This is a genomic window from Pseudomonas sp. 5P_5.1_Bac1 (assembly GCF_025466015.1).
Classification (GTDB): Bacteria; Pseudomonadota; Gammaproteobacteria; order Pseudomonadales; family Pseudomonadaceae; genus Aquipseudomonas.
Genome location: NZ_JANLNX010000098.1, coordinates 1 through 50,867, shown reverse-complemented (window position 1 = coordinate 50,867; position 50,867 = coordinate 1). Strand labels below are relative to the sequence as shown.

45 protein-coding genes and 1 pseudogene are annotated in these 50,867 nt (G+C 63.1%); 45 read left to right on the top strand and 1 reads right to left on the bottom strand.

Annotated features, from left to right (window positions below):
- Positions 1-1,479 (bottom strand): annotated as a pseudogene (locus NTD82_RS21610) (autotransporter outer membrane beta-barrel domain-containing protein); the annotation flags it as partial.
- 382 nt (positions 1,480-1,861) lie between these two features.
- On the opposite strand from NTD82_RS21610, the gene flgB reads away from it, so the two are divergent.
- From flgB to NTD82_RS21385, 45 genes are all read left to right on the top strand, one after another.
- On the top strand, positions 1,862-2,269 hold the full coding sequence (gene flgB, locus NTD82_RS21605; protein WP_095156923.1) for a flagellar basal body rod protein FlgB: 408 nt from the start codon (positions 1,862-1,864) through the stop codon (positions 2,267-2,269).
- Between the two features lie 3 nt (positions 2,270-2,272).
- Positions 2,273-2,713: a flagellar basal body rod protein FlgC gene (gene flgC / locus NTD82_RS21600; RefSeq protein WP_009402938.1), complete on the top strand. Its 441-nt coding sequence runs from the start codon at positions 2,273-2,275 to the stop codon at positions 2,711-2,713.
- A gap of 15 nt (positions 2,714-2,728) precedes the next feature.
- On the top strand, positions 2,729-3,451 hold the full coding sequence (gene flgD / locus NTD82_RS21595) for a flagellar hook assembly protein FlgD (RefSeq protein ID WP_095156924.1): 723 nt from the start codon (positions 2,729-2,731) through the stop codon (positions 3,449-3,451).
- A gap of 30 nt (positions 3,452-3,481) precedes the next feature.
- Positions 3,482-4,813, top strand: coding sequence for a flagellar hook protein FlgE (gene flgE, locus NTD82_RS21590; RefSeq protein WP_262130160.1), 1,332 nt, complete (start codon positions 3,482-3,484; stop codon positions 4,811-4,813).
- A 90-nt stretch (positions 4,814-4,903) separates the two neighbouring features.
- Positions 4,904-5,083, top strand: coding sequence for a hypothetical protein (locus NTD82_RS21585; RefSeq protein WP_262130159.1), 180 nt, complete (start codon positions 4,904-4,906; stop codon positions 5,081-5,083).
- 204 nt (positions 5,084-5,287) lie between these two features.
- Positions 5,288-6,028 carry a flagellar basal body rod protein FlgF gene (locus tag NTD82_RS21580; RefSeq protein ID WP_110969461.1) on the top strand — a complete coding sequence of 247 codons (741 nt, stop codon included), beginning with the start codon at positions 5,288-5,290 and terminating at the stop codon, positions 6,026-6,028.
- A 45-nt stretch (positions 6,029-6,073) separates the two neighbouring features.
- Complete coding sequence (gene flgG, locus NTD82_RS21575; protein ID WP_095156928.1) at positions 6,074-6,859, top strand: flagellar basal-body rod protein FlgG; 786 nt, start codon at positions 6,074-6,076, stop codon at positions 6,857-6,859.
- A 33-nt stretch (positions 6,860-6,892) separates the two neighbouring features.
- Positions 6,893-7,588, top strand: coding sequence for a flagellar basal body L-ring protein FlgH (gene flgH / locus NTD82_RS21570; protein WP_095156929.1), 696 nt, complete (start codon positions 6,893-6,895; stop codon positions 7,586-7,588).
- Between the two features lie 12 nt (positions 7,589-7,600).
- Positions 7,601-8,710, top strand: coding sequence for a flagellar basal body P-ring protein FlgI (locus NTD82_RS21565; RefSeq protein ID WP_095156930.1), 1,110 nt, complete (start codon positions 7,601-7,603; stop codon positions 8,708-8,710).
- 12 nt (positions 8,711-8,722) lie between these two features.
- Complete coding sequence (flgJ, locus tag NTD82_RS21560) at positions 8,723-9,925, top strand: flagellar assembly peptidoglycan hydrolase FlgJ (RefSeq protein ID WP_095156931.1); 1,203 nt, start codon at positions 8,723-8,725, stop codon at positions 9,923-9,925.
- 10 nt (positions 9,926-9,935) lie between these two features.
- The gene (gene flgK / locus NTD82_RS21555) at positions 9,936-11,993 is read left to right on the top strand and encodes a flagellar hook-associated protein FlgK (RefSeq protein WP_262130157.1); all 2,058 of its coding nucleotides are present in this window, start codon (positions 9,936-9,938) and stop codon (positions 11,991-11,993) included.
- A 13-nt stretch (positions 11,994-12,006) separates the two neighbouring features.
- Complete coding sequence (locus NTD82_RS21550) at positions 12,007-13,575, top strand: flagellar hook-associated protein 3 (protein ID WP_095156933.1); 1,569 nt, start codon at positions 12,007-12,009, stop codon at positions 13,573-13,575.
- A 115-nt stretch (positions 13,576-13,690) separates the two neighbouring features.
- On the top strand, positions 13,691-17,278 hold the full coding sequence (locus NTD82_RS21545; RefSeq protein ID WP_262130156.1) for a glycosyltransferase: 3,588 nt from the start codon (positions 13,691-13,693) through the stop codon (positions 17,276-17,278).
- 277 nt (positions 17,279-17,555) lie between these two features.
- On the top strand, positions 17,556-18,329 hold the full coding sequence (gene rfbF, locus NTD82_RS21540; RefSeq protein WP_095156935.1) for a glucose-1-phosphate cytidylyltransferase: 774 nt from the start codon (positions 17,556-17,558) through the stop codon (positions 18,327-18,329).
- Positions 18,311-19,393: a CDP-glucose 4,6-dehydratase gene (gene rfbG / locus NTD82_RS21535; protein ID WP_095156936.1), complete on the top strand. Its 1,083-nt coding sequence runs from the start codon at positions 18,311-18,313 to the stop codon at positions 19,391-19,393. The genes rfbF and rfbG overlap by 19 nt, the downstream gene beginning before the upstream one ends.
- Positions 19,390-19,950 (top strand): dTDP-4-dehydrorhamnose 3,5-epimerase family protein, encoded by a 561-nt coding sequence (locus NTD82_RS21530; RefSeq protein WP_262130153.1) that lies wholly within the window; start codon positions 19,390-19,392, stop codon positions 19,948-19,950. Before rfbG ends, NTD82_RS21530 begins: the two co-directional genes overlap by 4 nt.
- Positions 19,947-21,170 (top strand): class I SAM-dependent methyltransferase, encoded by a 1,224-nt coding sequence (locus NTD82_RS21525; protein WP_262130151.1) that lies wholly within the window; start codon positions 19,947-19,949, stop codon positions 21,168-21,170. Before NTD82_RS21530 ends, NTD82_RS21525 begins: the two co-directional genes overlap by 4 nt.
- Positions 21,167-22,033: an NAD-dependent epimerase/dehydratase family protein gene (locus NTD82_RS21520; RefSeq protein ID WP_262130149.1), complete on the top strand. Its 867-nt coding sequence runs from the start codon at positions 21,167-21,169 to the stop codon at positions 22,031-22,033. Before NTD82_RS21525 ends, NTD82_RS21520 begins: the two co-directional genes overlap by 4 nt.
- Complete coding sequence (locus NTD82_RS21515) at positions 22,023-23,096, top strand: class I SAM-dependent methyltransferase (RefSeq protein WP_095156940.1); 1,074 nt, start codon at positions 22,023-22,025, stop codon at positions 23,094-23,096. Before NTD82_RS21520 ends, NTD82_RS21515 begins: the two co-directional genes overlap by 11 nt.
- 20 nt (positions 23,097-23,116) lie before the next feature.
- Positions 23,117-23,848 (top strand): cephalosporin hydroxylase family protein, encoded by a 732-nt coding sequence (locus tag NTD82_RS21510; protein WP_095156941.1) that lies wholly within the window; start codon positions 23,117-23,119, stop codon positions 23,846-23,848.
- 73 nt (positions 23,849-23,921) lie between these two features.
- On the top strand, positions 23,922-26,804 hold the full coding sequence (locus tag NTD82_RS21505) for a TIGR00180 family glycosyltransferase (RefSeq protein WP_262130144.1): 2,883 nt from the start codon (positions 23,922-23,924) through the stop codon (positions 26,802-26,804).
- Between the two features lie 490 nt (positions 26,805-27,294).
- Entirely contained in the window at positions 27,295-28,467 is a 1,173-nt protein-coding gene (gene pseC / locus NTD82_RS21500) for a UDP-4-amino-4,6-dideoxy-N-acetyl-beta-L-altrosamine transaminase (protein ID WP_262130161.1), read from the top strand.
- Complete coding sequence (gene pseF / locus NTD82_RS21495; protein ID WP_262130142.1) at positions 28,464-29,180, top strand: pseudaminic acid cytidylyltransferase; 717 nt, start codon at positions 28,464-28,466, stop codon at positions 29,178-29,180. Before pseC ends, pseF begins: the two co-directional genes overlap by 4 nt.
- Positions 29,177-30,253 carry a UDP-2,4-diacetamido-2,4,6-trideoxy-beta-L-altropyranose hydrolase gene (gene pseG, locus NTD82_RS21490; RefSeq protein WP_262130141.1) on the top strand — a complete coding sequence of 359 codons (1,077 nt, stop codon included), beginning with the start codon at positions 29,177-29,179 and terminating at the stop codon, positions 30,251-30,253. The genes pseF and pseG overlap by 4 nt, the downstream gene beginning before the upstream one ends.
- The gene (gene pseI / locus NTD82_RS21485; RefSeq protein ID WP_095156945.1) at positions 30,240-31,292 is read left to right on the top strand and encodes a pseudaminic acid synthase; all 1,053 of its coding nucleotides are present in this window, start codon (positions 30,240-30,242) and stop codon (positions 31,290-31,292) included. The genes pseG and pseI overlap by 14 nt, the downstream gene beginning before the upstream one ends.
- 247 nt (positions 31,293-31,539) lie before the next feature.
- Positions 31,540-32,466 (top strand): ketoacyl-ACP synthase III, encoded by a 927-nt coding sequence (locus tag NTD82_RS21480; RefSeq protein ID WP_095156946.1) that lies wholly within the window; start codon positions 31,540-31,542, stop codon positions 32,464-32,466.
- A gap of 70 nt (positions 32,467-32,536) precedes the next feature.
- Entirely contained in the window at positions 32,537-33,829 is a 1,293-nt protein-coding gene (locus tag NTD82_RS21475) for a motility associated factor glycosyltransferase family protein (RefSeq protein WP_095156947.1), read from the top strand.
- On the top strand, positions 33,826-34,086 hold the full coding sequence (locus NTD82_RS21470; protein WP_095156948.1) for a hypothetical protein: 261 nt from the start codon (positions 33,826-33,828) through the stop codon (positions 34,084-34,086). Before NTD82_RS21475 ends, NTD82_RS21470 begins: the two co-directional genes overlap by 4 nt.
- Positions 34,087-34,304: 218 nt before the next feature.
- Positions 34,305-35,159 carry a flagellin domain-containing protein gene (locus tag NTD82_RS21465; protein ID WP_095156949.1) on the top strand — a complete coding sequence of 285 codons (855 nt, stop codon included), beginning with the start codon at positions 34,305-34,307 and terminating at the stop codon, positions 35,157-35,159.
- Positions 35,160-35,228: 69 nt separating this feature from the next.
- Entirely contained in the window at positions 35,229-35,594 is a 366-nt protein-coding gene (locus NTD82_RS21460; RefSeq protein WP_095156950.1) for a flagellar protein FlaG, read from the top strand.
- Between the two features lie 80 nt (positions 35,595-35,674).
- Positions 35,675-37,069 (top strand): flagellar filament capping protein FliD, encoded by a 1,395-nt coding sequence (fliD, locus tag NTD82_RS21455; RefSeq protein WP_095156951.1) that lies wholly within the window; start codon positions 35,675-35,677, stop codon positions 37,067-37,069.
- A 126-nt stretch (positions 37,070-37,195) separates the two neighbouring features.
- A complete protein-coding gene (fliS, locus tag NTD82_RS21450) occupies positions 37,196-37,579 on the top strand; it encodes a flagellar export chaperone FliS (RefSeq protein WP_095156952.1) in 384 nt (127 codons plus the stop codon).
- 23 nt (positions 37,580-37,602) lie between these two features.
- Complete coding sequence (fliT, locus tag NTD82_RS21445; RefSeq protein WP_095156953.1) at positions 37,603-37,899, top strand: flagellar protein FliT; 297 nt, start codon at positions 37,603-37,605, stop codon at positions 37,897-37,899.
- Between the two features lie 168 nt (positions 37,900-38,067).
- On the top strand, positions 38,068-39,543 hold the full coding sequence (fleQ, locus tag NTD82_RS21440; protein WP_095156954.1) for a transcriptional regulator FleQ: 1,476 nt from the start codon (positions 38,068-38,070) through the stop codon (positions 39,541-39,543).
- A 202-nt stretch (positions 39,544-39,745) separates the two neighbouring features.
- Entirely contained in the window at positions 39,746-40,951 is a 1,206-nt protein-coding gene (locus NTD82_RS21435; protein WP_262130138.1) for a sensor histidine kinase, read from the top strand.
- Complete coding sequence (locus tag NTD82_RS21430; protein WP_262130136.1) at positions 40,948-42,339, top strand: sigma-54-dependent transcriptional regulator; 1,392 nt, start codon at positions 40,948-40,950, stop codon at positions 42,337-42,339. Before NTD82_RS21435 ends, NTD82_RS21430 begins: the two co-directional genes overlap by 4 nt.
- Positions 42,340-42,455: 116 nt before the next feature.
- On the top strand, positions 42,456-42,782 hold the full coding sequence (fliE, locus tag NTD82_RS21425) for a flagellar hook-basal body complex protein FliE (RefSeq protein ID WP_095156957.1): 327 nt from the start codon (positions 42,456-42,458) through the stop codon (positions 42,780-42,782).
- A 16-nt stretch (positions 42,783-42,798) separates the two neighbouring features.
- Complete coding sequence (gene fliF, locus NTD82_RS21420) at positions 42,799-44,580, top strand: flagellar basal-body MS-ring/collar protein FliF (RefSeq protein ID WP_095156958.1); 1,782 nt, start codon at positions 42,799-42,801, stop codon at positions 44,578-44,580.
- Positions 44,573-45,592: a flagellar motor switch protein FliG gene (fliG, locus tag NTD82_RS21415; protein ID WP_095156959.1), complete on the top strand. Its 1,020-nt coding sequence runs from the start codon at positions 44,573-44,575 to the stop codon at positions 45,590-45,592. The genes fliF and fliG overlap by 8 nt, the downstream gene beginning before the upstream one ends.
- Before the next feature lie 124 nt (positions 45,593-45,716).
- Positions 45,717-46,514 (top strand): flagellar assembly protein FliH, encoded by a 798-nt coding sequence (fliH, locus tag NTD82_RS21410; protein ID WP_095156960.1) that lies wholly within the window; start codon positions 45,717-45,719, stop codon positions 46,512-46,514.
- Complete coding sequence (fliI, locus tag NTD82_RS21405; RefSeq protein ID WP_095156961.1) at positions 46,504-47,862, top strand: flagellar protein export ATPase FliI; 1,359 nt, start codon at positions 46,504-46,506, stop codon at positions 47,860-47,862. The genes fliH and fliI overlap by 11 nt, the downstream gene beginning before the upstream one ends.
- Before the next feature lie 6 nt (positions 47,863-47,868).
- Positions 47,869-48,321 (top strand): flagellar export protein FliJ, encoded by a 453-nt coding sequence (gene fliJ / locus NTD82_RS21400; protein ID WP_095156962.1) that lies wholly within the window; start codon positions 47,869-47,871, stop codon positions 48,319-48,321.
- A gap of 95 nt (positions 48,322-48,416) precedes the next feature.
- Positions 48,417-48,722, top strand: a complete 306-nt coding sequence (locus tag NTD82_RS21395; RefSeq protein ID WP_095156963.1) for an STAS domain-containing protein — start codon at positions 48,417-48,419, stop codon at positions 48,720-48,722.
- 8 nt (positions 48,723-48,730) lie between these two features.
- Positions 48,731-50,434, top strand: a complete 1,704-nt coding sequence (locus NTD82_RS21390) for a fused response regulator/phosphatase (RefSeq protein WP_095156964.1) — start codon at positions 48,731-48,733, stop codon at positions 50,432-50,434.
- Between the two features lie 25 nt (positions 50,435-50,459).
- Positions 50,460-50,807, top strand: coding sequence for an Hpt domain-containing protein (locus tag NTD82_RS21385; RefSeq protein ID WP_095156965.1), 348 nt, complete (start codon positions 50,460-50,462; stop codon positions 50,805-50,807).
- Positions 50,808-50,867 lie beyond the last annotated feature (60 nt).

The window sequence follows — 50,867 nt, the reverse complement described above, 5'->3', positions numbered from 1 at the left end:
CTCGACGCTGTAGCTGTCGATTTTCAGCAGGGCCGAGGAGCTGGCCAGGTTGAACTTGGCGTTCGGGTCGATCTTGTCGTTTTCGTCCAGCAAGTCGATCCGGCCGGCTTCGATCAACTTGTAGGTGCTGCCATTGGCGGAGAAGTCTTCGCCTTGGGCGGCCAGCAGGACCTTCACATTCTTGTCGAACTCGGCGATGCCGGTGACGCTCAACACCGCGACATCCGGGTTGGTGGCGCTGCTCAGGTTCAGGCCCAGTGTCGAGTTGGTGGCCATGTACAGGTTGCCGTAGAGGCTGGTGTGCGTGCCGAGCAGGTTCAGTTGCGATGGCGCGTTGCCTGGCACATCGCCCACTTCGAACCAGCTGTTGGTGTCTTTCATGCGGATGTTGTAGCCATCTGCTTCGGCGCTGGTGCCGGTGAAGTCGACGTTGCCGGTCACACCTACGTTGGACAGGTCGATCAGGTTGCCGACGACCTGGCTGCCGTTCTGCAGCTCCAGAGTAACGCGGCCGCGGCTTTCGCTGGCGTCGACGGCTTCATCTTCGGAGATCAGTTTGCCGCTGTTGATGATCCGCAGCGGAGCGTATTGACCGAGTTGACCGGTGGGGTCGTTTTCCAGGTCAACGTCAAACCCGCCGATAACGATAGCGGCGTCGGTAGCCTGGATCGTGCCGGTGTTGATCAGATGATTTTCTTCGCGGGTGAAGCTGGCGCCATCGATGCGGATGCCTTCAGCGTCGTCGCCGCTGGCGATGATGGTGCCGTGGTTCTCGATGCCGGCCAGGTCGGTCATGTCGACCTGCTGCCAGCGCTCGTTCGAGGTGACGTCGATGGCGGTGGCACCAGCACCGGTGACCTGGATCAGGCCGCGGTTGATGACCTTGCCAACAATTTCGCCGCCTTCCAGGTTGATGCCCTTGGCGTCACGGCCTTCGGCGATGATGCGGCCGGTGGCGGCGTTCACCAGGTCACCCTTGATGGTGGTCGAGCCACTCATGTCGATGGCGCGTGCCACGTCGGTGCCGCCATCGTCGGTCAGGGGTTCACCCTTGGCCAGCAGCAGGCCTTCGTTGATCACGCTGCCGCCGATGATGGCCGGGTCGATCATCAGGGCGTTGGCGCCGCCGCCGATCGCGCTGATGCTGCCTTTGTTGATGACGCTGCCGTCGATGCGGTTGTTGATCCAGGTATTGCCGTCTTCGTAGACATCCATGTCCACGCCGCCGGCGAAGTCACCGGTGCTATTGATAGTGGCGTTGAGGATCAGGTCTTTCTGCAGGTGGCTGCCATTGAATTCGATGGCGTCCTCGTCGCTACCGCCGGTGTAGGTGCCGGTGATTTCGAGGTTTTCGCTGTAAGTCTGGCGTTCGCTGAGGAAGCCGGCATTGGTCAACTGCACGGTCTGTGCCCAGGCGGGCAGGGTGGTGGCGGTTACCGCCAGGGCGAGCAGGGTCTTGCGGAAAATCGGGGAGGCCACAGTTCATTCCTTAAACGTCTTGGGAGTCACGGTGCGTCCTTGCGTGGTACAGGCCTGGCTGGTAATGGCGGCGCTAGAGCCACGCAACGAGCGCGGCAGATGGTAACGAACCTGCCATTCAAATGACATCCTTTTGACGCCAGCGTTCCGTGCATTCGGTTGCCACAAAAGGGCCATCTCAGAGGTGTCTATCGGCAAGCGGCAACTCGCGGCATTGCCGCTTTGCTGGCGGCAGGCGGAAATCCATTGCCGCTTTTCTGGCATTGCCGCGTGCGGCATTTCAGCAAAAGCCCCGGTTTTACTGGGGTTTCCTTTTTTGGCATGGGACTTGCTCTTTCATCGGCAACGAACCATCCGGCCAACCTTTGAAGGTTTCCCCGACATGAGCATCAGTTTCGACAAAGCACTTGGCATCCATGAAAAGGCCCTCGGCTTCCGCGCCCAGCGCGCCGAAGTGCTGGCCAACAACATCGCCAACGCCGATACGCCGAACTTCAAGGCGCGGGACATGGACTTCTCGTCCGTTCTGCAGGCTGAGACCGACAAGGTCAAGAACGGCCACTTCGCCCTGGACCGGACCAATTCCAAGCACATCGAAGCCGAAGGCGTGACCCTCAGCGACGAAGCGCTGCAATACCGTACGCCGATGCAGCCGTCGATCGACCAGAACACCGTCGATGCGCAGCTTGAGCAATCGAGCTACGCCGAGAACTCGGTCGGCTTCCAGGCCAGCTTCACGCTGCTCAACAGTAAATTCAAAGGGCTGGTTTCGGCCCTGCGCGGAGAGTAATCCATGTCCCTCGCCAGTGTTTTCAACATCGCCGGTAGCGGCATGAGCGCGCAGACCACCCGTCTGAACACCGTCGCTTCGAACATCGCCAACGCCGAGACCGTCTCGTCGAGCATCGACCAGACCTACCGCGCCCGCCACCCGGTGTTCGCCACCACCTTCCAGCAGGCCCAGAACGGCAGTCAGTCGCTGTTCCAGGACCAGGATGCGGCAGGGCAGGGTGTGCAGGTGCTTGGCGTGGTCGAGGATCAGAGCAATCTCGAAGCCCGCTACGAGCCGAACCATCCGGCGGCGAACAAGGACGGCTACGTCTACTACCCGAACGTCAATGTCGTCGAGGAAATGGCCGACATGATTTCGGCCAGTCGTTCCTTCCAGACCAACGCCGAGTTGATGAACACGGCCAAGACCATGATGCAGAAAGTTCTGACCCTGGGTCAGTGATAAAGGACCACGCCAATGGCCAGCGTCAACGATACAACCTCAGGGGTTAACCTGAACGACGTCATCAAGGCGTCGGCGAAGACCACGACCACTCAAACGGGTGTCGCCTCCGCTACCAACAGCTCGACCGGCGGCAAGACGCTGGGCAAGGATGCGTTCCTGCAGTTGCTGGTTACCCAGATGCAGCACCAGAACCCGCTCGATCCGCAGGACAACAGCGAGTTCGTCGCTCAGTTGGCGCAGTTCAGCAGCCTGGAAGGCATCACCTCGCTGAACGAGTCGGTGACCGCGATTTCCGGCAACTACAAATCGTCGCAGGCGCTGCAGGCGTCGTCGCTGGTGGGTCGCTCGGTGATCGCCCAGACCGACAAGGCAGTGGTCGATACCACCAAGAGCCTGAGCGGTTCGGTCGTGGTGCCGCAGTCGGTGAGCAGTGTCACGCTCTCCATCACCGACAAGGACGGCAACGCTGTGCGTACCATCGACATGGGTGCACAAGCGGCCGGCAACGCCGCATTCGTCTGGGACGGCAAGAACGAAAGTGGTGAAGTGGTTTCGCCGGGGACCTACAACTTCAAGGCCTCCACCACCGTCGATGGCAAGGCCATGGAAATGTACACCTTGCTGCCGGCCACGGTCAGCAGCGTCACCATCAGTCAGACAGGGGGCGAGATGATGTTGAACCTCGCCGGTCAGGGCAGCGTCGCGCTGTCCAAAGTCCAAACCATCGGTATATAGAGCCGGCTAACGCGGCACAGGAGTGGAAAGATGTCTTTCAATATCGGCCTTAGCGGTCTCTATGCAGCCAGCAAGCAGCTCGACGTTACCGGCAACAACATTGCCAACGTCGCCACCACCGGTTTCAAATCCTCCCGCGCGGAGTTCGAAGACGTTTACTCGGCCAGCAAGCTGGGCGTCGGCAGCAAGACCGTCGGTAACGGCGTGCGTCTGGCTGCGGTCTCGCAACAGTTCGGCCAGGGTGACATCAACAACACCGGCAACGTGCTGGACATGGGTATCCAGGGGCAGGGTTACTTCATCCTCAGCGACAACGGTTCGCTGAGCTACACCCGTTCCGGCGCCTTCCAGACCAACAAGGACAACTACGTCGTCACCAACGACGGCGTACGCCTGCAGGGTTATGCCGCGGACGAAAATGGCACCATCCTCAAGTCCGGTCTGACCGACTTGAAGATCGATACCTCGGCACTGGCACCGAAGGCCACCAGCCTGATCGACCAGGGCATCAACCTGAACTCCTCGGCCGACAGCATTCCGCTGCCGACCGCAACGCCGGCCGGCCCGACCTTCGTGCCAACCGACGAGACCACGTACAGCAAGAAGTTCTCGACCGAGATCTACGATAGCCAGGGTAATAAACACACCATGGAGCAGTACTATCGCAAGACCGACCAGAACACCTGGACCATGTACACCCTGGTCGACGGTCGCAACCCGCAGAACCCGGCGAGCACCTCGCCGCTGGTGGGCAGCATGACCTTCAAGTCCGACGGCACCATCAACACCATGACCGGTACGGTCGCGCCGGATGACAGCTTCGCGGTGGTCAACAACGTCTTCACCCTGAAGGGCTGGATTCCGTCGGCGTACAACGCTACTACCGGTACCTGGAGCCCGAACGGTTCCGTCGGCAATGCCGACGGCATCCGCGTGGACATGAACTCGACGTCCTCCTACAACACCGAGACCGCACGCCTGTCGCAGTCCCAGGACGGCTATGCCACCGGTATCCTGTCGAGCCTGAGCATCGACTCCACCGGCGTCATGTTCGCAAGCTTCAGTAACCAGCAGTCTCGCGCCATTGGCCAGGTGGCAATCGCCAGCTTCGCCAACGAGCAGGGTCTGCAGCAGCAGGGCGGTACGCGCTGGAAAGAGACCTACGCGTCGGGCATTCCTGGCGTCGACACGCCGAAGACCGGCACCCTGGGTTCGATTCAGTCCAACTCCCTGGAAGAGTCCAACGTCAACCTGACCCAGGAACTGGTCGAGCTGGTGAAGGCGCAGTCCAACTACCAGGCCAACGCCAAGACCATCTCCACTCAGAGCTCCATCATGCAGACCATCATCCAGATGACCTGATGACGGTGGCGCCGGTTCATCCGGTGCCCTGAGTGTTACGCGAGCCCCTTCCCGGTCCGGGCGGGGGTTCGTTGTTTTCGGAGGTATGTGATGAAGCGATCCCTGTGTCTTGTGCTGGTACTGTTGGCGGCCCAGTCCTGGGCGGCAATGGCGCCCTGGTACCGCTGGGAAAGCCAGGCCGATGGGCGTCTGGTGTGTTCGCAGCATTCGCCGGGCGAGGGCTGGAAGCAATTTGCCGGGCCCTTTAACAATGCCGGGTGCCGTCCCTGAATGTCCGGGGGCGGGATCTTGCCGCCAGCGGCAGCCTGCCGCCGATAATTTGTCTTTCTCTCTCTCCCTGAAACGACCCTCAATCGACAAAACCCCGAAAACACTGGGCTTTTGCACTCACTGCATTAATTGGTTCGAAAATTGCTTCACCGTGCCAGAGCAGCGGTGAACGGCAAGTGTTCGCCAGCGCAGCGGAGGATGACTGTGGACAAGATGCTATACGTGGCCATGACCGGCGCCAGCCAGAACGCGCTGGCCCAGCGGGCCCATGCCAACAACCTGGCGAACATTTCCACCAGCGGTTTTCAGCGTGACCTGGAGCAGGCGCGTTCGATGCCGGTTTTCGGTGACAGCTTTCCGGCGCGGGCCTATGCCATGACCGAGCGCCCGGCGACCGATTTCAGCCCCGGTGCGCTGCAGGAAACCGGCCGTGACATGGACGTTGCCATCGGCGGCGACGGCTTCATTGCCGTGCAGGCGCCCGACGGCAGCGAAGCCTATGTGCGTACCGCGAGCCTGAACATTGACGCCGTTGGCGTCCTGCGCGCCGGCAACGGCATGCCGGTGATGGGCAACGGTGGTCCGATCGCCGTGCCGCCAGAGCAAAAGGTCGAGATCGGCCAGGACGGCACCATCAGCATTCGCGCCATGGGCGAAGGCCCGCGGGTGATGGCTGAGGTTGACCGGATCAAGCTGGTCAACCCGGACCTGAAGACCATGACCAAAGGCCTCGATGGCCTGATTCATACCAAGAGCGGCCAGCCCGCCGACGCCGATGCCAATGTGCAGGTGGTGTCCGGCTTCCTGGAAGCGAGCAACGTCAATGCCGTGGAAGAGATGACCTCGGTCCTCGCCCTGGCCCGGCAGTTCGAACTGCACGTCAAGATGATGAACACGGCCAAGGAAGGCGACGAAGCCATGGCTCGGGTTTTGCAAATCAGCTAATTACACAGGCGTAGCGCCGTAAAACAGGCGTACGAGGAGAACAGCATGCTTCCGGCTCTTTGGGTCAGTAAAACCGGTCTGTCCGCCCAGGACACCAACCTCACCGTCATCTCCAACAACCTGGCCAACGTCTCGACCACCGGTTTCAAACGTGATCGCGCCGAGTTCCAGGACCTGCTCTATCAGGTCAAGCGCCAGCCAGGTGCCCAGTCGACCCAGGACAGCGAACTGCCGTCGGGTCTGCAGGTCGGTACCGGTGTGCGCATCGTCGGCACCCAGAAAAACTTCATGACCGGCAGCCTGCAAACCACCGAGAACCCGCTGGATCTCGCGGTCAACGGCCGTGGTTTCTTCCAGGTTCTGCAGCCGGATGGCACCGTTTCCTACACCCGTGACGGCACCTTCCACCTGAACTCCGATGGTCAGGTCGTTACTGCCAACGGCTTCGCCCTGGAGCCGGCTGTTGTCGTGCCGCCAGATGCGCAGACCTTCACCGTTGGCCAGGACGGCACTGTGTCGATCACCACCGCCGGCAGCCCTGCCGCACAGGTCATTGGCAACATCCAGACCGCCGACTTCATCAACCCGGCCGGCCTGCAGGCCATGGGTGGCAACCTGTTCCTGGAAACCGCCGCCAGCGGCGCGCCGCAGATCGGTACCCCGGGCCTCAACGGCTTCGGCACCACCCTGCAGCAGACCCTGGAAAACTCCAACGTCAGCACCGTGGAAGAGCTGGTCAACATGATCACCACCCAACGCGCCTACGAAATGAACTCCAAGGTCATTTCCACCGCCGACCAGATGCTCTCGTACGTTACCCAGAACCTGTAATTGAAGTAGCTGTTACACCGTGAGGTCAGAGTCATGAGCCGTTTGCTATCCGTATTCGCCCTGGGGGGGGCGGTGTTGCTGGCTGGTTGCGTCGCGCCGACGCCCAAGCCCAACGATCCGTACTACGCGCCGGTATTGCCGCGTACGCCCCTGCCGGCGGCGGCCAACAACGGTTCGATCTACCAGGCCGGTTTCGAGCAGAACCTGTACAGCGACCGCAAGGCGTTCCGGGTCGGTGACATCATCACCATCACCCTGAACGAGCGGACCCAGGCCAGCAAGAACGCCAACTCGCAGATCGCCAAGAACAGCAATGCCGAGCTGGGCCTGACCTCGCTGTTCGGTTCGAGCCTGACCACCAACAACCCGATCGGCAGCAACGACCTGAGCCTCAGCGCCGGCTACAGCGGCGACCGCACCACCAAGGGCGACAGCAAGGCGGCCCAGGGCAACACCCTGACCGGCTCGATCACTGTCACCGTGGCCGACGTGCTGCCCAACGGCATCATTGCCGTGCGCGGCGAGAAGTGGATGACGCTCAATACCGGTGACGAACTGGTACGCATCGCCGGCATGGTTCGCGCCGACGACATCGCCACTGACAACACCGTGCCGTCGACCCGGGTCGCCGATGCGCGCATCACCTATTCGGGAACCGGTTCCTTCGCCGACGCCAGCCAGCCGGGATGGTTCGACCGCTTCTTCCTCAGCCCGCTTTTCCCGTTCTAGGTCCGGATGCCCATGTTCAACTTCAAGCAACTGCTTGCCGCGACCCTTCTGCTCAGTGCGGCGTTCAGCGCCCACGCCGAGCGCCTGAAGGACATCGCCAGCATTTCCGGCGTGCGCTCCAACCAGTTGATTGGTTACGGCCTGGTCGTGGGCCTGAACGGTACGGGTGACCAGACCACTCAGACCCCGTTCACCCTGCAGACCTTCAACAACATGCTCTCGCAGTTTGGCATCAAGGTGCCGGCCGGCTCGGGCAACGTGCAGTTGAAAAACGTCGCTGCGGTGTCGATTCATGCCGACCTGCCGCCCTTCGCCAAGCCCGGTCAGGTGGTCGACATCACCGTGTCCTCCATCGGTAACTCCAAGAGCCTGCGCGGCGGCAGCCTGCTGATGACGCCGCTCAAGGGTATCGACGGCAACGTCTACGCCATCGCCCAGGGCAACCTGGTGGTGGGCGGTTTTGACGCCGAAGGTCGCGACGGCTCGAAGATCACCGTCAACGTGCCGTCGGCCGGTCGCATTCCCGGCGGTGCCTCGGTGGAGCGGGCCGTGCCGAGCGGTTTCAACCAGGGCAACAGCCTGACCCTGAACCTCAACCGTCCGGACTTCACCACGGCCAAGCGTATCGTCGACAAGGTCAACGAGCTGCTCGGCCCGGGTGTTGCCCAGGCGGTGGATGGCGGTTCGGTGCGGGTCACCGCGCCGCTGGATCCGGGGCAGCGGGTCGATTACCTGTCGATCCTTGAGAACCTGGAGATCGATCCGGGTCAGGCGGTGGCCAAGGTCATCATCAACTCGCGTACCGGCACCATCGTCATCGGGCAGAACGTCAAGGTGTCGCCGGCCGCAGTGACCCACGGCAGCCTGACCGTGACCATCACCGAAGACCCGATCGTCAGCCAACCGGGCGCGTTCTCCAACGGCCAGACTGCCGTGGTGCCGCGCTCGCGGGTCAATGCCGAGCAGGAAGCCAAGCCGATGTTCAAGTTCGGTCCGGGCACCACGCTTGACGAGATCGTCCGTGCCGTCAACCAGGTCGGCGCCGCGCCGAGCGACCTGATGGCAATCCTCGAAGCCCTGAAACAGGCCGGCGCCTTGCAGGCCGACCTGATCGTGATCTGAGGCCTCGCGCGTATGGACATGCCAAAAAGCACCAACTACAGCGCCACCGACAGCGGTGCCTACACCGACCTCAATCGCCTCAACTCGATGAAGGTCGGCGACCGCGACAGCGAAGGCAACCTGCGCAAGGTGGCGCAGGAATTCGAGTCGTTGTTCCTCAACGAAATGCTCAAGTCCGTGCGTTCGGCCACCGATGTGCTGGCCAAGGACAACCCGCTCAACACCGAGACCACCAAGCAGTACCAGCAGATGTACGACCAGCAACTGTCGGTCAGCCTGTCCCGCGAGGGCGGCGGCATTGGTCTGCAGGATGTGCTGATGCGCCAGTTGTCCAAGCAGAAGGGTGTGAGCGTCAACACCAGCCCGTTCCCGCGGGTCGATGTGCAGCAGCGTGCGCTGTGGGCGAGCAAAGTGGCCGAGCCGGTGCGCAATGCCGAAGAAACCGGCACCACCCGCAACGATGTGGCCGCGCTCAACTCCCGGCGCCTGGCGTTGCCGGGCAAGCTTACCGACCGCCTGCTGGCCGGTATCGTGCCGTCGGCCGATGCCGCCGCGGCAACCACCAATACCGCGGCATTGCCGCAGCGCACCACGGCGATGACCGATGCCGTGATCAAGGGCGACTGGGAGCCGGCGCAGACGTTCGCCGCACCCGGCGCGATGCGCATCTATGGCCGTGCCGTGGCCCAGCCACCGCTGGCGCCGGCGCAGAAAGCGTTCTCGTCCAGCGACGAATTCGTCAGCACCATGCTGCCGATGGCCGAGCAGGCCGCCAAGCGCATCGGTATCGATCCGCGTTACCTGGTGGCTCAGGCTGCGCTGGAAACCGGCTGGGGCAAGTCGGTCATGCGCTCCTCCGATGGCAGCAGCAGCCACAACCTGTTCGGCATCAAGGCCACCGGTAACTGGCAGGGCGATTCGGCGCGGGCGATCACCAGCGAATTCCGCGACGGCCAGTTCGTCAAGGAAACGGCGGCGTTCCGTTCCTACGATTCCTATCAGGACAGCTTCCACGATCTGGTCAGCCTGTTGCAGAACAACAGCCGCTATCAAGAAGCGGTGAAGTCGGCCGATAACCCAGAACAGTTTGTGCGAGAGCTGCAAAAAGCCGGGTATGCAACCGACCCGGCCTACGCCAGCAAGATCTCGCAGATCGCAAAACAGATGAAGTCGTACGATAGCTACGCGGCGATTGGCGCAACTACGAAACTATAAGGTTTGAACCATGGCGAGTTTGATCAGTATCGGGATGTCGGGGCTTGGGGCCGCTCAATCGGGGCTGCATACCACGGGTAACAACATCGCCAATGCCGATGTGGCGGGCTATTCGCGCCAGCAGAACGTCCAGACCACTAACGGCTCGGTCCGCTATGGCCAGGTGTTCATCGGTACCGGTACCACCCTGGCTGACGTGCGCCGGGTGTACAACGCCTTCCTCGACAACCAGTTGCAGACCAGCACCTCGCTCAACAGCGATGCCGCGTCGTACCTGAGCCAGATCACCTCGGTGGACAACCTGCTGTCCGACGCCAACACCGGTGTCACCGGCGCGTTGACTAACTTCTTCACGTCGCTGCAGGGCCTTTCCGCCAAGCCCAACGACGATGCTTCGCGGCAGTTGCTGCTGACCAACGCGCAGAACCTGACCAACCGCTTCAACACCATCGCCGCGCAGTTCAAGGAACAGAACAGCAACATCAACGGCAACCTGAAGTCGATGACCGAACAGGTCAACAACCTGGCCAAGACCGTTGCTTCGCTCAACGACCAGATCGCCAAGGTGGCGGCCCTCAATGGCCAGCCCAACGACCTGATGGACCAGCGCGACGAGACCGTTCGCCAACTGTCCGAGCTGGTAGGCGTGCAGACCAGCCAGCGCAACGGCAATATCGACATCACCCTGGCCAACGGCCAGTCGCTGGTACTGGGCACCTCCGTCAACACCCTCAGCACCGTGACCAGCACCACCGACCCGAGCCAGGTGTCGATCAAGCTCAGCTACAACAACTCCTTCGTCGATGTGACCAACTCCCTGACCGGTGGCGAAATCGGCGGTCTGCTGCGCTATCGCACCGAGACCCTGGTGCCTGCGCAGAACGAGATTGGTCGTATCGCGCTGGTCATGGCCGAGAAGATGAACTCGCAGCTGGCCCAGGGCATCGACAAGAACGGCGAGTTCGGCGCGGCCCTGTTCAGCGACATCAACAGCGCGGCGGCGATGGTCGGGCGCAGCATTGCCATGACCGGCAACGATGCCACCTCGACCAACCTCAACGTGGTGATCAAGGACACTGGCCGGCTGACCACCAGCGACTACCAGGTGACCATCACCGACCAGCCGACCGCGGGCAGTTTCATCGTTCGCAAGCTGCCCGATAACACCAACATGGGCACCTTCAACATCAATGACGATCCGCCCGCAGTGATCGACGGCTTCAGCCTCGACCTGAACGGCGGTACGGTCAAAGCCGGCGACAGCTTCAAGATCACCCCGACCCGCAACGCTGCCGCGTCCCTCGAAGTGGTGATGACCGACTCCAAGCGCCTGGCCGTGGCCGCGCCGCTGACGGCGACGACCGGTGGCAGCAACACCGGTACCGGCGTGATCACCCAGCCGGTGCTGAAATCGGTGCTGGATATCGCCGACCCGGCCCAGCGCCTGGAATTGCAGAACGGCATCAAGTACTCGACGCCGGTGCGCCTGGTGTTCGGTGATGAATCCGTCAGCCCGCAGACCTACTCGGTGGTCGACTCCAAGGGCGACCCGATTGGCAGCGGCACGTTCGTGCCTGGCCAGAACAACACCCTGCAGATCAACGTACCGATGGTCGATGCCAACGGCGCGGCAATCGTCGATGGCAACAACGTTCAGAAGACCTTCAGCTTCCAGATCGATGTCGCCGGCTCGCCGAAGAAAAACGACAGCTACAGCATTGCCCTGACCGGCGCGGGTTCCTCGGACAACCGTAACGGCCTGTCGCTGCTCGAACTGCAAAAAGCCCAGACCGTCGATGTCGGCAGCGCCACCAAGGGCGTCAGCCTGACCGATGCCTACGGCAAGCTGGTGGAGAGCGTTGGCGCCAAGACCAAGCAGGCGCAGATGGACAGCTCGGCGACCACCGCCATCCTGACCCAGGCCAAGGCCTCCCGCGACTCGCTGTCTGGCGTGCAACTGGATGAAGAAGCCGGCAACCTGGTCAAGTACCAGCAGTACTACACCGCCTCGTCGCAGATCATCAAAGCGGCGCAGGAAATGTTCTCCACGCTGATCAGTGCTCTTTAAGGAGTCGTAGACCGTGCGTATCTCTACTTCCCAGTATTACGAAACCAGCGCTTCCAACTATCAGCGGAACTACTCCAACGTGGTGAAGACCGGCGAAGAGGCCAGCGACCTGATCCGCGTGCGTACCGCCGCCGATGATCCGGTGGGCGCGGCCCGTCTGCTGCAACTCGATCACCAGAGTTCGATGCTGGCCCAGTACGACACCAACACCGGCATGATTCGCAACAGCCTGAGTCAGTCCGAGACCACGCTCAACTCGATCAACACCATCCTGCAGCGGGTCAATGAACTGGCGCTGGGCGCGGGTAACGCAGGCTTCACCGACACTGAGCGTAAAGCCACGGCCACCGAACTGGGCAAGCTCGAAGACCAACTGCTGAGCCTGATGAACACCCGCGATGAGAACGGTCAGTACCTGTTCTCCGGTTCCAAGGGTGATACCCAGCCGTTCGTGCGCAACGCAGATGGCACCTACACCTACCAGGGCGACCAGACTCAACTGCAACTGCAGGTCGGCGACATGCTGACCATGGCCGGCAACGACAGCGGCTGGGCGACTTTCCAGCAGGCGCTGAACACCAGCCGCACGCAGACCACCGTCACCTCGCCGACCAACCCTGCGGATGTACGGGTGGCGCTGTCCAATGGCCAGGTGTCCGCTGATATCAACTACAACGATGCGTTCCGTGCCAACGAGCCTTACGTCATCACCATGGTCAGCCCGACCCAATTCTCGATCAAGGACCAGGCGGGCAACGACTACACCTCCGAGGCCAGCGGCAACGGCGTGTTCGACTCGACCACCCCCGGCGGGGTCGCGGTGAGCTTCCGCGGTGTTGACCTGAAGTTGAACTTCAACCTGCAGAGCGGCGAGAGCGATGCGTTGATCACGGGTCACCAGTTCACCCTGCAGTCCAAGCCGGATACCATCACCGGCACCGCAAGCCCAGGCAACGGCTCCGGCGTGCAGATGACCGGTACCTCGGTGGTCGACGCGGACCTCTATGCCAAGTCCTTCCCGGAAGGCGCGGTGATCAAGTTCACCACTGGCGGCAACTATGAGCTTTATGCCCAGCCGCTGTCCGCCGGCAGCCGTCCGGTCGCCAACGGTACGGTGGCGGCGGGTGCTACCTCCATCACCGCTGCCGGGGTCAAGTTCGATTTCAGCGCTACGCCGGTCGACGGTGAGCAGTACAGCGTGACGGTCAACAAGCACCATACGCAGAACATTCTCGACACCGTCAGCCAGTTGCGCCAGGCGCTGGAAAAGCCCATCGACGGCAGCGAAAAGGCCTCGCAGCAACTGCGCGCCGCACTCGACTCGGCCATCGCCAACGTCAGTAGCGGACAGAACCAGTTGGCCTACACCGTCACCTCGATCGGTGCGCGGGGCAAGGCGCTGGACCTGCAGGAGCTGGCCAACGAGAGCCTGAGCATTGCCAACTCCAGCACCCAGTCGTCGATTCGTGATTCCGATCCGGCCGAGGTGATGACCCGCCTGACCCTGCAAAAGACCATGCTTGAAGCCTCGCAAATGGCCTTCAGCCGCGTTAGCCAGTTGAGCCTGTTCAAGGTTCTGTAACTGCTGCATGCCCGCCGTCCCGTTTGTTCGGGGCGGCGGGTCGCCTCCCTTATCCCCACGGTCCAGACTGTTCTGAATTTCCTCCGAGGGCAGTCACCGGTCGAGAGTCTTCGTCGTGAACCCAGCGCCTCTTGTCAGTCTCGTCATTCCCGCCTGCAATCCCCGTTTCTTCCGTGCGGCGCTGGTCAGTGCCCTGGCCCAGAACTACGAAAACCTCGAAGTCATCGTCTGCGACGATAGCCACGGCGACGAAATCAAGGCGCTGGTCGATGAACTGGACCCGCTCGCCCGCTGCCCACTTTACTACCAGCGCAACCCGCAGCCGCTTGGCTTGGGCGCTAACTTGCTGGCCGGGTTGGAACTGGCGCGGGGCGAGTACGTGCAGTTCCTCTGTGACGACGATCGGCTGATGGCCGATTGCATCAGCAGCGAGATGCGCCTGTTCCTCGCCAACGATGACGTCAGCCTGGTCACCACTCGCCGCAACCTCGCCGACGGTCAAGACTTCGCGCTGTCCCAGCGCCTGGAAAACAGCTGGTTCAGTTGGGGTGCCACGGTTTACAACGGCGACGACCTGCTGGATTTCTTCGACAGCAATCCGCTGAACTTCATCGGCGGCTTCAGCAATACCCTGATGCGCACCAGCGACCTCAATGAACTGCTGCCGGCACTGGTGCAGGCGGGCTTCGTCGCGCTGCTCGACTTCGCGCTGTTCATCTGCCTGCTGCGTCGGGGCAATCTGGTGGTGACGGCGCAGATGCACTGCATCGAGCGCATCCACCCCGACCAGTTGCGCCAGCAACCGCAGATGGTGGCGGCACGCGTCGCCGAGCTGCAGTGGCTGCGCAGCATGCTCGCTGCCCGCCCGCCGGCCACCGAGAGCTTTACTGGCTGGGCGCGGATTCATGTGTTGCCGGTGGATGGCCGGGTGGTGCCGCGGACATGGGAAAACCTGTTCCTGGTTCACGTACTGCGCGGCTTGCAGGCGATCCAGGAATCGCAGGTGGGTTTCGACAGCGACACCTTTGCCGACCTCTATGGCAAGTGGCTGGGCTGCCGCGAGGATCCCCTGGTTCTGCGCCGGTTGATGCGCCTGAGCGAACACTGGGACTGGCGCCCTCGCATCGCCGTGGTGGTGATCGATGCCGAAGGCGACAGCCCGGCGCTGCAGCGCACCGTGGAGAGCATCAACCGTCAATGCTACGGCGCCGCCAGCACGCTGGTGCTGTCCAGCGCTCGCGTGGCGTCCAGCCTCGACGACACCCTGATCGGCCGCCCGCTGCAAGCGGACTGGGGGCAGCAACTCAATGAGCTGCTGCCCGAGCTGGAAGGCGTCGATTGGTTCTATCTGCTGCGCGCGGGTGACCGCCTGAGCGAATTCAGCCTGATGCTGCTGGCCGAGCGCGCGGTGCGCTTGCCGCAGATCGCCTGTTGCTATGGCGACGAGGGCGGGCTGCTGGAGGGCGAGTCGCAGGATCCGGTGTTCAAGCCTGACTTCAACCTCGACCTGCAGCGTGCCTATCCCTTCACCGGGCGAGTGCTGGCGTTCTCCCGCACGCAATTCCTCGCGGCCGGCGGCTTTGCCGCGGGCTATCGCGAACTGGCGCCCCATGACCTGCTGTGGCGTCTGGTCGAAAACCACGGCCCGCAGACCATCGAGCACATTCCCGAAGTGCTGGTGGAGTGCGCGTTCGGCTACGCCGCGTGGCTGTCCTCGGCGCCGGTGGTCGCGGAAAACCCGCGCGTGCTACAGGCTCACCTGCAGCGCCTGGGCCTGGACTACCGCCTGGAAAACGAAGCGGGCGGTGCGATCAACCAGATTCGCTACCTGCACGCCGCGCAGCCACTGGTGACCCTGATCATCAGCTTCCGCGACCAGGTGGCCGCGCTCGAGCGCTGCCTTGAAAGCGTGCTGGGCAAGACCACGTACCCGCACTACGAAGTGCTGGTGCTGGACAACGCCAGCGAGCGCGAAGACTCCCGCGTCTGGCTGGCAGCCATGGCGCAGATGGGCGGCGAGCGCCTGCGGGTGTTGTCGCTGGACGAGGAAACCTCGTTCGCCGCGCAGCAGAACCTGGCTGCGCAGCATGCCCGTGGCGATTATTTGCTGATGCTCAACCCGTTCACCGTTGTCACCGACGGCGACTGGCTCGACGTGTTGCTCGCCCACGGCCAGCGGCCGGAAGTGGGGATGGTCGGCGCCGAGCTGTGCAACGCCGAGGGCCTGGTGGTCAACGCGGGGGGCGTACTGGGCCTGCGTGGCTCGGTGTATTCGCCGTTCGTGGGTGAAATGGTTCAGGCGGGCGGCTACATGCAGCGCCTGCAAGTGGCGCAGAACTACACGGTGCTCAGCGCCGAGTGCGTGCTGCTGCGCAAGCACCTGTTCCTGGAGCTGGGCGGCTTGAACGATGCCCGCTTCAACGCCGCGTTCAGCGATGTCGACCTCAGCCTGCGCATGCGCCAGGCCGGTTACCTCAGTGTCTGGACGCCGCGTGCGCGGCTGGTGCTGGACACCCCGCCGGGGCCGGCACCGGATCCGCAGAAAGAAGCGGCGCGTCAGGTGGTCCTGGCTGAACAGCATGAGGCGTTCCAGCGCGACTGGATGCCGATCATCGCCCGCGACCCGGCCTACAACATCAACCTGACCCTCAAGGGCTCGGCCTTCCGCCTGGAGCCCGGGCTCAAGGAAGGCTGGCTGCCGTTCCTCGGTCGCTCGCTGCCTCACGTGCTGGCCTTGCCGATGAACAAGACCGCGGTCGGCCATTACCGGGTGACCAAGCCGCTGACCGAACTGGAAGCGGCGGGCTGGGTCACCCAGCAGCAGTATTTCGAGATTCCCACCAGCGTCGAGCTGGAGCGCAGTTCGCCGGATGTGGTGATTCTCCAGGGGCGCTACACCGAAGGGTTCATCAAGGAAATCGAGCGGCTGAAGACCTACTCCAAGGGCTTCGTCATCTACGAACTGGATGACTACGTGATCAAGGTGCCGAAGAAGAACGGTCACCTGAAACACACCCCGCGCGACCTCGAAGGCTCGCTGCGCCGTGGCATCGCCCGCTGCGACCGCCTGGTGGTTTCCACCGAACCGCTGGCCGATGCCCTGCGCGACACCCACCACGACATTCGCGTGCTGCCCAACCTGCTCGCCGAAGAACTGTGGGTCGGTCGCCGTGGCCAGCGCCGCACCTCGAAAAAGCCGCGGGTTGGCTGGGGTGGCGGCACCAGCCACACCGGCGACCTGGAAGTCATCGCCGACGTGGTCAAGACCCTGGCCAACGAGGTCGAGTGGGTATTCTTCGGCATGTGCCCGCCGGACCTGCGGCCGTACATCCATGAGTTCCATCCACCGGTGGGCCTGTCGGCCTATCCGGCCAAGCTGACCAGTCTCAACCTCGACCTGGCGTTAGCGCCGCTGGAATTCCACATCTTCAACGACTGCAAGAGCAACCTGCGCCTGCTTGAGTACGGCGCCTGCGGTTACCCGGTGATCGTCACCGACACGGCGGCCTATCGTGGTTATCTGCCGTGCACCCGTGTCAAGAGCAACTCCACCGAGGAATGGCTGGAGGCGATCCGCATGCACCTGGCCGACCCCGATGCCAGCTACCGGATGGGCGACCAGTTGCATGACGAGGTAATGCGCAACTACGTGTTGCGGCCGGAGAATATTCAGGTCTGGTATGACGGGTGGATGCCGAGCTGAGGGGGCGGATCAGTCAGGGCTGACATAGGTTCGCCGATGGCTCGGTTGGGGTCTTGCGATCGAGCGCCGCGCGGGCGGCGCTCAATCTCAGCAGCGCCAAAAATCCCCAGGCATGCCCCAAACGCACCACCCTTGCCGCGCCAAGTCAGCCATCCAAGCTGGCGCGTTTCCTGCAAGTCCCCTCTGATATCGCCATAAATCCCGCGCTGCCACGCCATGCGGGATTTATAAGGACGGCCCGCCGCGCGCGGGCCGGTGACGAACGAGAGGGGATGACATGAAGGCGGTAATACTGGCCGGTGGACTGGGCACGCGCATCAGCGAAGAGTCGCACCTCAAACCCAAGCCGATGATCGAGATCGGCGGGAAGCCAATTCTCTGGCACATCATGAAGCAGTACTCGGCCCACGGGATCCACGACTTCGTGATCTGCCTCGGCTACAAGGGCTACGCGATCAAGGACTTCTTCGCCAACTACTTCCTGCATACCTCCGACGTCACGTTCGACATGTGCAACAACCGCATGGACGTCCATCAGAACTACAGCGAGCCCTGGCGCGTCACCCTGGTCGATACCGGCGAGGAAACCATGACCGGCGGCCGTCTGCGCCGCGCCTCGCGTTACCTGGAAGGCGAACAGGCGTTCTGCTTCACCTACGGCGATGGCGTATCAGACATCAACATCGGCGCGCTGGTGGATTTCCATCTGGAGCACGGCAAGCTCGCCACCGTCACCGCGGTGCAACCGCCCGGACGCTACGGCGCGCTGGAGCGTGACGGCGACAAGGTCAGCGGCTTCATCGAAAAACCACGCGGTGATGGCGGCTGGATCAACGGCGGCTTCTTCGTGCTTTCGCCGAAGGTGCTGCCGTATATCGCCGACGACCAGACCTCCTGGGAATCCGAGCCGCTGATCCAACTGGCCGCAGAAGACCAGTTGCAGGCGTTCCAGCACGACGGCTTCTGGCATCCGATGGACACCCTGCGCGACAAGAATCACCTGGAACAACTCTGGCAGAGCGGGGAGGCACCATGGAAACAGTGGGCGTGAGTCGTGAATTCTGGGAAGGCAAGCGCGTCCTGCTGACTGGCCACACCGGCTTCAAGGGCAGTTGGCTGGCGCTGTGGCTGCGTGAGCTGGGGGCGGAGGTCACCGGCTTCGCCCTCGACCCCGCCACCGAGCCGAGCCTGTTCGAACTGGCCAACGTCGGCCGCGACATCAAGGATGTCCGCGGTGACCTGCGTGACCTCGGCGCGCTGCTGGAAGTGGTGGCCGAGGCCAAGCCGGAAATCGTCCTGCACCTGGCCGCACAACCGCTGGTGCGCGAGGCGTACCGCGATCCGCTGGGCACCTATTCCAGCAACGTCATCGGCACCCTCAACCTGCTCGAAGCGATCCGCCAGATCGGCGGCGTGCGCTCGGTGGTGCTGGTCACTACCGACAAGGTCTACGCCAACCAGGAATGGCCGTGGCCGTACCGCGAGAACGAAGCGCTGGGCGGGCATGATCCCTACAGCAGCAGCAAGGCCTGTTGCGAACTGTTGGCGCAGTCGTACACCGCGTCCTTCTTCCCGCCGGCAAGCCACGCCGAGCACGGCCTGGCCCTGGCCACGGCGCGGGCCGGTAACGTGCTGGGTGGCGGCGACTTCGCCGCCGAGCGGCTGATTCCCGATGTGCTCAAGGCGTGGTCCGCCGGCGAGCCGGTGATCCTGCGTTATCCACAGGCGGTCCGTCCGTGGCAGCACGCCCTGGAGCCGCTGGCCGGCTACCTGCTACTGGCGCACCGGCTGTACAGCAACGGCCCGGAGTTTTCCGGCGCCTGGAACTTCGGCCCGAACGAAGGCGATATGTGCAGCGTCGGCGATGTCGTCACCCACCTGTCCCGGCAATGGCCGGACGCGCCGGGTATGCGGGTCGAGCCGAGCGAGCTGCACGAAGCCGGTGTCCTGCGCCTGGACAGTGGCCGTGCCCGGCAACTGCTCGGCTGGCGCACCCGCTGGTCGCTGCGCGAATGCCTGGAGCACACCCTGGAGTGGCACCTGGCGTGGAAGCGCGGCGATGACTTGAGGGCCGTCACCCTCGATCAACTGAACCTGTACGCGGAGCTGTCGTGAGCGACCTGCTGTTGCAATCCCTGCCACTGGCGGGGCTGTTCAGCGTGCAGCACAAGCGCCACGGCGATGCCCGTGGCCAGTTCGCCCGGCTGTTTTGCGAAGGCGGCCTGAGCGAATTGGGCGCGCCGTTCCATGTGCGCCAGATCAACCATTCGCAGACCCTCGGCGCCGGCTCCGTGCGCGGCCTGCATTACCAGCAGGGCGACACCCCGGAAGCCAAGCTCATTACCTGCCTGCGCGGCGAGGTGTGGGACGTGGCGGTGGACCTGCGCAGCGGCTCGCCGACCTTCCTGCAGTGGCATGCCGAATACCTGAGCGCCGGCGACGGCCGCAGCCTGCTGATCCCGGCCGGTTTCGCCCACGGCTTCCAGGTGCTCAGTGAGGAAGCCGAGTTGCTCTACCTGCACAGCGCCGACTACGCGCCGGGCCGCGAAGGCGGGCTGTCGGTGCATGACCCGCGGCTGGCGATCGACTGGCCGCTACCTGTCAAGAATCTGTCGGCCCGGGATGCCGCCCATCCCTGGCTGGATCACCATTTCACCGGAGTGCATGCATGAACTGCCGTGGCTGTGGCACAGCGCTGAGCCTGCCGTTGATCGACCTGGGCACCGCGCCGCCGTCCAACGCCTACCTGCGCGCCGAGCAACTGGCGCAGGCCGAGGCCTGGGTGCCGCTGAAAGTCGGCGTGTGCCAGCAGTGCTGGCTGGTGCAGACCGAGGACTACACCCGCGCCGACACCCTGTTCGATGCCGACTACGCGTACTTCAGTTCCTACTCCAGTTCGTGGCTGGCCCATGCCCGGCAGTACGTCGAGGACATGGCCGCGCGCTTCGCCCTCGGCGCGGACAGCCGGGTGGTGGAAATCGCCGCCAACGACGGCTACCTGTTGCAATACGTCGCCGCTCGCGGGATTGCCTGCCTCGGCGTCGAGCCGACCCGCAGCACCGCCCAGGCGGCGCGGGAAAAGGGTCTGGAAATCCGCGAGCTGTTCTTCGGCGAGCAGAGCGCCCGGCAACTGCTGGAGGAGGGTTGGGCAGCCGACCTGATGGCGGCCAACAACGTGCTGGCGCATGTCCCGGACATCAACGACTTCCTGCGCGGCTTCGCCACCTTGCTCAAGCCGGCCGGCGTCGCCACCTTCGAATTCCCGCACCTGCTCAGCCTGATGGCCGAGCACCAGTTCGACACGCTCTATCACGAGCACTATTCCTACCTGTCGCTGACCGCCGTGCAGACGCTTTGCGCACGCAACGGCCTGGCGATCTTCGACGTGCAGGAATTGCCGACCCATGGCGGCTCGCTGCGGGTCTTCGTCCAGCGTGCCGGTGGACCCCAGGCGACTCTGCCAGCGGTGCAGCGCTTGCTGGAAATCGAAGACAAGGTCGGCGTGACCACCTCGGACTTCTACGCGACCCTCGCCCCGGCCGCCGAACGCATCAAGCACCAGTTGCTGCGCTTCCTGCTGCAGGCCCGCGCCGAGGGCAAGCGGGTGGTCGGTTACGGCGCTGCGGCCAAGGGCAACACGCTGCTCAACTACGCCGGCGTGCGTGCTGATCTGCTGGCCTGGGTGGCCGATGCCAACCCGCACAAGCAGGGCAAATTCCTGCCGGGCAGCCGCATTCCGGTGGTCGCACCGGAGCGCCTGGCCATCGAGCAACCTGACTACGTGCTGGTGCTGCCGTGGAACCTGCTCAGCGAAGTCAGCGAGCAACAAGCGCTGGTGCGCGAGTGGGGCGGCCGCTTCGTGATTGCCGTGCCGGAGTTGACGGTCCTGTGAGTGCGCCGACGGTACTGGTGACCGGTGCCAGCGGCTTCGTTGGCCAGCACCTGGTTGCGGCGCTGCTGGCGCGGGGTTTCCAGGTGCGGGCGGTGGCGCGACAGGTGGGGCCGGCGAAGCGCCTGGCGTGGTTCGACCAGGTCGAATTCGTCGCCGCCGATATCCATGATCCGCTGCTGGACGTCGCCGCGCTGTGCGAGGGTGTCGACGCGCTGGTCCACCTGGCCTGGCCGGGGTTGCCCAACTACCAGGGGCTGTTCCACCTCGAACACAACCTGATGGCCGACTACGCCTTTATCAAGCGTGCGGTTGAGAGCGGGGTAGGGCAGGTGCAGGTCACCGGCACCTGCTTCGAATACGGCCTGCAAAGCGGGCCGCTGGACGAAACCGTGGAATGCCGGCCTGCCAATGCCTACGGCCTGGCCAAGCACAGCTTGCGCTTGTTCCTGGACACCTTGCGCCAGCAGGTGCCGTTCACCTTGCAGTGGGCGCGGCTGTTTTACCTGTACGGGCCGGGGCAGAACCCCAACAGCCTGCTGGCCGCGCTCGACCGCGCCATCGACAGCGGCGCCGAGCGTTTCGACATGTCCGGTGGCGAGCAGTTGCGGGATTTCCTGCCCATAGAAACCGCTGCGGCCCATCTGGCGGCGCTGTTGCAACAGCGCGATTTCAGCGGTGTGGTCAATGTCTGCCGCGGCCAGCCCGTCTCCGTGCGCAACCTGGTGGAACGCCACTGCGCCGCACGCGGGTCGCGCATCGCCCTGAACCTCGGTCACTACCCTTATCCGGCGCACGAGCCGATGGCGTTCTGGGGTGATGCCCGACGCCTGCGCGACCTGTTGGGAGCAGAACATGAAGCATGAGTTGTACCGCGCCACCGACCTGCCGGTGTTGCAGAACCGCACCTTCGCCGATGCCGCCAGCGCCCGCGCCAGTGCCGGCGCCGACATGCGTCTGGTGCAGGACAGCCGCACCGGCCTGGTCTTCAATGACGCCTTCGATGCCGACAAGCTCAGCTACGACAGCGACTACCAGAACGAACAGGCCCATTCCGGGCAGTTCCAGCGCCATCTCGACGACGTCGAGGCGGTGGTCGCCCGTCACTTCAGCGGGCGCAGCCTGATCGAAGTGGGCTGCGGCAAGGGCTGGTTCCTCGAATTGCTGCGCGAGCGCGGCTACGCCGTGACCGGCATCGACCCGGCCTACGAAGGCGCCAACCCGGACGTGATCAAGGCGCCGTTCACCGCCGAACTGGACCTGCGCGCCGAAGCCATCGTGCTGCGCCATGTGCTGGAGCACATCGAGGATCCGATGAGCTTCCTCGGCGAGATCGCCAAGGCCAACGGTGGCAGCGGCCTGATCTACATCGAAGTGCCCTGCCTGGACTGGATCATCGAGCACAAGGCCTGGTTCGACCTGTTCTACGAGCACGTCAATTACTTCCGTCTCGCCGACCTGCAGCGTGCCTTCGGCCGTGTGCTGGAAGCCGGGCGGCTGTTCGGCGGGCAGTACCTGTACATCGTCGCCGACCTCGCCAGCTTGCGTGAGCTGGACGCCAGCAGCGTCGAGCCGCTGCGCCTGCCGGACGATTTCAGCGCCAGCCTGGCCCGCGCGGTGGACATCGTGCGCCGTGACGGCGAGCGCGGCTCGGCGATCTGGGGCGCATCGTCCAAGGGCGTTATTTATTCGCTGTTCCTTCAGCGTGCCGGGGTTGCGGTCGATCAAGTGGTCGATATCAACCCGGCCAAGCAGGGCCGCTACCTGCCGCTCAGCGGCGCGCGGGTGTCCTCGCCGCAAGAGGCCATGGCCGCCTTGCCCGACGGCGCCCACCTGTTCGTGATGAATTCCAACTACCTCGAGGAAATCCGCCGCATGACCGATGGCCGTTTTGTCTATCACGCCGTCGACAGCGCCGCATTTCAATGACTATCCGAAGAGACAGCACCATGACCGACGTTAACAAAGCCTTCGAAGCCGAGTGCCAGGCCGAAATCGCCGCCCAGGGCCAGGATGAAAACCTCAAGGGCCTGGCCCGCGACTTCTTCAACGAGTCGGCAAAGCACAAGTACAGCTACCACTTCTCGTGGATGGGCCGCCCGATCATCCAGTTGCCGCAGGACATGCTGGCGATGCAGGAGATCATCTGGCGGGTCAAGCCGGACCTGATCGTCGAGTGCGGCATCGCCCACGGCGGCTCGATCATTTACTACGCCTCGCTGCTGGAACTGCAGGGCCACGGCGAAGTGCTGGGCATCGACCGCGACATTCGCCCGCACAACCGCGAGGCCATCGAGTCGCACCCGATGAGCAAGCGCATTTCCATGATCGAAGGTTCGAGCATCGATGAGGCGACCATCGCCCAGGTGCGCGCGATCGCCGAAGGCAAGAAAGTCATCCTGGTACTGGACTCCAACCACACCCACGACCACGTTCTCGCCGAACTGCGTGCCTATGCGCCGCTGGTGGCGGTGGACAGCTACTGCGTGGTGATGGACACCGTGGTCGAGGACATGCCGGCGGAATTCTTCCCGGACCGTCCGTGGGGCCCGGGTGACAACCCGAAGACTGCGGTCTGGGAGTACCTGAAGGAAAACACCGACTTCGAAATCGACCAGCAGATGCAGGACAAACTGCTGCTGAGCGTGGCGCCGGACGGGTATCTGCGCCGGGTTCGCTGATTTTTACTGAACTCTCGGCCAATCGCTGCGGTTCGGCCCAAAAGATCACCACAGAATCCCTGTAGGTACAGATATGCAAAGCACCGCCCTGCGCGAGCACTTCACCCTCGTTCTGCTGACCCACAAACGCCCGGCCTTCCTGCGCCGTGCCTTGCAGTACTACAAGGATTTCCCCGGCACCCTGCTGGTGCTGGACTCGTCCCCCGAGCCTGTCGCGGACATCGCCAGCCGCTTCCCGCGAGTTGATTACCAGCACCTGCCGCAGTTCAACTACCGCGGCTTCCAGGCCAAGATCAAGCATGGCCTGAGCCTGGTTAAAACGCGCTACGTGGCGCTGGTGGCCGACGACGATTTCATTCTGCCGGAAGCCATCGCCGAGTCCCTGGACTTCCTCGAAGCCCATCCTGACTACGGCATGTGCCAGGGCTACAGCATGATGTACCTGGCCGAGTCGGGGCACACCAACTACTACCGCCGCGACAAGAAGATCGCCCGCGAAGACTTCGACAGCGAAGACCCGCGCCAGCGGGTGCTCGATTACCTGTACGCCTTTATCCCGCCGTTCTACGCCGTGACCCGCACCGCGCTGCTGCAGGATTGGGCCGCGCAGATTCCCGACGCGTTGCGCTTCGAATGGCTGGAAGTCAGCCACACGTACTTCCTGCTGGCCAGCGCCAAGGCGCGGATGCTGCCGATTCCCTACGCGGTGCGCGAGGCCAACTACGGCACCTCGGAGCACAACACCGAGGTGACCTACGCCCTGGCCTTGCCGGACCCGGCTTCGGTGGCCAGTCGCGAGGAATTCGCCGATGTCCTGGCTGGGCTGGATACGCCGCTCAAGGGTGAGCGCGAGGATATTCGCGCCTTCGCCCTGCAGACTTTCGCGCATATGTACGAAGGGCTGGCGGCCGGTCGCTCGCTGATCATCGAGCCGATCTTGTCGTCGATCCTGACGGGCATGGGTGAGCCATCGAAGCGGCACTTCCTGCCGACCCAGTACGTCGACCTGCCGTTCTACAACAAGCCGTTCTTCGATCACCTGAGCGAAATCGAATTCCTTCTCCACGCCATGCCGGCCGGCCGCTTGCAGCTTGAAGAGCTGGAGCCGATCTGGCTGACGCAGGAGCGCCTGTTGCGGGTGAACGCCGGCGAGCACATCGATGTGGTCATCGACCGTGCGCGCAAAGCGCTGGAGTGCGGTGCCTACAACCTCAAGGTGGTCAAGCGCCTGATCGAACTGCTGCAGGACAACGGCGAGGCCGACGAGGTGCAGCGCCTGTCCGCCTGGGCCCGGCGTCTTGAGTCGGTCACCAGCGACGCCGGTCGCGCGCTGCTCAGCGCCCAGCCGTCCGGGCAGATGCTCGACTGGCTGGAGGCGCGGCGCCCCGACGACGCCAGCCAGGAGGCGATCACCGCCCATTTGGCGCAGCATCAGGGCGGGCCGCAGTTCGGCATCCTGCTGCTGGACCTGAACCACGACGAGAGCAAGTTGCAGGCAACCTTCGACAGCCTGCTCAGCGGCCTGAGCCGGTCGTTCCGCGTGGTGGTGTTCACCACCGCGGCGCTGCCGGCGGTGACGTCGCTGCACAACACCGTGCACTTCGTCCGGGTCAGCCAGGACGACTACGTCGACAAGATCAACCAGATCGCCCTGCAGACTTCTTGCGAGTGGCTGATGCTGGCCGAGGCCGGTGACGAGTTCACCTCCACCGGTCTGCTGCGGGCGGGCCTGGAACTGCTCGACGCGCCGGAGTGCCGCGCCGTGGCGGTGGATGAAATCCAGCAGTTGGTCGGTGGTGCGTGGCGCGAAATGCTTCGCCCGGGCATCAACCTCGACTTGCTGCAAAGCCTGCCGCTGATGATGGCGCGGCACTGGCTGGTGCGCCGCGAAGTGCTGGTCGAGGCCGGTGGCTTTGCCCGCGAGTACAGCGACGCGCTGGAATACGACCTGTTGCTGCGCCTGATCGAACAGGGTGGCCTGAACGGTCTGGCGCACCTGGACGAACCGGTGCTGGTCAGCAACGCTCCGCAGCTCAAGCACAATGAGCACGCGCGCCAGACACTGGCCCGGCACCTCGCCACCCGCGGCTACAAGGCCCAGGTCAGCTCGGCCTTCCCGGGCGCCTTGCGCATCGACTACCGCCATATGGAGCGGCCGCAGGTGTCGATCATCCTGCACAGCGAAGACAACCAGGCGGCGCTGCAACGTTGCCTGGACAGCGTGCTGCAACGCACCCGCTACCTGCGCTACGAAGTGCTGATCGCCGACAACGCCAGCCAGTCGCCGCAGCACCTGCAATGGCTGGAGCAATTGCAGCAGGCCGGCGGTCGCGTGCGCGTGCTGCAAAGCCCGCAGCGTCTCAGCGCCGCGGCGCTGGTCAATGCCGCCAGCGCCGAAGCCAGCGGTGAGTACCTGGTGCTGCTGTCGGCCGATGCCGAGGTGGTCAATGCCAACTGGCTGGAAGCACTGCTCAACCAGGCCCAGCGCCAGGAGGTCGGTGTGGTCGGCGCCAAGCTGGTGGATGCCCAGGGCAAGGTCACCCAGGGCGGCCTGTTGCTCGCCGAAGGAGGTCAGGTCGTGGCGGCCCATGTCGGGCTGGCCAAGGATGAAACCGGTTACCTCGGCCAGGCGGGTGTCGAGCAGAACTACCCGGCGGTGTCGGCTGCGTGCCTGATGGTGCGTACCGAGGTCTTCCGGGCGCTGGGCGGGCTGGACGAAGGTGAGTTCGCCGACAGCTATGCCGATGTCGACCTGTGCCTGAAAGTCGCCGACGCCGGACTGCTGACCGTGTGGACGCCGCAGGTCCAGGTGCTCCATCCGGGCCACTTGCCGGACGATGCCGCCGCGCTTGCCGCGTTGCGACAGAAGTGGGCCGGCCTGTGGCAGAGCGCTGCCCATGGCCGCAGCCTGAAGCCGGCCAGCGCCGCCTTCGACTGGAAAAGCCTGGTCGGCTGAGCCCGCCTCGCGGCCAGCGAATGGCCTGTATCTTGCTTCGGGCTTGCATAAACAGGGCAGGGGTCAGAAAAACGTTGATCCCGGTCCCTGACCACAGCAAGTCCAGGTCGTCGCCAGCGCATGCCGGCGACGACCCAGCAAGGATCCAGGCATGTTCGACGACAAGTCACCCCTCAGTTCCAGCAGTGCTGGTGCTTTCAATCGCACGCTCATCACTGTGCCCGCCGAACTGACGGAGAGCCTGATCTCCCCCGTGCTTCATGACAATCCGAACCTCTGTTCCGAGAACGCAATGATTCCTTTGGTCAACACCCGAATGTCCCTGGAGTTCACCGAGCGCCTTGCCCACGAGACGACGCCCGGTGCTGCCGAGGTTGATGTGGGCCTCGGCGCGGACCGCCACGACCGGCTCAAAGGGCGGACCGGGAAAAACCCGAAAGCCGCCGCCGTCGCCAATCCGGGTGGGCTGCCGGCGCTTGCGGGTACAGAGGTGATTCCCTACGGGCGGCAGAATGTTGATCAGGCAGACATCGACGCGGTCGTCGAGGTCTTGCGTTCCGACTGGCTGACCCAGGGGCCGGTGCTCGAGCGCTTCGAACAGGCAGTCGCCGAGCGTTGTCAGGCAACCTTCGCGGTAGCGGTGAGCAATGCCACTGCCGGGCTGCATCTGGCCTGCCTGGCGGCGGGGCTTGCCGCGGGTGACTGGCTGTGGACCAGCCCGAACAGTTTCGTCGCTTCGGCCAATTGCGCACGGTATTGCGGTGCCGAGGTGGATTTCGTCGACATCGACGTGCTGACCTGGAATATCGATGTCCGCGCACTGGCGACCAAGCTGGAACAGGCCGAGGCTGCGGATCGATTGCCCAAGGTGCTGGTGGCGGTCGCCTTTTCCGGGCAGAGCTGCGACATGGCTGAAATTGCCCGGTTGGCCCGCAAATACGGTTTCCGTGTGATCGAGGACGCCGCGCATGCCTTCGGTGCCAGCTATGCCGGTGAACCCGTGGGAAGCGGTCGTTATGCCGACATGACGGTTTTCAGTTTCCATCCGGTCAAGATCATCACCAGCGGTGAAGGTGGCATGGTCTTGTGCAACGACCCGGCGCTGGCGCGGCAACTACGCTCCTTGCGTAGCCATGGCATTACTCGCAACCCTGAGGAGATGACCGAGCCCGCGCACGGCAACTGGTACTACCAGCAGGTCGACCTGGGTTTCAATTACCGGATGTGCGATGTGCAGGCCGCCCTTGGGCTGTCGCAATTGCGCCGGCTGGATGAATTCCTGGAGCGCCGGCGTTTTCTGGCTGCCCGTTATCAACGACTGCTTGCCGATTTGCCGCTGCAGTTGCCGGTGGCCCAGGCGAAGGCCGAGTCGGCCTGGCACCTGTATGTGGTGCGGTTGCAGGGCCGCCTGGAAGGGAGCCATCGCGCCGTGTTCGATGGCATGCGTGCGGCCGGTATCCAGGTCAACCTGCATTACATTCCGATTCACCTGCAGCCCTATTACCAGGCCCTGGGCTTTGCGCCCGGTGATTTCCCTGAAGCGGAACGCTATTACCGCCAGGCCATTACCTTGCCGCTCTTCCCGCAATTGAGCGAAGCGCAGCAGGACCGTGTGGTAGACACCCTGCGCGCATTGCTGGTCGCAGAGGCGGACCGGGCATGAGTGACGTTGCGATAGCGATCATTCCCGCCCGTGGTGACAGCAAGCGAATTCCGTACAAGAACCTCAAGCTGTTCAGGGGCGAGCCCATCATCGCTTGCTCGATCCGGGCGGCTCTGGGCAGTGGTCTGTTCGAGCGTGTGGTGGTCAGCACCGACGATCCACGCATCGCTGATATCGCGCTGAGCTACGGCGCCGAGGTGCCGTTCACCCGCCCCAAAGCGCTGGCGGATGATCATGCCACTACCGCGTCGGTCATCGTCCATGCCGTGCAGACACTGGCTGAGCAAGGGCAAAAAGTGGATCTGGCGTGCTGTATCTACGCCACCGCACCCTTGTTGCAGCAGCGTTACCTGCGAGCCGGGTACGAGGCGCTGCTGGATCAGCCCGAGGGCTCCTTCGCATTTTCCGTGTGCAGTGCAGGTTTTCCGGTTCAGCGGGCGTTGACCTTGACCGAAGAGGGCGCGTTGACGCCCCTTTATCCGCAGTACCGTGACACCCGTTCCCAGGACTTGCCCCACGCCTATCAGGATGCCGGCCAGTTCTACTGGGGAAGAACCGACGCCTGGCTGCGTGGAAACGGGCCGTTTTCCGAGCAGAGCCTGCCGGTGATCTTGCCGCGACATCTGGTCCAGGACATCGATACCGAAGACGACTGGCGACGTGTCGAGTACCTGTACGCCGCGTTGTTGGCGGCGGGGGAACTGCAGGGTTGAAGGTACTGTTTCGCGCCGATGCTGGCAGCCACCTGGGTATCGGCCATGTTGCTCGATGCCTGACGCTGGCGCAGGTGCTGGCGTCCGGGGGCGCACAGATCAGCTTCGCCTGCCGCGCCTTGCCGGGGCATCAGATGCAGAGGATCGCCGCGGCCGGGCATGAGGTGTTCAGCCTGCCCGCCGATACGCCGGACGAGATTCCGGCGTTGCAGGCGCTGCTGCCGACCGAGGCGTGTTTCGACTGGATTCTTGTCGATCATTACCAATTCGATGCCCGCTGGGAGTCCGCGGCGCGTTGCTGGGGGCGGCGGGTCATGGCCATCGACGACCTGGCCGACCGGCCGCACGACTGCGACTTGCTGCTGGACCAGAATTTCACTGCCAGCGCGGCGCTTTACCACGGGTGGGTGCCAGCGGCCTGCCAGATACTGGCGGGGCCGCGGCATGCGTTGCTGCGCCCGGCGTTCCGCGAGCTTCGTCCGGCCGCGCAAGCAGGTCCGAGCCGGGTGCTGGTGAGCTTTGGTGGCTTCGACCAGGCCGGCATGACCTTGCGCACCTTGCAGGCGCTGGACGGGCTCGAAGGCGTCGAGGTGCAGTGCATTGCCGGGCACTCCAGTCCGGATCTCGCGGCATTGCAATCACTGGTCGCCCGTCATCCTGGCTGGACGTTGCTGAATTTCGTCAACGACCTGCCCGAGCGCATGGCCGCAGCCACCTTGTTCATCGGTGCTGGCGGCGGGACCACCTGGGAGCGTGCGGCCATCGGCCTGCCGAGCCTGTGTATCGGCGTCGCGCCAAACCAGTACGCCAACGCCGAGGCGCTGGCGCAGGCGGGTCTGCACCTGTACCTGGGGCCGGCAGAACAGGTCGCGGTGGCAGCGCTGCATCAGGCAATTGCCGGGTTGCTGGGCAATCTGCCGCAGCGTCAACATTTTGCCGCGCGCGGCATGGAACTGGTGGATGGCCTGGGTGCGCAGCGGGTGGCGCTGGCGCTGTTCCAGGCGGCGGGTTATACACAGGCCGCGGGCCATTTCGAACAGGTATTGAAGGATTCTCAGCATGAGCAGTTTTGACATCGGTCAGCGTCGTGTCGGCGTCGATGCCGCGCCCCTGGTGATCGCCGAGATGAGCGGCAATCACAACCAGTCGCTGGAGCGCGCCTTGCAGATCGTCGAGGCCGCTGCCAAAGCCGGCGCCCATGCCCTGAAGCTGCAGACCTACACCGCCGACACCATGACCCTGGACCTGAGCCATGGCGAGTTCTTCATCGAAGACAAGAGCAGCCTTTGGGCCGGCTCCTCGCTGTATTCGCTGTACCAGCAGGCGTACACCCCGTGGGAGTGGCACGCGCCGATTTTCCGGCGCGCCCGTGAGCTGGGCATGCTGGCGTTCTCCACACCGTTCGACGAAAGCGCCGTGGACTTTCTCGAAAGCCTTGACGTGCCGGCGTACAAGATCGCCAGTTTCGAAAACACCGACCTGCCGCTGATCCGCAAGGTGGCCGCTACCGGCAAGCCGATGATCATTTCCACCGGCATGGCCAGCCTGGCCGAGCTGGACGAAACCGTGCGCACGGCGCGCCAGGCCGGCTGTCGTGATCTGGTGTTGCTCAAGTGCACCAGCACCTACCCGGCAAACCCGGAGAACAGCAACGTGCGGACCATTCCGCACCTGCGCGAACTGTTCGGCTGCGAAGTCGGGCTGTCCGATCACACCCTGGGTGTGGGCGCGGCGGTGGCGGCGGTCGCGCTGGGCGCCAGCGTGGTGGAAAAGCACTTCACCCTCAGCCGCGCCGAGGGCGGGGTGGATGCGGCATTCTCGCTGGAGCCGGCGGAACTGGCCTGCCTGGTGCAGGAGACCGAGCGGGCCTGGCAGTCGCTGGGTCAGGTGCGTTACGGCGCGAGCCAGGCCGAAGAGGCCTCGCGGCGCTTCCGGCGTTCGTTGTACGTGGTGCGTGACATGGCGGCTGGCGAGGTCTTCGATCAGAGCAATGTGCGCGCCATTCGTCCGGGGCTCGGCCTTGCGCCCAAGCACCTGGAATCCCTGCTCGGGCGCAAGGCCCGGCAGCCACTTGCCCGTGGAACCGCGCTGGACTGGTCGCTGGTGGAGTAGGGCTGCCGCCCGTCTGCCACGCAGCCTGGGGCGGCACGCCCTAGGAAAATATGCCATTGTCTGTGAAAATCCGTGACCTATCAGTCAGACCGGGCATCTGTGTCTCTATCGTTAATGGGAGTGGCGGGCCGTGTCACCACCATTTCCACCGCTGTCCAAGTGATCGGGCAGCGGGAATCCCTGTTTTCTGGCGCCCCTCGAATCGTGCGAGCGGTGATATCTAGCGGTTATTTATTGGGAAGCCATGATGATTGGCATAAAAAGCATTGCGAGCTACGTTCCGGCTGCGGGCCTGGACAACTACGCACAAGGCGCCAAATTCGGTAAGGATGAGGATTTCATCCTTGGCAAGATCGGCTCGGCCTTCCTGCCGCGCAAATCCGACGAACAAGAGACCTCCGACCTGTGCGTCGAAGCGGTCAACGCACTGTTCGCCGCGAACCCCGAGCTGTCGCGCGATTCCATCGATGCGCTGATCGTCGTCACCCAGAACGGTGACGCCGAAGGTCTTCCTCACACCGCGGCAATCGTCCAGGACAAGCTTGGCCTGCCGACCCATGTCGCGGCGTTCGACATTTCCCTCGGCTGCTCCGGCTACGTCTACGGCATCTACGCGCTCAAGGGTTTCATGGAAGCCACCGGCCTGAAGAACGGCCTGCTGGTGACCGCCGATCCGTACTCCAAGATCGTCGATCCGGAAGACCGCAACACCACCATGCTGTTCGGCGACGCCGCCACTGCCACCTGGATGGGTGAAGACCCGGTCTGGGCGCTGGGCAAGTCCGCCTTCGGCACCGACGGTTCCGGTGCGCCGCACCTGAAGGTCAGCGATGGCGTGTTCTTCATGAACGGCCGCCAGGTGTTCAACTTCGCCCTGCTCAAGGTGCCGGCGCACCTGCACGAGTTGCTTGAGCGCTCCGGCCTCAGCGCCGACGATATCGACGCGTTCTGTATCCACCAGGGCAGCGCGGCTATCGTCGATGCGGTCGCCCGCCGCTTCGAAGACAAGCCGGAGAAGTTCGTCAAGGACATGGTCGAGACCGGCAATACCGTGTCGTCGAGCATCCCGCTGCTGCTGGAAAAGCACGCCCTGGATACCACCTGGCAGCGAGTGGCCCTGAGCGGCTTCGGTGTTGGCCTGTCGTGGGGCTCGGCGATTCTCCACCGGCCTTGATCGCGGTGGCTGCTTAAAGCCGCTTGCTGGGGTAATCTCAGGCGTTTCGCAGGCAAGGGATGCTCAACCAATGAGCGAATTTTTCCAGCGCAACGCCGACATTATCCAGGCCCGCTGGCCGTCGCTGTTCGATCGCCTGATACGTGAAGACAGCGACAAGGTCGACGCGGTACTGACTGAAGGGCTGGGCTCGACCCTGACGGTTGACGGTGTTCAGCTCACCAGTCGCCATGACCGTCTCGCCGAGGCGCGTTTCCAGGCTGCCAGCCTGCCCGACGACAGCCCCGTGTTGCATCTCTACGGTACCGGTCTCGGTGATCTCCAGGCCGAGCTGCTGCGGCGTCCTTCGCTACGCCATCTGCACGTTCATATTCTCAATGGCGCCGTGTTCAAGCTGGTCCTGCAGCTGCTCGACCAGTGCGCGTGGCTCGCCGATCCGCGTGTCGAACTGGCGTATGCCGGCGATGCCGCGGAAATCGCCTTGCCATTCTTCGCCCTGCCGGCCGAGTTGGTGCTGGCCGACGATTTCAATGCCAAGGTCCGTGACCGCCTGATCGGCGAAGTTCACCTGACCTACAACAACCGCAATTTCGATGTCGCCGACCCGGCGCTGGTGGCGTTGCTCGATCAGAGCCTGCCGCTGCTGCGGGCCGACCGCGACGTGGCCGAGCTGTTCGGTAGCCGAGCGGGGGAGGGCGTCCTGGTGATCGCCACCGGGCCGACCCTGCAGGGCCATCTGCCGGCGCTGCGGCATCTTCGCGAGCAGCCGGGGCGGCCGCTGTTCATTTGCGTCGACACGGCCTACAAGCCCTTGCTTGCGGCCGGCATCGAGCCGGACATAGTGGTCAGCGTCGATCACAAGATCCGCCTGCATCACCTGCCGCCTGAGGCCTCGGCGCGAACCGCGCTGGTGTACATGCCGATGCTCGACGTCGACACGCTGGCGGCGTGGCAGGGGCCGCGCTATGCCGCCTATTCCGATAGCGCCCTGTACGACCGGGTGCGCGACGACATCCCCCGCGGGCACCTGTTCGTAGGCGGCAGCGTCATTCATCCGGCGGTGGACCTGGCGGTGAAGATGGGCGTGAGCCGCATCACCCTGTTCGGCGCCGACTTCGCTTTCCCGATGAACCGCACCCACACCGGCTGGAATGACGGCGATCTTGGCCCGCAACTGGCCGTAGCGCGCCACTGGGTGCTGGATGGGCATGGCCAGCGGGTGCGCACACAACTGAATTTCCGTGGCTACCTGATCGAGCTGGAGCGCTTCATTGCCCGTCACCCTGAGGTGGCGTTCTTCAATACCAGTCGTGCCGGGGCCTTGATCGCCGGCGCGCGCTTTGACCAGGAGTTCTGCCCATGACCGCCTGTCAGCAAGCCGCACATCAGTGCGCGGGGCTGTTCCGTCTGGGACGGGACGTGGAGGCGGCAGTGGAAATGGTCAGCCTGTTCGAGGCGGTGATGCCGCTGTTCGAGCGCGCGCCCCAGGCGCTGCAGGCGCAATCCGCGACGCTGCTGGCGCAGATCCTTGCCGCGCAGCAGCGCCAGGACTGGCTTTGCGTAGCCGATAACCTGGAATACGAGTTGCTGGAATTGATCGAGCGGACAGCTTCCGCCTGAAAGTGTGATGGCCATCACAGTGCGTTCGCCGCTCGCGGCGCTGGTGGCTTCCGGCAAGTGCCTGATTTGCAAGGGGTGGCTGGGTGATGGCACTTTTTTTTGAAAAAACCCTCAAGCAACCTGAAAACCCGACGATAAACATTACGAAGGTTCTCTAGGCCACACCCGGCGGATGCCAGGGCCGGAAGCCGCAGTATCCATCCAACGAGGAATTCGTCATGGCATTAACCGTAAACACCAACACTACCTCCCTGGCCGTCCAGAAGAACCTGAACCGCGCTTCCGACAGCCTGAGCACCTCCATGACTCGTCTGTCGTCCGGCCTGCGCATCAACAGCGCTAAAGACGACGCCGCTGGTCAGCAGATCGCCAACAAGCTGCAAACCATGGTTACCGGTTCGGCCGTAGCCATCAAAAACGCCAACGACGGTGTTTCGATCACTCAGACCGCTGAAGGCGCTCTGTCTGAAATGACCAACATCCTGCAGCGTATGCGTGAACTGGCTCTGCAATCGCGTAACGACTCCAACGGCACCACTGAACGCGCTGCTCTGAACAAAGAGTTCGCGGCCAAGTCCGACGAGATCACTCGTATCGCTTCGTCCACCACCTACGGCACCAGCAAACACCTGCTGGACGCCAGTGCTGGCACCATGCAGTTCCAGGTCGGCGCAATGACCGGTACTGACCAGGTCATCAGCGTTGTAATGAGCACCAGCTTCGCCGCTTCGACCCTGGCGGTCGGTACCGGTACTCTGGCGATCTCGGGTACTTCCGACTCCGCTGTACACACCTCGGTTGACGCTGCTATCACCGCCATCGACGCTGCTCTGCAGAAGATCGACGACAAGAAATCGGAGCTCGGTGCTGTTCAGAACCGTTTCCAGAGCACCATCAACAACCTGCAAAGCATGGCTGAGAACGCCACCGCCGCTCAAGGCCGCGTTCAGGACACCGACTTCGCAGCAGAAACTGCTCAGCTGACCAAGCAGCAAACTCTGCAGCAAGCGTCCACCGCAGTTCTGGCCCAGGCCAACCAACTGCCATCCGCCGTACTGAAACTGCTTCAGTAATAGCGCGATGAAGTTCGGCGAGGGGGTGCGTGAGCATTTCCTCGCCTTTTACTTTGGAGGTGATGGGCGATGGACATAAGCGTCAGATTGAATGCGTCTTATCCGGCCTCGACGACCGCGGCTCAGCACGACAAGACTGCTGAACAAGGTGCGTCCGACAAGGTCTACAACAAGCCGTCCCTGTCAGCCGTAGCGACAGAAAAAGAATCCGATGCCACTGAGTTGCAATCAGCGGTCAAGGAAATCCAGGATTTTGTCCAGTCGTTGCAACGCAACCTGGAATTCTCGGTGGATGATTCCACCGGAACCGTCGTCGTAAAGGTAGTTGCTCGCGACAGCGGTGAGGTCATTCGGCAGATTCCATCGCAAACGGCGCTGGAATTGGCGAAAAGCCTGCATGACGTAAACAGCCTTCTATTCGACGAAAAGGTCTGAAGGCGGTACGAAAATTGAAGGGTTTGCGGCTCGTGCGGTAATGGTCAAGCGTTTGGCGTGAACCAAAAAAGGAGAGAAACATGGCAAGTCCAATTCTGCCGGCCCTGGGTCTGGGTAGTGGCCTGGATACCAGTGCGATTGTAAAGGCCTTGGTTGACGCCGAAAAAACGCCTAAACAGAGCCAGATCGATCGGCAAACCAAGTCCAACACGGCGACGATCTCGGCGATCGGCAGTCTGAAAAGCGCATTGGCTGCCTACAAGACCGCCCTTGAAAAGCTGAGCAGCACCACTTCGCCACAGTTCCTTGCCTACAACGCGACCAGCGCGGATGAAAAGACCGTCAAGGCAACCGCCGGTAACGGCGCTGTCGGCGGCATGTACAGCGTCAAGGTGACCGAGCTGGCAACGGCGTCGAAAGTTGCCAGCCAGCGTTTTGGTTCCAGTGCCGACGCGATCAGCGAAGGTGTATTGACCATTTCGCAGGGCGACCAGGACTACACGGTCGAGATCGGCCCGAATGCCACGCTGCAATCGGTCCGCGACACCATCAATGGCCAGGTCAACAACAAAGGCATCATGGCCAACATCATCAATGATGGCACTGGCTCTCGCCTGGTTTTGACGTCGACTAATACCGGCCTGGATTCCGACATCTCCGTTGGTGGCATCCCTGAGCTGGAAATCGACGGCACTGCGCAAATGGTTGGCACCGGCGCGGGTTTCATCAGTGCTCTGGCCAAGGATGCGAAATTCGAAATCGACGGTATGGTACTCACCAGCAAGTCGAACAAGGTCGAAAATGCGGTAAGTGGCCTGACGATTGACCTGGTTGCCAAAGGCGAAACCACCGTCACCGTGGGCACCAACACCGAAGGCCTGAAGAAGTCGGTACAGTCGTTCGTGGATGCCTACAACACGCTGGTCAAGACGGTCACCAGCCTCAGCCAGGCGACCAAGAACGCCGACGGCACGATGGGTACCGCGCCTGCGCTGTCGGGTGACTCGGCGGCTCGCAACATGCTCAAGACCCTGCGTGACCAGTTGGTAGTGCCGGCTGGGGGTAGCGATAACTTGCAGGTGCTGTCGCAGTTGGGCATCAACACTGTTCAGGAAACCGGCCTGCTTGAACTGGACTCCACCAAGTTCACCAAGGCTGTGGAAGTGCAGAAGCTGGGTGGTGGTATTCAGGCGCTGTTCGGCGGAGATGACGGTCTTTTGGCCCGCATGACCTCGGCGTTGGACCCCTATTCGAAATCCGGCGGCTTGCTGGACGACCGCTCCAAGATTCTCGAGCAGGCGAAAAAGAGCCTGACCTTGCAGCAGTCGTCGCTGGATGCACGGGTTACTGCGATGACCGCGTCGTTGACCAAGAAGTACAACACCATGGACACTCTGGTGGGCAAACTCAACGCCCAGCGCGACAACATCACTTCGATCTTCGAGGCGATGGCCGCTCAGTCCAAGTCGTCCTGATCTACTGACTGACGCCAAAAGCCCGGCAGTGCCATACCAGCATGTCGGGCTTTTTGCATCTTCCTTAAAGTTTTTTGACGCGGGGTCGATAGCCCGGTCATACAGCAATTGTGGTGAGGTACACGCATGAATCCGATGTTGGCCCTTCGGCAGTATCAGAAAATCAGTGCACAGGCCCAGACCTCTGAAGCCAGCCCGCACCGCCTGGTGCAGATGCTGATGGAGGGTGGCCTGGATCGTGTTGCCCAGGCAAAAGGCTCGCTCGAGCGCAATGATATCGCAGGCAAGGGCATTGCCATCGGCAAGGCCATCGGCATCATCGGCGGTCTTCGCGAAGGTCTGGATCGCGACAACATGACGCCGGAACTGGAGCGTCTCGATGGGCTCTACCTGTATATGAACCGCCGCCTGATCGATGCCAACCTCAAGAACGACATCGCTGCGCTCGATGAGGTGACCGATCTGTTGATCACGGTCAAGGAAGGGTGGGACGCGGTTGTCGCACAATAACCAGTTGCAATGAGGATGTCGTGATGAGTGCTGTGCTCAAGCGAATCGAGGAAACCCGTGACGCATTGGTCGGTGCATTGGCCAATCGGGATTGGGAGGCGGTAGGTGAGCTGGATCAGGCTTGCCGTGCCTGCATGGATGAAGTATTGAGTGCGCAGCCGTCCGACGAAGAAGCGCTGCGGGATAACCTGCAGGATCTGCTCGGGGTCTATCGGCAATTGATCGATGTGGCGACCGAAGAGCGCCAGGCTATCGCTGACGAGATGTCGAAGATCAAGCAAGCGCAGCAGGCGTCGAAGGTATACCATCTGTACCGCTGACGGTTGATCGAAAATCAGTTGCGCGCCATAAATTTGACTGTGAAGTGTTTTTTGACTTAACTAGTGGCTGTTTTCTAATTTCAGACGTCGGAACACTGACCGTTCAGTCGGAATGATGTCGAGCATGCCCTCGCTGGGCCTCGAGTTGACTAGGGAAGTTGCTATTGCATGTGGCGTGAAACCAAAATTCTCTTGATCGATGACGATAGTGCTCGCCGCCGTGACCTGGCGGTGGTGCTGAATTTTCTTGGGGAAGAAAATCTGGCGTGCTCCAGTGAAGACTGGCAGCAGGCTGTCGAATCGTTGTCGTCGAGCCGTGAAGTACTGTGCGTTCTTCTCGGGACAGTAAATGCTCCGGCAGGCTTGTTGGGCTTGCTTAAGACAGTGGCTGCCTGGGATGAGTTCCTTCCGGTTCTGCTTTTGGGCGAAAATTCTTTGCCCGAGCTTCCCGAAGACTTACGTCGCCGGGTGCTCTCCAACCTTGAAATGCCGCCGAGCTACAGCAAATTGCTGGATTCGCTCCATCGTGCCCAGGTCTATCGCGAGATGTACGACCAGGCGCGCGAGCGTGGCCGGCAGCGCGAGCCCAACCTGTTCCGCAGTCTGGTCGGCACCAGCCGGGCGATCCAGCATGTCCGCCAGATGATGCAGCAGGTGGCCGATACCGACGCCAGCGTGCTGATCCTCGGTGAGTCCGGTACGGGTAAGGAAGTGGTTGCGCGTAACCTGCATTACCATTCCAAGCGCCGCGAAGCGCCGTTCGTACCGGTCAATTGCGGTGCGATCCCGGCCGAGTTGCTGGAAAGCGAACTGTTCGGCCATGAGAAGGGTGCCTTCACCGGCGCCATCACCAGCCGTGCCGGGCGCTTCGAGCTGGCCAATGGCGGCACCCTGTTCCTCGACGAGATCGGCGACATGCCGTTGCCGATGCAGGTCAAGCTGTTGCGCGTATTGCAGGAACGCACCTTCGAGCGGGTCGGCAGCAACAAGACCCAGAGCATCGATGTGCGGATCATCGCCGCGACCCACAAGAACCTCGAAAGCATGATCGAGGTCGGTTCGTTCCGCGAAGACCTGTACTACCGCCTCAACGTCTTCCCGATCGAGATGGCGCCGCTGCGCGAGCGGGTCGAAGACATTCCGCTGCTGATGAACGAATTGATCTCGCGGATGGAGCACGAAAAGCGTGGTTCGATCCGTTTCAATTCGGCGGCGATCATGTCGCTGTGCCGGCATGGCTGGCCGGGCAACGTCCGCGAGCTGGCCAACCTGGTGGAGCGCATGGCGATCATGCATCCGTACGGCGTGATCGGTGTGGCCGAGCTGCCAAAGAAGTTCCGTTACGTGGACGACGAAGACGAGCAACTGGTGGACAGCCTGCGCTCCGACCTCGAAGAGCGCGTGGCGATCAACGGCCATACGCCGAGCTTCCCGACCAATGCCATGCTGCCGCCGGAAGGCCTGGACCTGAAGGATTACCTGGGCAGTCTCGAGCAGGGCCTGATTCAACAGGCGCTGGACGATGCAAACGGTATCGTGGCGCGTGCCGCCGAGCGTTTGCGGATTCGTCGGACCACCCTGGTGGAAAAAATGCGCAAGTACGGCATGAGCCGTCGCGAAGGGGACGAGCAGGCGGAGGATTGACGCCTGCTCACCCACCGCCTGGCTTCCGTCTGGGCGCTCTGCTTCAAGCAACCTTTCTTTTTGTGAGGTAAATGCCCGTCATTGCGGGCTTTGTCGGCACCCCTCGCTTACTCCCTTCATGACGAAAATGTTTCCGGCATGGCTATTGCTATACCGCTTTCAACATACCGTTTTATGACGGTGAGCCACGCGAGAGAGCACGATGCCCCACGCAGCCACTACCTCCCTTGAGCCGCCACGCCCCGATGTCGCCGAACAGCAGGGTCGCGAAGGTCTGGAGCAGGCGTTTGCCCTGTTCGATCAGATGTCCAGTCAGCTCACTCAGTCCTACAGCCTGCTTGAAGCGAGGGTTACCGAGCTGAAAGGCGAGCTGGCAGTGGTCAGTGCGCAGCGCATGGCCGAGCTGGCGGAGAAGGAGCGGCTGGCCAATCGTTTGCAGAACTTGCTCGATCTGTTGCCCGGTGGCGTCATCGTTATCGATGGCCACGGCAAGGTGCGCGAGGCCAATCCGGCCGCTGGCGAACTGCTGGGCGAACCGCTGGTGGGCGAGTTGTGGCGGCAGGTGATCGCCCGCAGCTTCGCGCCGCGCGAGGACGACGGTCACGAAGTGTCGCTGCGCGACGGCCGGCGCCTGTCCATCGCCACTCGCTCCCTCGATGCCGAACCGGGCCAGTTGGTGTTGCTCAACGACCTCACGGAAACCCGCCGCCTGCAGGATCAACTGGCCCGCCATGAGCGGTTGTCGACCCTGGGTCGTATGGTCGCTTCACTGGCCCATCAGATCCGCACGCCGCTGTCGGCGGCGCTGCTGTATGCCAGCCACCTTGCTGAACAGGCGTTGCCGCTGGAAACCCAGCAGCGTTTTGCCGGCAATCTCAAGGAGCGCCTGCACGAGCTGGAGCGCCAGGTGCGCGACATGCTGGTGTTCGCGCGCGGCGAACTGCCGCTGACCGATCGCCTGACGCCCAAGGCACTGTTCCAGGCGCTGCAGCAGGCCGCGCAGGTTCAAGTGCAGGGGCACAATGTGCGCTGGCAGTGCGACAGCCATCTGGGCGAACTGCTGTGCAATCGCGACACCCTGGTGGGCGCCGTTCTCAATCTGGTGGAAAACGCCCTGCAGGCCAGCGAAGGTCCGGCGCGGATCAAGGTGCATCTCTATCGTCGTGATGACAGCCTGCGTTTGTGTGTCAGTGATGCGGGCCCGGGCGTCGACAGCGTGTTGCTCCAGCGTCTGGGTGAACCCTTCCTGACCACCAAGTCCACCGGCACCGGCCTCGGCCTGGCGGTGGTCAAGGCGGTTGCGCGGGCCCATCGCGGCGAGTTGCACCTGAGTTCGCGTCAGGGGCGCGGCACCTGCGCCACGATTACCTTGCCGTTGATGGGTGCGTCGCCGGAGGTGTCGGCATGAGCGGGATCAAGGTGCTACTGGTCGAGGATGACCGTTCACTGCGTCAGGCCCTGGGTGACACCCTGGAGTTGGGCGGTTTCACTTACTGCGCGGTGGGTTCTGCGGAAGAGGCCCTTGAAGCGGTCTCGAAGGAAGCCTTCAGCCTGGTGGTCAGTGACGTCAACATGCCGGGCATGGACGGTCACCAGTTGCTCGCCCGCCTGCGTGCCACTCAGCCACAGTTGCCGGTATTGCTGATGACTGCTCATGCCGCGGTGGAGCGGGCGGTGGATGCCATGCGCCAAGGCGCGGCGGACTATCTGGTCAAGCCGTTCGAGCCGCGTGCGTTGCTGGAACTGGTTGCCCGTCACTCGCTCGGTGCCGTCAGTGGTGCGGATGCCGAGGGGCCCGTGGCCTGCGAGCCGGCCAGTGCGCAGTTGCTGGAGTTGGCGGCGCGGGTCGCTCGCAGCGAATCCACCGTGCTGATTTCCGGCGAGTCCGGGACCGGCAAGGAAGTGCTGGCGCGCTATATCCATCAGCAATCGCTGCGCGCGAGTCAGCCTTTCGTGGCGATCAACTGTGCGGCGATTCCGGACAACATGCTCGAAGCCACGCTGTTCGGCCACGAAAAGGGCTCGTTCACCGGCGCCATCGCCGCCCAGGCGGGCAAGTTCGAACAGGCCGATGGCGGCACGTTGCTGCTCGACGAGATTTCCGAAATGCCGCTGGGCCTGCAGGCCAAGCTGCTGCGCGTGTTGCAAGAGCGTGAGGTGGAGCGGGTTGGTGGGCGCAAGCCGATTGCCCTGGATATCCGCGTGGTGGCCACCACCAACCGTGATCTGGCGGGCGAAGTGGCGGCGGGGCGTTTCCGCGAGGATTTGTTCTATCGTCTGTCTGTGTTTCCGTTGGCGTGGCGCCCGTTGAGAGAACGGAGCGCCGATATTCTGCCACTGGCCGAGCGTTTGCTATTGCGCCACGTCAATAAAATGAAGCACGCACCCGTCAGACTGTCGGAGGAGGCTCGGGCCTGCCTGCAAAGCTATCCGTGGCCGGGCAATGTGCGGGAATTGGACAACGCCATCCAGCGGGCGCTGATTTTGCAACAGGGTGGGGTCATTGCTGCTGCTGACTTTTGCCTCGCCGGCGTGCTGCCAGCCCTGACGCCACAGCCTGTGCGGGCTGCAGCGCCAGCGGTGGTGAGCGAGACGCAGGAAGTGGGTGGCCTTGGAGATGACTTGCGTCGGCACGAGTTCCAGATGATCATCGACACCCTTCGCGCCGAGCGCGGCCGCCGCAAGGAAGCCGCCGAGCGACTTGGCATCAGTCCGCGGACCCTGCGCTACAAATTGGCGCAGATGCGCGATGCCGGAATGGATGTCGAGGCCAGCCTTTATGCCACGGGGCTTTGAGGTGCAGGATCAGCGTTTTGTCAAATTGTCGGGCGTAGCTGGCACTCTTGTTGCTAAGTCCTGTTCACCCGCTGCATGAGTGTCAAAAAAATGCGGGCCGTCGGAGAGAGAAGACCATGAGCCAAGGTGTTGAATTCAATCGTTTGATGTTGGACATGCGGGCCATGCAAATGGACGCGATGTCGGCGCCGAAGGCTGTCCAGGCTCCTGAGCTGGGGTCGAGCAATTTTGCCGACATGCTCGGGCAGGCCATCAACAAGGTCAACGACACCCAGCAGGCCTCCAACCAACTGGCCACAGCATTCGAAATCGGCAAGAGCGGCGTCGACCTGACCGACGTGATGATCGCGTCGCAGAAAGCCAGCGTCTCGTTCCAGGCGCTGACCCAGGTGCGCAACAAGCTGGTTCAATCGTATCAAGACATCATGCAGATGCCGGTTTAAGGGCGGGATTTGATTCATGGCCGATGCAGTCGTCGATAACGTGCCCGCCAAGGGCGGCCCGCCAGCGCCAAAACCGCCGCTGTTCGGCCTTTCGTTCCTGGAAAATATTTCACAGATGCCCATGTTGCGTCAGGTCGGCCTGCTGGTCGGCCTGGCTGCCAGCGTGGCCATCGGCTTCGCCGTGGTGCTCTGGTCGCAACAGCCTGACTACCGTCCTCTCTACGGCAGCCTCAGTGGCATGGACACCAAGCAGGTCATGGAAACCCTGGCCGCTGCTGACATTCCCTACAACGTCGAGCCCAATTCCGGCGCCTTGCTGGTCAAGGCCGAGGATATTTCCCGCGCCCGTCTGAAGCTCGCCGCCGCCGGGGTTGCACCGAGTGATGGCAACGTCGGTTTCGAAATCCTCGACAAGGAGCAGGGCCTGGGCACCAGTCAGTTCATGGAGGCCACCCGTTATCGTCGCGGCCTCGAAGGCGAACTGGCGCGCACCGTCTCCAGCCTGAACAACGTCAAGGGTGCCCGTGTGCACCTGGCGATCCCGAAAAGCTCGGTTTTCGTGCGCGATGAGCGCAAGCCAAGCGCCTCGGTGCTGGTCGAGCTGTACCCCGGTCGCAACCTCGAGCCCGGCCAGGTCATGGCCATCGTCAATCTGGTGGCGACCAGCGTTCCTGAACTGGACAAGTCCCAGGTCACCGTGGTCGACCAGAAGGGCAACCTGCTCTCCGATCAACTGCAGAACAGTGAGCTGACTGTCGCCGGCAAGCAGTTCGACTACAGCCGCCGCATGGAAGGCCTGCTCACCCAGCGTGTGCACAACATCCTGCAACCGGTGCTGGGTAACGACCGCTACAAGGCCGAAGTGTCCGCCGACGTCGATTTCAGCGCGGTCGAGTCCACTTCCGAACAGTTCAACCCTGATCAGCCGGCGCTGCGCAGCGAGCAGTCGGTCAACGAACAACGCTCCAGCAGCATGGGCCCGCAGGGCGTTCCCGGTGCGCTGAGCAACCAGCCACCAAGCCCGGCTTCGGCGCCGCAGACCACCGGTGGTGCCGCGCAAGGTGCGGCTGCCGCGATCCAGCCCGGCCAGCCGCTGCTCGACGCCAACGGTCAGCAGATCATGGACCCGGCCACCGGCCAGCCGATGCTCGCGCCTTACCCAGCGGACAAGCGTCTGCAGTCCACCAAGAACTTCGAACTGGACCGCTCCATCAGCCATACCCGTCAGCAGCAGGGCCGTGTGACCCGTCTGTCGGTGGCCGTGGTGGTCGACGATCAGGTCAAGCTCGACCCGGCCAATGGCAACGCCACCAGCGTGCCGTGGAGTGCCGAGGACCTGGCCCGCTTCACGCGGCTGGTCCAGGACGCGGTGGGCTTCGATGCCAGCCGTGGCGACAGCGTCAGCGTGATCAACGTGCCGTTCGCCGCCGACCGTGGCGAGACCATCGCCGAGATTCCGTTCTATTCGCAGCCCTGGTTCTGGGACATCGTCAAGCAAGTGCTCGGCGTCCTGTTCATCCTGGTGCTGGTGTTCGGTGTGCTGCGCCCGGTGCTCAACAACATCACCGGCAATGGCAAACAGTCGACAAGCGACGGCGACATGGAACTGGGCGGCATGTTGGGGTTGGACGGTGAACTGGCCAACGACCGCGTGAGCCTGGGTGGTCCGCAAAGCATCCTCTTGCCTAGTCCGAGCGAGGGCTATGACGCCCAGCTCAACGCTATCAAGAGTCTGGTAGCAGAAGATCCGGGTCGTGTGGCCCAGGTCGTGAAAGAGTGGATCAACGCCGATGAGTGACAATCGAGCCCTGACTGCGAAACTGACCCGTGTCGACAAGGCCGCGATCCTGCTGCTGTCGCTGGGCGAGACCGATGCCGCGCAAGTGCTGCGGCACATGGGGCCGAAAGAGGTCCAGCGTGTAGGCGTGGCCATGGCGCAGGTGGGCAACATCCACCGCGAGCAGGTCGAGCAGGTCATGAGCGAGTTCGTCGAGATCGTCGGCGACCAGACCAGCCTTGGCGTCGGCTCCGACGGCTACATTCGCAAGATGCTCACCCAGGCCCTGGGCGAGGACAAGGCCAACGGCCTGATCGACCGGATCCTGCTGGGTGGCAACACCAGCGGTCTGGACAGCCTCAAATGGATGGAGCCGCGTGCGGTTGCCGACGTTATCCGCTACGAGCACCCGCAGATTCAGGCGATCGTCGTGGCGTATCTCGACCCGGACCAGGCAGGCGAAGTCCTCGGCAATTTCGACCACAAGGTGCGCCTGGACATCATCCTGCGCGTCTCGTCGCTGAACACCGTGCAACCGGCCGCGCTCAAGGAACTCAACCAGATCCTCGAGAAGCAGTTCTCCGGCAACTCCAACGCCGCGCGCACCACCCTGGGTGGTATCAAGCGTGCTGCGGACATCATGAACTTCCTCGACAGTTCGGTCGAAGGCCAGCTCATGGATTCGATCCGCGAGATCGACGGCGATCTCTCCGAGCAGATCGAAGACCTCATGTTCGTCTTCAACAACCTGGCCGATGTCGATGACCGCGGTATCCAGGCGCTGTTGCGGGAAGTCTCCTCCGACGTCCTGGTCGTCTCGCTCAAGGGCGCGGACGAGAAGGTCAAGGACAAGGTCTTCAAGAACATGTCCAAGCGTGCCTCGGAACTGCTGCGCGACGACCTCGAGGCCAAGGGCCCGGTCCGTGTCAGCGACGTCGAGACCGCGCAGAAGGAAATCCTCACCATCGCCCGCCGCATGGCCGAAGCCGGCGAAATCGTGCTGGGCGGCAAAGGTGCCGAAGAGATGATCTGACCCGTCGGCCCGGTCGGTTTTCGCGCCCGCGAAACCGCACCGGCCCCGATGGGGCTTCGTCGGGCGGCACCCGCCGCCGACGCTGCCTGATCATCCGTAACCCGACTTTTGAGCGCATGGAATCATGTCGACCAACGAGCATTTGAGTGAACTGATCCGCGCCCGCGACGTAGAGGATTTCGACCGCTGGGCGCTGCCCAGTTTCGATCCTGAACCGGAGCCCCAGGCCGAACCCGAGCCTGAGCCGGAACTGGTCGAAGAAGTCGAGGAAGTGCCGCTGGAAGAAGTCCAGCCGCTGACCCTCGAAGAACTCGAGAGTATCCGCCAGGAGGCCTACAACGAAGGCTTCGCCACCGGCGAGCGTGAAGGTTTCCACAGCACCCAGCTCAAGGTCCGTCAGGAAGCCGAAGTGGCGCTGACCGCCAAGCTGGCCAGCCTCGAACAACTGATGGGCAACCTGCTGGAGCCGATTGCCGAGCAGGATGCGCAGATCGAAAAGCAGTTGGTGCAACTGGTCAGCCATATCGCCCGCGAGGTGATCGGCCGCGAGCTGCAAACCGATTCCAGCCAGATCACCCATGTCCTGCGTGAAGCCCTCAAGCTGCTGCCCATGGGCGCCGAAAACATCCGCATCCACGTCAATCCGCAAGACTTCGCCCTGGCCAAGGCCCTGCGCGAGCGTCATGAGGAAAACTGGCGCCTGCTCGAAGACGACAGTCTGCAAGCCGGCGGCTGCTGGATCGAAACGGCCCATAGCCGCATCGATGCCACGGTGGAAACCCGCATCGAAAAAGCCATGAAGCAGTTGTTCGACCAATTGCACGACCAGGGCCTGCACCCGGCCGCGCCGGACTTGCACATCGAGCTGGAGGCGCCGAGCGAGGCGCCGGTCGAAGAGACGGAAACCAGCGATGCGCCTTGAGCGAACCAGTTTCGGCAAGCGCCTTGAAACCTATGTCGATGCCATCCGCCTGCCGAGCCAGCCGGTGGTCGAAGGCCGCCTGCTGCGCATGGTCGGCCTGACCCTCGAAGCCGAGGGCCTGCGCGCCGCAGTCGGCAGCCGCTGCCTGGTGATCAACGACGACAGCTATCACCCGGTCGAGGTCGAGGCCGAGGTCATGGGCTTTTCCGGCGGCAAGATCTTCCTGATGCCGGTGGGCAGTGTTGCCGGTATCGCGCCTGGCGCGCGGGTGGTGCCGCTGGACGACAGCGGTCGCCTGCCGATGGGCATGAGCATGCTCGGGCGGGTGCTGGACGGCGCTGGCCGGGCACTCGACGGCAAAGGCGGGATGAAGGCCGAAGACTGGGTGCCGATGGACGGTCCGACCATCAACCCGCTCAACCGCGATCCCATCAGTCAGCCGCTGGATGTGGGTATCCGCAGCATCAATGGCCTGCTCACGGTCGGCCGAGGCCAGCGTCTTGGCCTGTTCGCCGGTACCGGCGTCGGTAAGAGTGTGCTGTTGGGGATGATGACCCGCTTCACCGAGGCCGACATCATCGTCGTCGGCCTGATCGGCGAGCGGGGCCGCGAGGTGAAGGAGTTCATCGAGCATATTCTTGGCACCGAGGGCCTCAAGCGCTCGGTGGTGGTGGCTTCGCCTGCGGACGACGCGCCGCTGATGCGTCTGCGCGCCGCGATGTACTGCACGCGGATCGCCGAGTATTTCCGCGACAAGGGCAAGAACGTCCTGCTGCTGATGGACTCGTTGACCCGTTTCGCCCAGGCCCAGCGGGAAATCGCCCTGGCCATCGGCGAGCCGCCAGCGACCAAGGGTTATCCGCCATCGGTGTTCGCCAAGCTGCCCAAGCTGGTGGAGCGCGCGGGTAATGGCGAGGCGGGCGGTGGTTCGATCACCGCGTTCTATACCGTGTTGTCCGAGGGTGACGACCAGCAGGACCCGATCGCCGACTCGGCGCGGGGCGTGCTCGACGGCCACATCGTGCTGTCACGCCGCCTGGCTGAGGAAGGGCACTACCCGGCCATCGATATCGAAGCGTCCATCAGCCGGGTCATGCCGCAGGTGGTGACGCCGGAGCAGATGACCCAGGCCCAGCAGTTCAAGCAGCTCTGGTCGCGGTTGTCGCAAAGTCGCGACCTGATCAGCGTCGGCGCCTATGTCGCCGGTGGCGACAAGGAAACCGACCTGGCGATTTCCCTGCAGCCTCGCCTCGTGCACTTCTTGCGTCAGGGGCTCAACGACAACGTTGGCCTGGCCCAGAGTCGCGAGCATCTGGCGAGCGTCTTCACGCCGCTGGCTGCGGGCTGATAGCGTATGGCCCAGCCTAGTCGCGCCGCCCGCCTGGTCCCGGTGGTGGAAATGGCCGAGGACGCCGAGCGCAAGGCCGCCCAGCGCCTCGGGCAATTCCAGCAGCAGGTCAATATGGCCAAGGCCAAGCTCGCCGAACTCGACCAGTTCCGTTCCGATTACCAGCAGCAGTGGATGCAGCGGGGCGGGCAGGGTGTGAGCAGCAACTGGCTGGTGGGTTTCCAGCGCTTCCTCGGCCAGCTTGACACCGCGGTGGCCCAGCAGAATCAGAGCCTGATCTGGCACCAGAACAATCTCAATAGCGCCCGCGCGACCTGGCAGGAGGCCTACGCGCGCGTCGAAGGCCTGCGCAAGCTGGTCCAGCGCTACATCGAAGAAGCCCGCCTGATCGAAGACAAGCGCGAGCAGAAACTGCTCGACGAGTTGTCCCAACGCCTCCCGCGACACGATCGTTTCTGACACTGAAAGCGTTGGTCGGCCCAGGTTGCCGGGCTGCCGGTGGACTGCTAAACCTACAGGGTGTCGGTACTCGCCATCATCGAAGGAACGCCCACATGGCCGTTGAATCCGTGTACTCAAAGGACGAGAACAAACTGACGATCCGGGTCAAGGGTCGTTTCGATTTCGGCAATCACCAAGTCTTCCGTGACGCCTACGAGCGCCAGGCGGTGAAGCCTGAAAGCGTGGTCGTGGACCTTAAAGACGCCACCTACCTGGACAGTTCGGCGCTGGGTATGTTGCTGCTGCTGCGCGATCACGTTGGCGGCGATGAGCCGAGGGTCAGCGTGGTCAACACCAGCTCCGACGTGCGCAAGATCCTCGCCATTTCCAATTTCGAAAAACTCTTCGATATCAGTTGAACGCGACCATGAGCAGTTCCCCCGCGCTTACCGTCCTGATTGCCGAGGACGGTGCGACCGACCGTCTCCTGCTGGCGACCATCGTCCGCAAGCAGGGGCACCGGGTGCTGACCGCCGAGAACGGCGAGCGGGCGGTGGCGCTGTTCGTCGAGCAGCGCCCGCAACTGGTCTTGCTCGATGCGGTGATGCCGGTGATGGACGGTTTCGAGGCGGCGCGGCGAATCAAGGCGCTGGCCGGCGAGGAGTTGGTGCCGATCATCTTCCTCACGTCGCTGACCGAGGATGAAGCGTTGGTGCGCTGCCTGGAGGCAGGCGGCGACGACTTTCTGGCCAAGCCTTACAGTCCGGTAGTGCTGGCCGCCAAGATCAAGGCCATGGATCGCCTGCGCCGTTTGCAGGCCACGGTGCTGGAGCAACGTGACCAGATTTCCCGGCACCACAACCACCTGCTCAACGAGCAGCGGGTGGCCAAGGCAGTATTCGACCAGGTGGCCCACGCCGGCTGCCTGAGCGCACCGAATATCCGCTACCTGCAATCACCGTATGCGTTGTTCAACGGCGACCTGCTGCTGGCGGCCTTCACCCCGACCGGCGAAATGCATGTGCTGCTCGGTGACTTCACCGGCCACGGTTTGCCGGCGGCGGTCGGCGCCATGCCGCTGGCCGAGGTGTTCTACGGCATGACCGCCAAGGGCTACGGCCTGGCCGAGACCCTGCGGGAGATGAACGCCAAGCTCAAGCGCATCCTGCCGGTGGACATGTTCTGCTGCGCGTTGTTGCTCAACCTGAGTTTCGAGCGGCGCATGGTGGAGGTGTGGAACGGTGGCATGCCCGACGCCTACTTGCTGCCTGCCGCCGGCGGCCAGGCGATGCCGCTGGTGTCCCGGCATTTGCCGCTGGGCATCCTGCCGTCCGAGCAGTTTGACGAACACACCGATGTCTTGCCGTTGACGCTCGGTGACCGCTTGTTCCTGCTGTCCGATGGTGTGGTGGACACCTGCGATGAGAGCGACCAGTTGTTTGGCGTTGAGCGTTTGCAGCAGGTGTTCGCCGACAACCGTGAGCCCGAGCACCTGTTCGAGGACGTGCTGCAAGCGCTGGAGCGCTTTCGCGGACGCTCGCGGGATGACGTCAGCATGCTGGAAATCACCGTGGTCGCCCCGGGCGAGTTGGCGCCGCCGCCGGTGGTGTATTCCGACAGCGGCCAGTCCAGCCCGCTGGATTGGTCGCTGTCATTCGAATTTCGTGCCCAGACCCTCAAGCGTTTCAATCCCTTGCCTTACCTGATGCAGGTGCTGCAGGAGATTCATGGTCTGCGCGGGCAAAGCGGTGCGTTGCACAGTGTGCTCACCGAGCTGTATTCCAACGCGCTCGAGCATGGCGTGCTGGGGCTGGACTCGGCGCTCAAGCGCGACGCCGATGGCTTCGCCGCGTATTACCAGGAGCGCAACCGGCGTTTGCAGGCCCTCGACAGCGGTCATATCCGCCTTCATTTGAAGGTGGAACCGTGGGAAGGAGGCGGGCGTCTCATTCTTGAAGTCGAGGACAGCGGCAACGGCTTCGATGTGAGTAAAGTACGCGGGCCGCCCGAAGTGGAGCAGCGTCTGTGTGGCCGGGGGCTGAACCTGGTACGCCGCCTTGGCCGGCAGGCCGAGTGGGCCGATGGCGGACGCCGCGCACGCGTGGAGTTCGCGTGGGGCGCTCTGGCATAATCCAACTTGATCAAGGAGTGAACAAGTGTCCGATATTCATATTGACCGCAAGGTGTTGAGCGACCTTCAGGAGGTCATGGAAGGTGGCTACCTCAACCTGCTCGAAACCTTTCTCGCCGATTCCGAGGAGCGTTTGCGCCAGCTCTACAAGGCCCGTAACGCCGAGCAACTGGGTCAGGCCGCGCACAGCCTCAAGGGCAGCAGCAGCAACATGGGCGCGATCGAACTGGCCGAACTGTGCCGGCAACTCGAAGAGCGGGTCAGGCAGCAAGCGCTGTTTGGCATCGAGGACCTGATCAACCGCATCGACCGCGAATTCATCGCGGTCCGTCAGCTCTACCGCGCCGAACGGGAACGTGTCCTGGTCGGCTGACCCGATGAAGTCGGGGCAGGTTTGGTTACCTTGGGGGCCGTTTGCGTAGGGGTGCCTATT

What these genes read in the sequence shown, in the direction of transcription:
- fliI (WP_095156961.1), top strand. Translation starts at nt 46,504, where the DNA reads ATGCGCCTTGAGCGAACCAGTTTCGGCAAGCGCCTTGAAACCTATGTC.
- fliF (WP_095156958.1), top strand. Translation starts at nt 42,799, where the DNA reads ATGGCCGATGCAGTCGTCGATAACGTGCCCGCCAAGGGCGGCCCGCCA.
- fliE (WP_095156957.1), top strand. Translation starts at nt 42,456, where the DNA reads ATGAGCCAAGGTGTTGAATTCAATCGTTTGATGTTGGACATGCGGGCC.
- NTD82_RS21430 (WP_262130136.1), top strand. Translation starts at nt 40,948, where the DNA reads ATGAGCGGGATCAAGGTGCTACTGGTCGAGGATGACCGTTCACTGCGT.
- NTD82_RS21510 (WP_095156941.1), top strand. Translation starts at nt 23,117, where the DNA reads ATGACCGACGTTAACAAAGCCTTCGAAGCCGAGTGCCAGGCCGAAATC.
- NTD82_RS21525 (WP_262130151.1), top strand. Translation starts at nt 19,947, where the DNA reads ATGAACTGCCGTGGCTGTGGCACAGCGCTGAGCCTGCCGTTGATCGAC.
- fliT (WP_095156953.1), top strand. Translation starts at nt 37,603, where the DNA reads ATGAGTGCTGTGCTCAAGCGAATCGAGGAAACCCGTGACGCATTGGTC.
- pseI (WP_095156945.1), top strand. Translation starts at nt 30,240, where the DNA reads ATGAGCAGTTTTGACATCGGTCAGCGTCGTGTCGGCGTCGATGCCGCG.
- NTD82_RS21515 (WP_095156940.1), top strand. Translation starts at nt 22,023, where the DNA reads ATGAAGCATGAGTTGTACCGCGCCACCGACCTGCCGGTGTTGCAGAAC.
- NTD82_RS21465 (WP_095156949.1), top strand. Translation starts at nt 34,305, where the DNA reads ATGGCATTAACCGTAAACACCAACACTACCTCCCTGGCCGTCCAGAAG.
- fleQ (WP_095156954.1), top strand. Translation starts at nt 38,068, where the DNA reads ATGTGGCGTGAAACCAAAATTCTCTTGATCGATGACGATAGTGCTCGC.
- flgE (WP_262130160.1), top strand. Translation starts at nt 3,482, where the DNA reads ATGTCTTTCAATATCGGCCTTAGCGGTCTCTATGCAGCCAGCAAGCAG.
- fliJ (WP_095156962.1), top strand. Translation starts at nt 47,869, where the DNA reads ATGGCCCAGCCTAGTCGCGCCGCCCGCCTGGTCCCGGTGGTGGAAATG.
- NTD82_RS21565 (WP_095156930.1), top strand. Translation starts at nt 7,601, where the DNA reads ATGTTCAACTTCAAGCAACTGCTTGCCGCGACCCTTCTGCTCAGTGCG.
- pseF (WP_262130142.1), top strand. Translation starts at nt 28,464, where the DNA reads ATGAGTGACGTTGCGATAGCGATCATTCCCGCCCGTGGTGACAGCAAG.
- NTD82_RS21390 (WP_095156964.1), top strand. Translation starts at nt 48,731, where the DNA reads ATGAGCAGTTCCCCCGCGCTTACCGTCCTGATTGCCGAGGACGGTGCG.
- flgB (WP_095156923.1), top strand. Translation starts at nt 1,862, where the DNA reads ATGAGCATCAGTTTCGACAAAGCACTTGGCATCCATGAAAAGGCCCTC.
- NTD82_RS21585 (WP_262130159.1), top strand. Translation starts at nt 4,904, where the DNA reads ATGAAGCGATCCCTGTGTCTTGTGCTGGTACTGTTGGCGGCCCAGTCC.
- flgD (WP_095156924.1), top strand. Translation starts at nt 2,729, where the DNA reads ATGGCCAGCGTCAACGATACAACCTCAGGGGTTAACCTGAACGACGTC.
- fliS (WP_095156952.1), top strand. Translation starts at nt 37,196, where the DNA reads ATGAATCCGATGTTGGCCCTTCGGCAGTATCAGAAAATCAGTGCACAG.
- flgK (WP_262130157.1), top strand. Translation starts at nt 9,936, where the DNA reads ATGGCGAGTTTGATCAGTATCGGGATGTCGGGGCTTGGGGCCGCTCAA.
- NTD82_RS21480 (WP_095156946.1), top strand. Translation starts at nt 31,540, where the DNA reads ATGATTGGCATAAAAAGCATTGCGAGCTACGTTCCGGCTGCGGGCCTG.
- flgG (WP_095156928.1), top strand. Translation starts at nt 6,074, where the DNA reads ATGCTTCCGGCTCTTTGGGTCAGTAAAACCGGTCTGTCCGCCCAGGAC.
- NTD82_RS21460 (WP_095156950.1), top strand. Translation starts at nt 35,229, where the DNA reads ATGGACATAAGCGTCAGATTGAATGCGTCTTATCCGGCCTCGACGACC.
- NTD82_RS21505 (WP_262130144.1), top strand. Translation starts at nt 23,922, where the DNA reads ATGCAAAGCACCGCCCTGCGCGAGCACTTCACCCTCGTTCTGCTGACC.
- flgC (WP_009402938.1), top strand. Translation starts at nt 2,273, where the DNA reads ATGTCCCTCGCCAGTGTTTTCAACATCGCCGGTAGCGGCATGAGCGCG.
- rfbG (WP_095156936.1), top strand. Translation starts at nt 18,311, where the DNA reads ATGGAAACAGTGGGCGTGAGTCGTGAATTCTGGGAAGGCAAGCGCGTC.
- fliH (WP_095156960.1), top strand. Translation starts at nt 45,717, where the DNA reads ATGTCGACCAACGAGCATTTGAGTGAACTGATCCGCGCCCGCGACGTA.
- NTD82_RS21475 (WP_095156947.1), top strand. Translation starts at nt 32,537, where the DNA reads ATGAGCGAATTTTTCCAGCGCAACGCCGACATTATCCAGGCCCGCTGG.
- NTD82_RS21470 (WP_095156948.1), top strand. Translation starts at nt 33,826, where the DNA reads ATGACCGCCTGTCAGCAAGCCGCACATCAGTGCGCGGGGCTGTTCCGT.
- NTD82_RS21435 (WP_262130138.1), top strand. Translation starts at nt 39,746, where the DNA reads ATGCCCCACGCAGCCACTACCTCCCTTGAGCCGCCACGCCCCGATGTC.
- fliG (WP_095156959.1), top strand. Translation starts at nt 44,573, where the DNA reads ATGAGTGACAATCGAGCCCTGACTGCGAAACTGACCCGTGTCGACAAG.
- rfbF (WP_095156935.1), top strand. Translation starts at nt 17,556, where the DNA reads ATGAAGGCGGTAATACTGGCCGGTGGACTGGGCACGCGCATCAGCGAA.
- fliD (WP_095156951.1), top strand. Translation starts at nt 35,675, where the DNA reads ATGGCAAGTCCAATTCTGCCGGCCCTGGGTCTGGGTAGTGGCCTGGAT.
- flgJ (WP_095156931.1), top strand. Translation starts at nt 8,723, where the DNA reads ATGGACATGCCAAAAAGCACCAACTACAGCGCCACCGACAGCGGTGCC.
- flgH (WP_095156929.1), top strand. Translation starts at nt 6,893, where the DNA reads ATGAGCCGTTTGCTATCCGTATTCGCCCTGGGGGGGGCGGTGTTGCTG.
- NTD82_RS21395 (WP_095156963.1), top strand. Translation starts at nt 48,417, where the DNA reads ATGGCCGTTGAATCCGTGTACTCAAAGGACGAGAACAAACTGACGATC.